General features: G+C 63.5%; 55 protein-coding genes and 3 tRNA genes. 38 read left to right on the top strand and 20 right to left on the bottom strand.

The features are described from left to right. The first annotated feature begins 49 nt into the window (after positions 1–49). From RWT78_RS07330 to RWT78_RS07320, 3 genes are read left to right on the top strand one after another with little or no spacing between them, the layout of a single operon-like run. Positions 50–1,111, top strand: coding sequence for a DUF1214 domain-containing protein (locus RWT78_RS07330; RefSeq protein WP_003941882.1), 1,062 nt, complete (start codon positions 50–52; stop codon positions 1,109–1,111). A gap of 24 nt (positions 1,112–1,135) precedes the next feature. After that, positions 1,136–2,794 carry an ABC transporter substrate-binding protein gene (locus RWT78_RS07325; RefSeq protein WP_314674981.1) on the top strand — a complete coding sequence of 553 codons (1,659 nt, stop codon included), beginning with the start codon at positions 1,136–1,138 and terminating at the stop codon, positions 2,792–2,794. Beyond that, positions 2,791–3,666 carry a TIGR03619 family F420-dependent LLM class oxidoreductase gene (locus RWT78_RS07320; protein ID WP_054187829.1) on the top strand — a complete coding sequence of 292 codons (876 nt, stop codon included), beginning with the start codon at positions 2,791–2,793 and terminating at the stop codon, positions 3,664–3,666. The genes RWT78_RS07325 and RWT78_RS07320 overlap by 4 nt, the downstream gene beginning before the upstream one ends. On the opposite strand, the gene RWT78_RS07315 is transcribed toward RWT78_RS07320, so the two are convergent. Further along, positions 3,657–4,217 carry a TetR family transcriptional regulator gene (locus RWT78_RS07315; protein WP_314674978.1) on the bottom strand — a complete coding sequence of 187 codons (561 nt, stop codon included), beginning with the start codon at positions 4,215–4,217 and terminating at the stop codon, positions 3,657–3,659. The genes RWT78_RS07320 and RWT78_RS07315 overlap by 10 nt on opposite strands. A 131-nt stretch (positions 4,218–4,348) precedes the next feature. Between RWT78_RS07315 and RWT78_RS07310 the strand changes: the two genes are divergently transcribed. Then, a complete protein-coding gene (locus tag RWT78_RS07310; RefSeq protein ID WP_314674976.1) occupies positions 4,349–5,365 on the top strand; it encodes an ABC transporter permease in 1,017 nt (338 codons plus the stop codon). 40 nt (positions 5,366–5,405) lie between these two features. Here RWT78_RS07310 and RWT78_RS07305 read toward each other — a convergent pair whose 3' ends face one another. Continuing rightward, positions 5,406–7,337 carry an acyl-CoA dehydrogenase gene (locus tag RWT78_RS07305; protein ID WP_024487810.1) on the bottom strand — a complete coding sequence of 644 codons (1,932 nt, stop codon included), beginning with the start codon at positions 7,335–7,337 and terminating at the stop codon, positions 5,406–5,408. A 59-nt stretch (positions 7,338–7,396) separates the two neighbouring features. Then, the gene (locus tag RWT78_RS07300) at positions 7,397–7,744 is read right to left on the bottom strand and encodes a hypothetical protein (protein ID WP_007735283.1); all 348 of its coding nucleotides are present in this window, start codon (positions 7,742–7,744) and stop codon (positions 7,397–7,399) included. A gap of 110 nt (positions 7,745–7,854) precedes the next feature. Here RWT78_RS07300 and hemL point away from each other — a divergent pair, with 110 nt between their 5' ends. From hemL to RWT78_RS07265, 7 genes are all read left to right on the top strand, one after another. After that, on the top strand, positions 7,855–9,180 hold the full coding sequence (gene hemL / locus RWT78_RS07295) for a glutamate-1-semialdehyde 2,1-aminomutase (protein ID WP_037129903.1): 1,326 nt from the start codon (positions 7,855–7,857) through the stop codon (positions 9,178–9,180). A 66-nt stretch (positions 9,181–9,246) separates the two neighbouring features. After that, positions 9,247–9,906 carry a histidine phosphatase family protein gene (locus tag RWT78_RS07290; protein ID WP_003941868.1) on the top strand — a complete coding sequence of 220 codons (660 nt, stop codon included), beginning with the start codon at positions 9,247–9,249 and terminating at the stop codon, positions 9,904–9,906. Continuing rightward, positions 9,903–10,508, top strand: a complete 606-nt coding sequence (locus tag RWT78_RS07285; protein ID WP_003942071.1) for a TlpA disulfide reductase family protein — start codon at positions 9,903–9,905, stop codon at positions 10,506–10,508. Before RWT78_RS07290 ends, RWT78_RS07285 begins: the two co-directional genes overlap by 4 nt. 2 nt (positions 10,509–10,510) lie before the next feature. Then, on the top strand, positions 10,511–11,359 hold the full coding sequence (locus RWT78_RS07280; protein ID WP_007735278.1) for a cytochrome c biogenesis CcdA family protein: 849 nt from the start codon (positions 10,511–10,513) through the stop codon (positions 11,357–11,359). Beyond that, a complete protein-coding gene (locus tag RWT78_RS07275; protein WP_003942064.1) occupies positions 11,356–13,020 on the top strand; it encodes a cytochrome c biogenesis protein ResB in 1,665 nt (554 codons plus the stop codon). The genes RWT78_RS07280 and RWT78_RS07275 overlap by 4 nt, the downstream gene beginning before the upstream one ends. Beyond that, positions 13,017–13,979, top strand: a complete 963-nt coding sequence (gene ccsB, locus RWT78_RS07270) for a c-type cytochrome biogenesis protein CcsB (protein WP_047268895.1) — start codon at positions 13,017–13,019, stop codon at positions 13,977–13,979. Before RWT78_RS07275 ends, ccsB begins: the two co-directional genes overlap by 4 nt. A gap of 143 nt (positions 13,980–14,122) precedes the next feature. After that, complete coding sequence (locus RWT78_RS07265) at positions 14,123–15,784, top strand: AAA family ATPase (protein WP_399551463.1); 1,662 nt, start codon at positions 14,123–14,125, stop codon at positions 15,782–15,784. A gap of 25 nt (positions 15,785–15,809) precedes the next feature. On the opposite strand, the gene RWT78_RS07260 is transcribed toward RWT78_RS07265, so the two are convergent. Continuing rightward, positions 15,810–16,016: a hypothetical protein gene (locus RWT78_RS07260; protein ID WP_003941996.1), complete on the bottom strand. Its 207-nt coding sequence runs from the start codon at positions 16,014–16,016 to the stop codon at positions 15,810–15,812. A 165-nt stretch (positions 16,017–16,181) separates the two neighbouring features. Further along, positions 16,182–16,394, bottom strand: coding sequence for a BldC family transcriptional regulator (locus tag RWT78_RS07255; RefSeq protein ID WP_003942029.1), 213 nt, complete (start codon positions 16,392–16,394; stop codon positions 16,182–16,184). A 291-nt stretch (positions 16,395–16,685) separates the two neighbouring features. On the opposite strand from RWT78_RS07255, the gene RWT78_RS07250 reads away from it, so the two are divergent. Both RWT78_RS07250 and RWT78_RS07245 read left to right on the top strand, forming a co-directional pair. Beyond that, complete coding sequence (locus tag RWT78_RS07250) at positions 16,686–17,072, top strand: DUF4229 domain-containing protein (protein WP_030535490.1); 387 nt, start codon at positions 16,686–16,688, stop codon at positions 17,070–17,072. Beyond that, complete coding sequence (locus RWT78_RS07245; protein WP_003941980.1) at positions 17,069–18,172, top strand: PLP-dependent cysteine synthase family protein; 1,104 nt, start codon at positions 17,069–17,071, stop codon at positions 18,170–18,172. Before RWT78_RS07250 ends, RWT78_RS07245 begins: the two co-directional genes overlap by 4 nt. Here the strand turns inward: RWT78_RS07245 and RWT78_RS07240 are convergent. After that, entirely contained in the window at positions 18,070–18,693 is a 624-nt protein-coding gene (locus RWT78_RS07240) for a GNAT family N-acetyltransferase (RefSeq protein WP_007728507.1), read from the bottom strand. The genes RWT78_RS07245 and RWT78_RS07240 overlap by 103 nt on opposite strands. A gap of 122 nt (positions 18,694–18,815) precedes the next feature. Between RWT78_RS07240 and RWT78_RS07235 the strand changes: the two genes are divergently transcribed. Genes RWT78_RS07235 through RWT78_RS07220 form a run of 4 tightly spaced genes read left to right on the top strand, consistent with a single transcriptional unit; the run spans position 18,816 to position 20,861 of the window. Continuing rightward, the gene (locus tag RWT78_RS07235; protein WP_003941959.1) at positions 18,816–19,553 is read left to right on the top strand and encodes a 1-acyl-sn-glycerol-3-phosphate acyltransferase; all 738 of its coding nucleotides are present in this window, start codon (positions 18,816–18,818) and stop codon (positions 19,551–19,553) included. A gap of 54 nt (positions 19,554–19,607) precedes the next feature. After that, positions 19,608–19,859 (top strand): HTH domain-containing protein, encoded by a 252-nt coding sequence (locus RWT78_RS07230; protein ID WP_003941869.1) that lies wholly within the window; start codon positions 19,608–19,610, stop codon positions 19,857–19,859. A 5-nt stretch (positions 19,860–19,864) separates the two neighbouring features. Continuing rightward, entirely contained in the window at positions 19,865–20,431 is a 567-nt protein-coding gene (locus RWT78_RS07225; protein ID WP_003941949.1) for a Clp protease N-terminal domain-containing protein, read from the top strand. A gap of 49 nt (positions 20,432–20,480) precedes the next feature. After that, positions 20,481–20,861, top strand: coding sequence for a phage holin family protein (locus RWT78_RS07220; protein ID WP_003941998.1), 381 nt, complete (start codon positions 20,481–20,483; stop codon positions 20,859–20,861). Positions 20,862–20,873: 12 nt separating this feature from the next. On the opposite strand, the gene RWT78_RS07215 is transcribed toward RWT78_RS07220, so the two are convergent. Further along, positions 20,874–21,743 (bottom strand): 1,4-dihydroxy-2-naphthoate polyprenyltransferase, encoded by an 870-nt coding sequence (locus RWT78_RS07215; RefSeq protein ID WP_019744341.1) that lies wholly within the window; start codon positions 21,741–21,743, stop codon positions 20,874–20,876. Positions 21,744–21,792: 49 nt separating this feature from the next. Between RWT78_RS07215 and RWT78_RS07210 the strand changes: the two genes are divergently transcribed. Beyond that, positions 21,793–25,041: a BTAD domain-containing putative transcriptional regulator gene (locus tag RWT78_RS07210; RefSeq protein ID WP_003941972.1), complete on the top strand. Its 3,249-nt coding sequence runs from the start codon at positions 21,793–21,795 to the stop codon at positions 25,039–25,041. A 21-nt stretch (positions 25,042–25,062) separates the two neighbouring features. Here RWT78_RS07210 and RWT78_RS07205 read toward each other — a convergent pair whose 3' ends face one another. The 7 genes from RWT78_RS07205 to RWT78_RS07175 form a co-directional block, all read right to left on the bottom strand. Next, positions 25,063–25,890 (bottom strand): ABC transporter permease, encoded by an 828-nt coding sequence (locus RWT78_RS07205; RefSeq protein ID WP_003941848.1) that lies wholly within the window; start codon positions 25,888–25,890, stop codon positions 25,063–25,065. Next, positions 25,887–26,894, bottom strand: a complete 1,008-nt coding sequence (locus tag RWT78_RS07200) for a daunorubicin resistance protein DrrA family ABC transporter ATP-binding protein (RefSeq protein WP_003941960.1) — start codon at positions 26,892–26,894, stop codon at positions 25,887–25,889. Before RWT78_RS07200 ends, RWT78_RS07205 begins: the two co-directional genes overlap by 4 nt. 88 nt (positions 26,895–26,982) lie before the next feature. Beyond that, on the bottom strand, positions 26,983–28,122 hold the full coding sequence (menE, locus tag RWT78_RS07195; RefSeq protein WP_314674959.1) for an o-succinylbenzoate--CoA ligase: 1,140 nt from the start codon (positions 28,120–28,122) through the stop codon (positions 26,983–26,985). Further along, entirely contained in the window at positions 28,119–28,421 is a 303-nt protein-coding gene (locus tag RWT78_RS07190; protein WP_003941976.1) for a DUF3349 domain-containing protein, read from the bottom strand. Before RWT78_RS07190 ends, menE begins: the two co-directional genes overlap by 4 nt. Positions 28,422–28,425: 4 nt before the next feature. Then, on the bottom strand, positions 28,426–28,761 hold the full coding sequence (locus tag RWT78_RS07185; RefSeq protein WP_003941853.1) for a DUF3349 domain-containing protein: 336 nt from the start codon (positions 28,759–28,761) through the stop codon (positions 28,426–28,428). A gap of 54 nt (positions 28,762–28,815) precedes the next feature. Continuing rightward, positions 28,816–29,079, bottom strand: a complete 264-nt coding sequence (locus RWT78_RS07180; protein ID WP_003942079.1) for a hypothetical protein — start codon at positions 29,077–29,079, stop codon at positions 28,816–28,818. Between the two features lie 15 nt (positions 29,080–29,094). Next, entirely contained in the window at positions 29,095–30,294 is a 1,200-nt protein-coding gene (locus RWT78_RS07175) for an inorganic phosphate transporter (RefSeq protein ID WP_007728486.1), read from the bottom strand. Positions 30,295–30,578: 284 nt separating this feature from the next. Here RWT78_RS07175 and RWT78_RS07170 point away from each other — a divergent pair, with 284 nt between their 5' ends. The 5 genes from RWT78_RS07170 to RWT78_RS07150 are packed head-to-tail and all read left to right on the top strand — an operon-like array spanning position 30,579 to position 36,175. Continuing rightward, positions 30,579–32,003, top strand: a complete 1,425-nt coding sequence (locus tag RWT78_RS07170) for an ABC transporter substrate-binding protein (RefSeq protein ID WP_283543059.1) — start codon at positions 30,579–30,581, stop codon at positions 32,001–32,003. A gap of 60 nt (positions 32,004–32,063) precedes the next feature. Beyond that, a complete protein-coding gene (locus RWT78_RS07165) occupies positions 32,064–34,322 on the top strand; it encodes an ABC transporter permease (RefSeq protein ID WP_314674955.1) in 2,259 nt (752 codons plus the stop codon). After that, a complete protein-coding gene (locus tag RWT78_RS07160; protein ID WP_003942056.1) occupies positions 34,315–35,058 on the top strand; it encodes an ABC transporter ATP-binding protein in 744 nt (247 codons plus the stop codon). Before RWT78_RS07165 ends, RWT78_RS07160 begins: the two co-directional genes overlap by 8 nt. Continuing rightward, the gene (locus RWT78_RS07155; RefSeq protein ID WP_003941866.1) at positions 35,055–35,813 is read left to right on the top strand and encodes an ABC transporter ATP-binding protein; all 759 of its coding nucleotides are present in this window, start codon (positions 35,055–35,057) and stop codon (positions 35,811–35,813) included. The genes RWT78_RS07160 and RWT78_RS07155 overlap by 4 nt, the downstream gene beginning before the upstream one ends. A 2-nt stretch (positions 35,814–35,815) precedes the next feature. Continuing rightward, a complete protein-coding gene (locus RWT78_RS07150) occupies positions 35,816–36,175 on the top strand; it encodes a hypothetical protein (protein WP_003942018.1) in 360 nt (119 codons plus the stop codon). Positions 36,176–36,272: 97 nt separating this feature from the next. On the opposite strand, the gene RWT78_RS07145 is transcribed toward RWT78_RS07150, so the two are convergent. Next, positions 36,273–36,662: a VOC family protein gene (locus tag RWT78_RS07145; RefSeq protein WP_003941917.1), complete on the bottom strand. Its 390-nt coding sequence runs from the start codon at positions 36,660–36,662 to the stop codon at positions 36,273–36,275. 28 nt (positions 36,663–36,690) lie between these two features. Beyond that, positions 36,691–37,584, bottom strand: a complete 894-nt coding sequence (locus RWT78_RS07140; protein ID WP_024487301.1) for a 1,4-dihydroxy-2-naphthoyl-CoA synthase — start codon at positions 37,582–37,584, stop codon at positions 36,691–36,693. Between the two features lie 83 nt (positions 37,585–37,667). On the opposite strand from RWT78_RS07140, the gene RWT78_RS07135 reads away from it, so the two are divergent. The 3 genes from RWT78_RS07135 to RWT78_RS07125 are packed head-to-tail and all read left to right on the top strand — an operon-like array spanning position 37,668 to position 39,804. Next, positions 37,668–38,312, top strand: coding sequence for a PaaI family thioesterase (locus RWT78_RS07135; protein WP_037129937.1), 645 nt, complete (start codon positions 37,668–37,670; stop codon positions 38,310–38,312). Position 38,313: 1 nt separating this feature from the next. Next, positions 38,314–39,309: an o-succinylbenzoate synthase gene (locus RWT78_RS07130; protein ID WP_314674945.1), complete on the top strand. Its 996-nt coding sequence runs from the start codon at positions 38,314–38,316 to the stop codon at positions 39,307–39,309. Between the two features lie 48 nt (positions 39,310–39,357). Beyond that, on the top strand, positions 39,358–39,804 hold the full coding sequence (locus RWT78_RS07125; RefSeq protein WP_003941973.1) for a DUF6918 family protein: 447 nt from the start codon (positions 39,358–39,360) through the stop codon (positions 39,802–39,804). Positions 39,805–39,870: 66 nt separating this feature from the next. On the opposite strand, the gene RWT78_RS07120 is transcribed toward RWT78_RS07125, so the two are convergent. After that, positions 39,871–40,698 (bottom strand): siderophore-interacting protein, encoded by an 828-nt coding sequence (locus RWT78_RS07120; RefSeq protein ID WP_054832169.1) that lies wholly within the window; start codon positions 40,696–40,698, stop codon positions 39,871–39,873. A 58-nt stretch (positions 40,699–40,756) separates the two neighbouring features. Further along, the gene (locus tag RWT78_RS07115) at positions 40,757–41,359 is read right to left on the bottom strand and encodes a flavin reductase family protein (protein ID WP_037129934.1); all 603 of its coding nucleotides are present in this window, start codon (positions 41,357–41,359) and stop codon (positions 40,757–40,759) included. Between the two features lie 68 nt (positions 41,360–41,427). On the opposite strand from RWT78_RS07115, the gene menD reads away from it, so the two are divergent. From menD to RWT78_RS07095, 4 genes are all read left to right on the top strand, one after another. Next, on the top strand, positions 41,428–43,041 hold the full coding sequence (gene menD / locus RWT78_RS07110) for a 2-succinyl-5-enolpyruvyl-6-hydroxy-3-cyclohexene-1-carboxylic-acid synthase (RefSeq protein ID WP_058038142.1): 1,614 nt from the start codon (positions 41,428–41,430) through the stop codon (positions 43,039–43,041). Next, a complete protein-coding gene (locus RWT78_RS07105) occupies positions 43,038–43,481 on the top strand; it encodes a DUF3592 domain-containing protein (protein WP_054832244.1) in 444 nt (147 codons plus the stop codon). Before menD ends, RWT78_RS07105 begins: the two co-directional genes overlap by 4 nt. 68 nt (positions 43,482–43,549) lie before the next feature. After that, positions 43,550–44,695, top strand: coding sequence for a glycosyltransferase family 1 protein (locus RWT78_RS07100; protein ID WP_314674936.1), 1,146 nt, complete (start codon positions 43,550–43,552; stop codon positions 44,693–44,695). A gap of 37 nt (positions 44,696–44,732) precedes the next feature. Continuing rightward, positions 44,733–45,431, top strand: coding sequence for a demethylmenaquinone methyltransferase (locus tag RWT78_RS07095; protein WP_003941879.1), 699 nt, complete (start codon positions 44,733–44,735; stop codon positions 45,429–45,431). A gap of 55 nt (positions 45,432–45,486) precedes the next feature. On the opposite strand, the gene RWT78_RS07090 is transcribed toward RWT78_RS07095, so the two are convergent. Then, the gene (locus RWT78_RS07090; RefSeq protein ID WP_399551468.1) at positions 45,487–46,749 is read right to left on the bottom strand and encodes a geranylgeranyl reductase family protein; all 1,263 of its coding nucleotides are present in this window, start codon (positions 46,747–46,749) and stop codon (positions 45,487–45,489) included. A 104-nt stretch (positions 46,750–46,853) separates the two neighbouring features. Here RWT78_RS07090 and RWT78_RS07085 point away from each other — a divergent pair, with 104 nt between their 5' ends. Both RWT78_RS07085 and htpX read left to right on the top strand, forming a co-directional pair. Then, the gene (locus tag RWT78_RS07085) at positions 46,854–47,903 is read left to right on the top strand and encodes a polyprenyl synthetase family protein (RefSeq protein WP_037129929.1); all 1,050 of its coding nucleotides are present in this window, start codon (positions 46,854–46,856) and stop codon (positions 47,901–47,903) included. Between the two features lie 135 nt (positions 47,904–48,038). Further along, a complete protein-coding gene (gene htpX / locus RWT78_RS07080) occupies positions 48,039–48,902 on the top strand; it encodes a zinc metalloprotease HtpX (protein WP_029254860.1) in 864 nt (287 codons plus the stop codon). Positions 48,903–48,973: 71 nt separating this feature from the next. Here htpX and RWT78_RS07075 read toward each other — a convergent pair whose 3' ends face one another. Beyond that, a complete protein-coding gene (locus RWT78_RS07075; protein WP_003941854.1) occupies positions 48,974–49,465 on the bottom strand; it encodes a YajQ family cyclic di-GMP-binding protein in 492 nt (163 codons plus the stop codon). Positions 49,466–49,689: 224 nt separating this feature from the next. On the opposite strand from RWT78_RS07075, the gene RWT78_RS07070 reads away from it, so the two are divergent. The 6 genes from RWT78_RS07070 to hadB all read left to right on the top strand — a co-directional run bounded on the left by RWT78_RS07070 (position 49,690) and on the right by hadB (position 51,575). Next, positions 49,690–49,772 (top strand) — tRNA-Tyr (locus RWT78_RS07070). Positions 49,773–50,102: 330 nt separating this feature from the next. After that, positions 50,103–50,175: transfer RNA gene (locus RWT78_RS07065), tRNA-Thr, on the top strand. Positions 50,176–50,220: 45 nt separating this feature from the next. Then, positions 50,221–50,293, top strand: a tRNA-Met gene (locus RWT78_RS07060). 61 nt (positions 50,294–50,354) lie between these two features. Beyond that, the gene (gene rpmG / locus RWT78_RS07055) at positions 50,355–50,522 is read left to right on the top strand and encodes a 50S ribosomal protein L33 (protein WP_003941903.1); all 168 of its coding nucleotides are present in this window, start codon (positions 50,355–50,357) and stop codon (positions 50,520–50,522) included. 86 nt (positions 50,523–50,608) lie between these two features. Further along, complete coding sequence (gene hadA, locus RWT78_RS07050; protein WP_019744315.1) at positions 50,609–51,163, top strand: (3R)-hydroxyacyl-ACP dehydratase subunit HadA; 555 nt, start codon at positions 50,609–50,611, stop codon at positions 51,161–51,163. After that, a complete protein-coding gene (gene hadB, locus RWT78_RS07045; protein WP_047268906.1) occupies positions 51,150–51,575 on the top strand; it encodes a (3R)-hydroxyacyl-ACP dehydratase subunit HadB in 426 nt (141 codons plus the stop codon). Before hadA ends, hadB begins: the two co-directional genes overlap by 14 nt. Positions 51,576–51,701: the final 126 nt, after the last annotated feature.

Below are 51,701 nucleotides of genomic sequence, written 5' to 3'. Positions count from 1 at the left end.
ACCAAAAAGGCGCACAGGGCGAAGCCCCAACCGAAACAAGGAGATTCACATGAATGCTGTTTGGGAAAAGTTCTGCGCAGATCTGCTCGAGGTCGGAAAGGTCCTGGAAGACGAGATCGTCCCTCAGGATCCGCTGACTCAAGCCGAGGGCGTCCGCTACCTGAGTCGGTTGCTTCGGTACGGCACGATCAACTGTGTCGAGTACACCGATCCGCGGTGGCCGCAGTTCTCGTCGGCTCCGAACCCGAACATGATGACGAAGATCGGTGCCGACAACCCGGACAACGTCTACATGCGCGCCAACATTTCCGGGAAGTACAACTACCGGATCATCGGCACCCGAGGCACCGTCCCGCTGATCACCTTCGGCTCGCGCGTAAATCGGTACCACATCGACGGCACCATGCTGCAGACCGGCGATCTGCATATCCACGACCTCGAGGTCGACGAGAACGGCCGTTTCGAGTTCATCGCGAGCGTCGACAAGCCCGATGAGGGCGCTTGGCTGCCTTTGGCGCCCGACAGCAACCTCATCTCCGTTCGGCAAACTCACCAGGATCGGCGCAACGAGGTCATCGGTGATCTGACCATCGAATGCCTGAACCCGGACGGGGAGTTCGTCCCGTTGACTCCGGAAGAGATCGGCGAGCGCCTCACCAAGTCCGTCGGGATCGTGAAGGGGATGGCGGAGACCTTCCTGGAATGGTCGCGCAAATTCCAGCCGCACACCAACGAGATCTTCGACTGGGGACAGGACTACTTCCAGGACGCCGGCGGCGATCCGACGATCTTCTACTTCCACGGTTACTGGAAGCTCGCCGAGGACGAGGCGTGGGTCATCGAGACCGAGGTTCCGAACTGCGAGTACTTCAACTTCGTGCTGCAGAACTTCTGGGTCGAGTCCCTCGACTACAACCGCACGAACATCTACATCAACAATCACACCGCGAAGCTCAACGACGACGGCACCATGACAATCGTCGTGGCGGCGAAGGATCCGGGTTATGGCAACTGGATCGACACCGATTCGCATGCCGAGGGGACATGGGCGCTGCGCTGGATCAAGGCGGACTCGCACCCGATCCCGACGTCAAAGGTAGTCAAGATCTGACACGCTGACGGAGATTGGGAACGTATGTACACCAGGAAGATTAGGTTCGGCCCTCGCTTTGTCACGCTCGGGCTTGCCGGTGCATTGATGTTGGCCGGCTGCGCGTCGAGCAGTGGGGACAACTCGGGATCGGCTTCACCGAGCAGTAGTGGCGCAGCTGGTTTTGTGGGCGCCCCAGATGTGGGGGAGCGGATCGACGGCGGTGTTCTCACCTTCGGGTCCTATTCGTTCCCTTCCACGTTGGACCCCACGAGAACGCAAGCCGCCGGTTCGACCGGCGGAACCGAAATGGCCGCGATTTACGACACGCTGGTACGCAGCGACTCCACAAACGGGAGCTTCGTGCCACAACTCGCGAAGACACTGTCGAACAACAGCGACTTCACCTCGTACACCGTCACTTTGGCTGACGGCCTCACCTTCAGCGACGGAAGTCCGCTCGACGCGGAAGCGGTGAAGTGGAGTATCGATCGATTCGTGGCAGGCAAGGGTGATGTATCGCAGACCTGGCTCAACATCGTGGATCGGATCGAGACGCCCGACGCCACCACAGTCGAATTCGTGCTCGAGCGGCCCTGGCGTCAATTCCCGGCGCTGTTGTCGCTCGGGCCCGGAATGATCGTTGCGCGAAGTTCAGGGGGAGAGGCAGGGTCGGTTTCAGGAACCGGGGAGGGAGCGTTCACACCGATCGGGGCGGGTCCGTTCACCTTGGCCAAGTTCGCCCCGCACGAAGAACTGGTACTCGCCGCACGCACGGATTATCAGGGCGGTAAACCTCCACTGGACACAGTGCGGTTTGTTCCTACATCGGGTGCGCAGTCTCAGTACGAATCGTTGAAGAGCGGCCAGATCGACATGACGTACATCCTCCGCGACGAGGCCGTGATCGAACAAGCTCTCGACGACGGATACTCGGGTTACCTCAGTCCGACCGGACAGAACGGGATCGGCACGATCAACAACCGTGAGGGCAAGCCCGGGGCTGATGTTCGCGTCCGTCAGGCGATCGCCTACGGGGTGGATCCGGCGGCGGTCAATACCCGGGCGAACAACGGATTGGGCACCGCCAGTTCCGAACTGGTCCCGCATACGTCACGTTGGTTCAACAGCACAGCAGGTATTCCGTTCGATCAGGTGAAGGCAAAGGCGCTGCTCGATCAAGCGAAGTCCGACGGGTACGACGGGAAACTCCGCTACCTCACCACCTCGGAGCCGAGCCAACAGGCGACGGCACTGACGGTTCAGGCGTCGCTGAACGCGATCGGTTTCGACGTCACCATCGACTACGCGACCGATGTGACCGATCTGGTTCGACGGGTATACAAGGACCACGATTTCGACATGACCAGAGGTGGCGCTCCGGTCGGAGAAGAAGCGCCGTACCTCAATTTGTACAACAGTATGGCCAGTGATTCGAAGAACAACCCGTCCGGCTTCGCGGACCCGGAGATGGACGCGATGATCACAGCTGTGCAGACGGCATCGACGGACGATGCTGTCCGTGAGGCGATCAGCAAGGTGCAGGAGTACGCCAACGCGACTGTGCCTTACGTGATCTGGGGGCCGGCGTCGGTGTTGACCGCATGGGACGGCAACGTTCACGGCGTCGTTCGCAACATCACCGACATCATGTTCTTGGGCGGCGCTTGGATCTCGCCCAACGGCGAAACGGTGGAACGATGAAGTGGTCCTTGGCGGGTGCGATGATCGACGCCCTGGAACTGTGCGAGTTGGCGCAGGTCGCCGAAGAGGTGGGGTTCGACGGAATCGCGATGCCGGATTCCGTGTTCTATCCGGAGCAGGTGTCGGCGCCGTACCCGTACACTGCAGACGGGAAGCGGATGTGGGCGCCCGAGACGCCGATGCCTGATCCGTTCATTGCCATGGCGGCGATGGCGGCCGTCACATCGCGAATTCAGTTCTACACCAACGTGTTCAAACTTCCACTGCGCGATCCGCTGTTGACTGCCAAGCAGGTCGCGACCATGGCCGTGATGTCGAGGAACCGCGTCGCTCTCGGCGTCGGTTTGTCCTGGATTCCCGAGGAATTCACCTTCACCGGTACCGAGATGCGCACCCGCGGCGCGCGTACCGACGAAGCCATCGAGATCATCAAGGCGGTGTGTGCGGGACGTGGGCCGGAATGGGTCGAATACCACGGCAAGCACTACGATTTCGACGCTCTGATGATCAGTCCTGTTCCGGAGATTCCGGTTCCGATCTACATCGGTGGGCACAGCGAACCGGGGTTGCGCCGTGCAGCCAGGCTGGCTGACGGTTGGATGTCGGTGAACACGACCAAAGCCGAATTAGCCTGCGCCATCGATCGTCTCACGGAATTGCGGGTCGAGTACGGTCGTGCCGATGTTCCTTTCGGCGTCAACGTCTCGCCGACGGATGTTCGTGATCTGGACGGATATCGCGAACTCGAGACTCTCGGAGTCACGGAAATCAGAGTGTTGCCCTGGTATCGCTACGGAGTTGACGCCGGTGATCGTCAGGGACGACTCGACTCCGTTCGGCGGTTTGCCGAGGAGGTCATCGCTCAGTACTGATCGATCAGCGTCTGCATCGCCCGGCCGTAGAGTTTTGCCAACTCGTCGCGATCTGCGGACTGGGGGATACTTTCGTCGCTGAGGACGCTCAACAGCCCGGACACCTGGGCGGAGACCAGGAGTGCGCGGGTGTACGCGTCTTTGCCGTCTAGACGAGCGGCGAGATTGGTGGCGAATACTCCGGTCATGTCTCGGAGTCGCTCCCGGATGCGTGGACTGTCCGACGCTCGCATGAGCGCTGTGTACACCGACAGCATCCGGGCGTCGGCCTTGCCCAGGACGAAGGCGGCGATTCGCTCACCGAGGGTGTCGAGTGGGCCGTCGAACTGGCCTTCGAAGTAGTCCGCAACCGGCGTGGTTTCCAGGAACAGTGCTTCTTTGGACCCGAAATGCCGGATGACCAGGGCCGGATCGATTCCGGCAACTTTGGCGATGGCGCGAACTGACGTGCCGCCGAACCCGTGCTCGCCGAACAGTTGGAACGCCGCCGCGCGAATCGCCTCGGATGTCGAGGGTTGCTCCTGCTCTGGCGTGTGCCTCGTGGGTGTCACGACATCGACCTCTGTGCTCGCTCGCCGACCGCGTTGTCAACGGCGTTGACTATAACGTGTCAACGGTGTTGACTGTTGAGTCTGTCAACGGTGTTGACAGCTAGATGCGGTTAGTGAAGAGAGCGTGGAATATGACAGATACCGACGTCCGAGTACCCAGCGAAGAAGTTGTCGATCCGCCGACCAATTGGAAGATGGTGGGCAGTGGACTCGCATTTCCGTTGTTCTTCGTCATCATGTTCTGCCTGTGCTACGTCAGCGCCTTCCATTCGCCGACGCCGAATCAGGCACCGATCGTGGTGGTCGGGTCGCCGTCCGTCACGGCCCCGCTGATCGACGGAATCCAGGCTTCGTCGGGTGACAAGTTCGACATCGTTGCCACAGCCAACGCCGCCGACGCACTCTCTCGGATCGACAACCGCGATGCGATCGGCGCCATCGAGATCGGTGACACCGTGACCGCACATATCGCCACCGGCGCGGGCGCCTCGACGGTTTCCGTGGTGAGCAGCTTGGCGCATTCGGTTGCGGAGCAGACGGGGCAGCAGGTCACGGTGATCGACTCGGCGCCTGTCACGGCGCGAGACTCCTCGACCGTCGGACTCTTCTACTTCCTGATCGTCTGCACCCTCGGTGGCTACCTGACCATCACGGTGCTCAGTCAGGTTGCGCCGAGAATGCGGTTGCGAGAGCAGTATTCGATCCTGGCCGGTGCGGCGATACTCACCCCGCTCATAGCCTTCGGCATCACCAGCATCTTCATGCACGCCTTCGGGGCGTCGTTCGGCCAGATCCTGCAACTGCTGGGAATCTCGATGGTTTACACGTTCATCGTCGGTACGGTGAGCATCCTGCTCAATCGACTGCTCGGCCAAGCCGCGATCTTCGCGGTGCTGACGGTGCTCGTTTTCATCAACTTCCCGAGTTCGGGTGGTGCCATTCCGGTGTCGTTCCTGCCCGGATTCTGGCAGCACATCCATTCGTTCTGGCTCGGATCGGCAGCCATGGAGCCCATCCGCTCCGTCATCTACTTCAGTGGCAACGGCGCCGGACCGCACCTGCTCGTTCTGGGGATCTGGCTGGTCGCGGCACTCGGCCTGACCGGACTGCTCGCCTCTCGCCAGTCGAAAAAGGCAGCAGCGCACTGAGTGTGGTGGGGCCGGCGATTGCCGACCCCACCCGAACCCTTTACTTCAGCCGTACCGCGTCGGTGCCCGGTCCGTCGAGCATCGCGGACCCCAGCAGGATGTCCGGAATGCCGAACCCGTCGATCAGTGTCTCGACGTGGGGGCGCAGGGTGCGGCAACGCTCGTTGATTCCGCGCGTCACGGCCTTCGAACGCTCCACCGACAGATGCCGGTGCTCCATGAACCAGGCCTTGTCCTCTTCGATCACGGACAGTGCGTAGAGATCGCACACCTCGCCGAAGAGTTCCTTCGCGGTCTCGTCCTCACACGAGTCGATGCCGGCGACGAATGCTTCCAGGATGACGCGCTCGATGTGCGCCTGAGCGGCTTTGAGTACGTGGTCCTGCACGAAGTTGAACGCGTCGAACGGGTTCTCCTCGCGCTTCTGCGCTGCCTGCAATCGCCTTGCCGCAGTGGCGAGTAGGTACTCTTCGCGGTCTTCGAACATCTTCATCTGGGTGCCGCGATTGAAGAGGCTGCCGTCCTCTTCGTTGTCCTGGCGAGTGTCGACGATCGTCTGCAGGATCTGCTGCGCTGCCGTGCGTTTCTTGACCACGTCGGAGACCGTCGTAGCGGCGAAGCGCATCCAGTCGACCGGGCTCATGCCGCGGACTTCGTCGGCGTAGGAGGTGAGGAGTTCTTTTGCGACCAACTGCGTCAGAACGTGGTTGTCACCCTCGAACGTGGTGAAGACGTCGGTGTCCGCCTTGAGTGCGGTGAGGCGGTTCTCGGCGAGATAGCCTGCGCCGCCGCAGGCTTCGCGTGCCTCCTGGATGGCCCGAGTGGCATGCCAGGTGTTGGCGGCCTTGAGTCCGGCGGCGCGACCTTCGAGTTCGCGCTGCTCCTGCGGATCCGGGTCGTCGCTGCTCTGGATGTCGTGCATCGCGGCGACGAGTTCGTTCTGTGCGAACTGCAGAGCGTACGAGCGGGCGATCAACGGCAGCAGGCGCTTCTGGTGGACGAGGTAGTCCATGATCAGGACTTCGTCGTCACTCTTCGGAGCACTGAACTGCCTGCGCTGCAGGGCGTATCGACCGGCGATGGCCAATCCGACGCGGGCGGCCGCTGCCGCGGAACCACCGACGGTGACACGTCCACGAACCAGTGTGCCGACCATCGTGAAGAAACGACGGTTCGGGTTCTCGATCGCCGAGCTGTACGTGCCGTCCTCGGCGACGTCGGCGTAACGGTTGAGTAGATTCTCACGCGGGATGCGGACCTGGTCGAAGACGATGCGGCCGTTGTCGACTCCGGGCAGTCCACCCTTGAGCCCGCAGTCGGACGTCGTGACGCCGGGGAGGTCGTTGCCGGCGTCGTCACGAATCGGCACGACAAAGCAGTGGACGCCCTGACTTTCGCCTCCGGTGATCAGCTGTGCGAACACCGCTGCGACGGTGGCGTGCTGGGCAGCGCCGCCGATGTAGTCCTTGCGAGAGGACGGAGTGGGGGAGTTGACGACGAACTCGCCCGTCTCGACGTCGTAGGTCGCCGTGGTTTCGAGTTCCTGGACGTCGCTGCCGTGACCGGTCTCGGTCATCGCAAAGCAACCGAGCAGGTCCAGATCGATCAGCGGCTTGACGTACGCCTGGTGGTGACGCTCGGTGCCGAGGTTTTCGATGGCGCCGCCGAACAGACCCCACTGGACGCCGGCCTTGACCATCAGTGAGAGGTCGGACATCGCGAGCATCTCGATGCTGGTGACGGCGCCACCCGCGTCGCCCGTTCCGCCGTGAGAGACCGCGAAACCGTTTGCGGCGTACCCGAGATCGGCGAGGACCCGCATCTGTTCGAGAGCCTTGGAGCGCGCAATGGCGGTGTTGGGTGTGTAGTGCGGAGCAAAACGTTCGTCGTTCAATTCGCCGCGAACGCGCTCACGCACCTCCCGCCAGCGTCCGTCGAGTGTTGTCCTGAGGTGGTCCGCTGTGGTGGCCATGGAACCGACGATAGCGCGTAGCGCACCGCGGGCAACCCGGTTCGATCCCAACCTCACATTCAGCAGGAGCCCGCGGCACCCGCTTCGATTCCTTGGCGGAAGAGTTCCTTCTCGCTCTCGGACATAGCCTGGTACGAAGGGTCGTTCTCGACGATCTTCAGGAAGTCGGCGCCCGCCGTCTGGGTCGACGTGTCGCCGCTCTGAACACGCTGCTGAACGTAGACGGACACCGCCGAACACCCGCCGAGAAACGCGGGGTCGGTGCTCGTCGCCGCGGTGGTTCGAGCCGAGTCGGTGGCGCTCGGCGGCGACGAAACTGTCGCCTTGTCGTCGTTCGAAGCGTCCGAACCACACGATGTGAGAAGAATCGCAGCCGAGACCATCAGCGTCGTCAACAGTCGCTTCATGCCCGGAATCGTCTCACGCGGGGCCCGGTTCGACCGGAAAACTCGCCTCGAGCACCGAAGTCCTACACCCTGTCGTTGTCAGATTCGACAGAACTGGGACACTGGAAGCCGTGACTGTGTCTTCCGGTGATCCCGACGTGCATGCAACGAACTCCGCTCGGCTCTTCGAACGTGCCGGCAACGTGATTCCGGGTGGCGTCAACTCGCCCGTCCGCGCGTTCGGTTCGGTCGGCGGAACACCGCGATTCATTCGCGAAGCATCCGGATACACCCTCACCGACGTCGACGGAAACAATTACGTCGACCTGGTGTCGTCCTGGGGTCCGATGATTCTCGGGCACGCTCACCCGGCAGTCGTCGAAGCCGTTCGCGAAGCAGCCCTCGGAGGTCTCTCCTTCGGTGCGCCGACCGAAGGCGAAGTTGCCCTCGCCGAGGAAATCGTCGCCCGCGTCGCGCCCGTGGAAAAGGTTCGCCTGGTCAACTCCGGAACCGAAGCCACGATGAGCGCAGTCCGCCTCGCCCGCGGATTCACCGGACGCACCAAGATCGTCAAGTTCTCCGGTTGCTATCACGGCCACGTCGACGCCCTTCTCGCCGACGCCGGATCCGGCCTCGCGACGTTCGGGCTGCCGACCTCTCCCGGCGTGACCGGCGCTCAAGCCGAAGACACCATCGTCGTGCGCTACAACGATCTCGACGCGGTGGCCGCGGCCTTCGCGGCCAATCCCGGCGCCATCGCGTGCGTCATCACCGAAGCTGCCGCCGGAAACATGGGCGCCGTCGCACCGCTTCCCGGTTTCAACGAGGGACTGCGTCGTCTCACCCGTGAGCACGGCGCACTCCTGATCATGGACGAGGTGATGACCGGATTCCGCGTCAGTGCCTCGGGTTGGTACGGCATCGACAACGTCGCAGGCGACCTCTACACCTTCGGCAAGGTCATGAGCGGCGGCCTGCCCGCCGCAGCATTCGGCGGCCGCGCCGACATCATGGGCCACCTCGCACCCGACGGTCCCGTCTACCAGGCAGGCACCCTCTCGGGTAACCCTGTCGCCGTCGCCGCCGGACTCGCGAGCCTGCGCGCCGCCGACGCCGAGGTGTACGCCAAGCTCGGCCGGAACGCGACCGCCCTCGGCGACCTCATGACCCAAGCACTCACCGCCGAAGGCGTCGAACACCGAGTGCAGTACGCAGGCACCTTGGTGAGCGTGTTCTTCACGGAGAACACGGTGACCAACTACGACGAAGCCAAAGCCGCGCAGACCTGGCGATTCCCCGCCTTCTTCCACGCACTGCTCTCCCGCGGCGTGTACCCGCCACCGAGCGCGTTCGAAGCGTGGTTCGTCTCCGCAGCCCTCGACGATCGAGCCTTCTCGATCATCGCCGACGCCATGCCTCACGCAGCCAAGGCCGCGGCTGCTGCCGTCAAGCCCTGAGCAGTTCCAGTTCCAGAACATCCGCACGCTTCCGACATCCATCATCTTCAGCGAGGACCCTCGACTGTGACCGACGCCGATCACCCCGACCACACGTCCACCCGCACCATCGTCCACGTCCTGCGCCACGGCGAAGTACACAACCCGCGCGGGATCCTCTACGGACGGCTCCCGGGTTTCCGGTTGTCGGTGGCGGGCGAAGCTCAGGCTCGTGCGGTCGCGTCGGTGCTCGCCGATCACGACATCACCCACGTGGTCGCGTCGCCGCTGCAGCGGGCACAAGAGACCGCGACTCCGATCGCCGAGGCACACAAGCTCGACATCGTCACGGACGAAAACCTGATCGAGGCAGGCAACGAGTTCGAGGGTCTCAAGGTTGCCGTCGGGGACGGTGCGCTCTCGCGTCCGCGTCACTGGTGGAAACTGCGTGACCCGTTCACCCCGTCCTGGGGCGAGCCCTACCTGCAGATCGCCCATCGCATGCTCGCAGCCGTCAATGCCGCACGCGTCGCGGCAGTCGGACACGAAGCCGTCGTCGTAAGCCATCAGCTTCCGGTCTGGACACTGCGTCGATTCCTGCAGGGCGAGCGTCTCTGGCACGATCCCCGTCACCGTCAGTGTGGACTGGCCTCGTTGACTTCACTGGTCTACGAAGGCGACACCCTGGTCGACATCGTCTACTCCGAACCTGCCGGCGCCTCCGACCCGAGAGTGACAGGAGCATGATTTCGCGCCGCATCGCCGCAGCATTCGCAGCCGCTGCGTCGGCGATGCTTCTTCTCTCGTCCTGCGCGACCGGCGACGACGCCGTCGCACAGGGCGGAACTTTCGACTTCGTCTCACCGGGCGGACAAACCAAGATCTTCTACGATCCGCCGTCCGACCGAGGCACCATCGGCAAGCTCTCCGGGCCCGACCTGATGAACGAAGGTCAGAAGGTCGGTGTCGACGACTTCGAGGGCAAGGTCGTCGTCCTCAACGTCTGGGGTCAGTGGTGCGGACCGTGCCGTGCCGAAGCCGACGATCTGGAACAGGTCTACGAGCAGACCAAGGATTCGGGCGTGCAGTTCCTCGGCATCAACGTCCGCGACGACACCAAGAACAAAGCGCAGGACTTCGTGGTCGACAACAAGGTCTCGTACCCGTCGATCTACGACCCGTCGATGCGTTCGCTGATCGCCCTCGGTGACGGCTACCCCACGTCGGTCATTCCGACGACGATCGTGCTGGACCGCCAGCATCGCGTCGCCGCGGTGTTCCTCCAAGAACTTCTCGCCGAGGATTTGCTGCCCGTCGTCCAGCGAGTAGCTCAGGAAGACGCGCAGTAAAGATGACAACCACGACCACTACGCTGCTGGCCGGCAGCGACACATTGAGTGCCGGTGTGGGCGAAGCGTTTCAGAACGCGGCGTCGTCCGGTCCGCTTCTGCTCGCCCTCGGCGCCTGTGTGCTCGCCGGTCTGGTGTCGTTCGCTTCACCGTGCGTCGTGCCGCTCGTTCCCGGCTACCTGTCCTACCTGGCCGGCGTCGTCGGTGCCGACGCTCCCGCGATCACCGCCGAAGAGGCGAAGACGCGGACGATCACCCGGAGCAGTCGACTGAGGGTGGCCGGTGCGGCCGGACTGTTCGTCGCGGGCTTCACCGTTGTGTTCGTCCTCGCGACCGCGTCGGTATTCGGCGTGATCTCCACGCTGCTCGTCAACCGCGAGGTCCTGATGCGAGTGGGCGGTGTCGTCACCATCGCAATGGGTCTCGTCTTCATCGGGCTGATTCCGGCGCTGCAGAAGGACGTTCGTTTCGAACCGCGTCGCGTGTCGTCACTGGTGGGTGCGCCGCTGCTCGGGGGAGTGTTCGCTCTGGGCTGGACGCCGTGCCTCGGTCCGACATTGGCAGGCGTGATGTCCGTAGCGGCGGGAACCGACGGGATGACCGCCGCGCGTGGTGTCACGTTGATCGTCGCGTACTGCATCGGACTCGGCCTGCCGTTCATCATCTTGGCGCTGGGATCGGCGCGCGCGCTGACCGGCGTCGGCTGGTTGCGTCGTAATGCACGCACCATTCAAATTTTCGGCGGAATCATGTTGGTGGCAGTGGGAATCGCCCTCGTCACAGGCGCGTGGGACCAGTTCGTCGGCTGGGTTCGCGACGCATTTATCTCGGAGGTGACGCTGCCGATATGACAGCTGACGACAATAACGACCACCCGAAACCCGTGCTGCCGAAGCAGTCGGTGATCGGTCGAGTCGTTGCACTCGGGCGCAACACCTGGCGCGGGCTCACCTCGATGCGGACCGCACTGGTACTGCTGTTCCTCCTCGCGCTCGCTGCGATCCCCGGCGCCCTGCTGCCACAGCGAACCCTCAACGAGGGCAAGGTCACCGACTACATCGCCGCGCGTCCGACGCTCGGTCCGTGGATGGACCGCCTCGAATTGTTCGACGTGTTCAGCAGTTTCTGGTTCACCGCGATCTACGCACTGCTCTTCATCTCGCTGGTCGGCTGCATCCTGCCGCGTTGCGTGGAGCACGCGAAGGCGCTGCGCACCCGTCCGGTGAATGCGCCGCGCAATCTTGCTCGCCTGCCGCACCACACCAAGAGCGTCGTGGACGGCGAGACTCCCGACGAACTTGCTGCCCGGGTGTCGAAAGAACTGCGCGGGTGGCGCGTCGAAACGCGTCGCGGCGATTCGAAATCACGACGCGAAGGCGAGATCACCATCTCGGCGGAGAAGGGATACCTCCGCGAGTTCGGCAACCTCGTGTTCCACCTCTCGCTGGTCGGATTGTTGATCGCGATCGCCGCGGGCAAGTTGTTCGGCTACGAGGGCAATCGCATCGTCATCGCCAACGACGGCCCCGGGTTCTGCACGACCTCGCCGGCAGTGTTCGACTCCTTCGTCGCCGGTCTGAGCCTCGACGGCACCGGCATGACCCCGCTGTGTGTACGTGTGAAGAATTTCCAGGCCGACTACCTCGAGACCGGTCAGGCCGAGATGTTCACCTCGGACATCTCGTACCAGGCAGGCGACGACCTCGAGTCCGATACCTGGCGGGACACGACCATCCAGGTGAACCACCCACTGCGGATCGCCGGCGATCGTGTGTACCTGCAGGGACACGGATACGCGCCGACATTCACCGTCACGTTCCCGAACGGTGAGACCCGCACCGAGACGCTCCAGTGGCGTCCGGACGACGCCACGACGTTCCTGAGCAGTGGCGCGATGCGCTTCGACCCGCCGGGCGGCATGTATCCCGATGCGGACGAGCGTCGGAAGAATCAGATTGCCATCGAAGGATTGTTCGCGCCCACCGCGCTGTTCCACGGCAACCTGCTGTCGTCGAGTTACCCGGCGATGAACGATCCGGCAGTCGCCATCGACATCTACAAGGGCGACACCGGACTCGATACCGGTAATCCGCAATCGCTGTTCGAACTCAACACCGAACTGATCAATCAGGGCCGACTGGTCAAGCAGGATCGAGTCAATCTGTTTCCGGGGGAGAGCGCGACGCTTGCCGACGGAACCCAGGTGCGATTCGATGGTGCCGTCGACTTCGTGAACCTGCAGGTCTCCCACGATCCCGCTCAGGTGTGGGTGTTGGTTTCGGCGTTGACCATGATGGCGGGCCTACTCGTCTCGCTCGTGATCAAGCGTCGCCGCGTCTGGGCACGTATCTATCCAGATGACGAACGACGTACTGTAGTAGAACTTGGTGGGCTTGCCCGCACCGACCACGCAGGCTGGGGCGACGAGTTCGACCGCCTCGCCGACCGCTTGCTGAAAAGCAATCCGACCACCGCGGTGAACCAACCGCACGCGCAGGAGAACGCCCGATGACAACGAACGAGACACTCGCGCAGTACAGCGACTGGGCCTTCAAGTCCGCCTTCACCGTGCTCGTGCTGGCGTTTGTGCTGCTCATCGTGCAGTACGCGTCGGCCAGAGCAAAGGCGGTTCAGGACAAGGAACTGGTCTCCGCCGGCGGTGTCGACGCATCCGTGCCTGGCAGGGTCGCGGAGACTCCGAGCAAGTCGCTCTCGGAACGATTCGGCGGAATGGGCCGAGCTGTCCTGGTCGTCGGAACGGTGCTGATCATCGCGTCGATCGTGCTCCGCGGATTTGCGACGGAACGATTCCCGCTCGGCAACATGTACGAATTCGTGGCGATGGCGTGTGCGGCGTCGTTGCTGGTCGGGCACGTCCTGTTGATCAAGCCGGCGTACCGTCCGATGTGGGTCTTCCTGCTGGTGCCGGTTCTGATCTTGATGTTCCTCGCCGGCACGGTCCTCTACGCCGACGCGGCTCCCGTGGTTCCGGCGCTGCGCTCGTACTGGCTTCCGATTCACGTGACGATCGTCAGCGTCGGCTCCGGAATCTTCATGATCGGCGGTATCGCGAGCCTTCTGTTCCTGCTGCGACTGAAGTTCCCGCCCGGTGAGGAAGGCACGAGCATCGGTGGCCGGATCGCAGAGCGACTGCCGGATGCCCAGACTCTCGACCGCTTGGCGTACAAGAGCACGATCATCGCGTTTCCGCTGTTCGGCGCCGGCGTCATCCTCGGTGCCATCTGGGCGGAAGCTGCGTGGGGACGCTTCTGGGGTTGGGATCCGAAGGAGACGATGTCCTTCATCGCCTGGGTGATCTACGCGGCCTACCTGCATGCGAGGGCAACGTCCGGGTGGCGGGAGACGAAGGCCGCCTGGATCAACATCGCCGGTTTTGTTGCGATGCTGTTCAATCTCTTCATCATCAACATGGTCGTCTCCGGCTTGCACTCCTACGCGGGACTCACCTGATCCTCTCGAGGTACCGTGGGTGGCTGCCGACCGGTCTGTAGGTATTACCGGTAGGTACGTCAGGGGCGGGCAACAGTTACGATGCAGCTTGGCGAATTACTAGCTGTCTGGTAGCTGTGGGATCGACGAGGGGGAGCGGCGAGATGGCCGACAAGATTGAAGACGCCGGAGCAGGATTGTGGGAGCCGGTGCGCCCTGCCGAGCCGACGCGGCGCGAGCCGCGCGCATCCGCGCCCGAGCCGTCATCGGACTCGGTTCCCAGCGACGTTCGTAGTCTCTTCGTGGCCCCGGTCGACTCCGGGCCGCTCCAGCAAGTCGCCGGCCAGGCGCCCGGTGCACCCGCCGCTCCGCCGCCGACGACGACCCCAGCGGCTCCGGTACCAGGTCCCAAGACTCCGGTCATCCAGTATCCGGCAGCGCAGCCAGGCCCGATCAACGGCCAGTTCTCGACCTCGCCTGCGATGCCGATGCAGACCTACGAACCTACGAATCGTGGAGGGTCGCTTCCGGATTCACGAACTGGCGTTCCGCAGCCTGTTCAGAATTCGCAGCCTGTTCGGAACTCGCAGCCTGTTCAGAACCTGCAGCCTGTCCAGAATTCGCAGCCCGGCCCGACGGCGCATTCATCCGCGAGACCGCTCCAGCAACCGCAGGCACCTTTTTCGCCTGGCGTCCATCCGCCCAATCCCGCGATTCGGCAGTTCGGTCATCCCGGCGCTGCGCCGGTGCAGAACGGCCACGCCCTCCAGAATGGTCAGGCCGTGCCGATGGCCCCGCCGACGGCGCCACCTACTCGCGCTCCGATGCCGCAGTCCGGACTCACCTCGGCTCCGGACAGTCGCTTCGAGTCCGCTCTCCCGATGACTGCGCAAGATCTCTCGGCTGCGCTCCTCGTCAAGCGGCCTGTCCGGCCTGCCCCGGTGGGCGGCTGGCGCAAGGCGCTGTACACGTTGTCCGGCCGATCGGTGAACCTCGGAAACGGTGCAAAAGAGCAGCACCTCGTCGAGTTGACGCGCCAGATCAACCAGCCGCTGCAGGGCTGCTACAAGGTTGCGGTGCTCAGTCTCAAAGGCGGCGTCGGAAAGACCACGACCACAGCGACACTGGGGTCGATGTTCGGCTCGATCCGCGGCGATCGCGTCGTCGCTGTCGATGCAAACCCCGACCGGGGAACGCTGAGCCAGAAGATCCCGCTCGAAACTCCGGCAACAGTGCGAAACCTGCTGCGCGACGAGAACAGCATCGAGAAGTACAGCGACGTCCGTGGCTACACATCGCAAAATCGATACCGGCTCGAAGTGCTTGCCTCCGACAGCGATCCAGCAGTTTCAGAGGCCTTCAGCGGTGGGGACTACACGCGCACGGTCGACATGCTCGAGAAGTTCTACAGCATAGTTCTGACCGACTGCGGCACCGGATTGATGCACTCGGCGATGCAGGCCATTCTCGAAGGTACAGATTCGTTGATCGTCGTCAGTTCCGGTTCCGTCGACGGTGCACGTAGCGCCTCCGCAACACTTGACTGGCTCGACGCTCACGGTTACAGCAGGCTGGTCGCCACGTCCGTAGCTGTCATCAACGCGGTACGGCCTCGCTCGGGCAAGGTTGATCTGCCGCGGGTCGTCGAGCACTTCGAGCAGCGCTGTCGAGCGGTGAAACTGATTCCGTTCGATCCGCATTTGGAAGAGGGCGCCGAAATCGATCTGGACCGGCTGCGTCCAGGTACTCGGGAAGCGGTGCTGGAGTTGGCTGCGGTGGTTGCGCAGGACTTTCCGGCCTCCCCGTTCGCGTTGACGGGGCGGTAATCGGATAGCCGGGCGAGCCCGGACGCTACGTCGACGCGTCAGTCGGCGGTACGTCCGGACCTTCCGTGCGCTTGCGTCGTGTTTGCTGGTTCACATTCCACAGGAATTCGGGATCGTCATCCGGCCCGCGTACACCGCTCACCGGGGTGCGCGTCGACGGATCGGGCCCGAATGCCTTCCACATCAGAACGATCAATGTCACCAAACCCACCAACGCCAACAGATACAACACGGCGCACCTCCTCAGGGAACTGAAGTCGAGCCTACTCAGTCTCCGCCCCGCTTCACCAGAAGTGGTGCGGACAAGCGTTTCGGCTCAGTGCGCTAGTGCTGTATCTGTCGGGTACTGCAAGATCTCTCGGGTACTGCAAAGTGCTTCGAAGTGAGCCGAGTTTGCTCAGTTGTTGTCTGCTTCGGTGGTCAGCGAGCGCAGAAGCTGCATGACCTCGGTCTCACGGAATCGACGATGTCCTCCTGGCGTGCGAAGCGAGCCCAGTCGTCCTGCGTGTGCCCAGCGGGTCACGGTCTTGGGATCGACATGAAACAATGCCGCTACCTGTCCGGGCGTCATGAGTGCGTCTGCGGCGGTATTGAAGGTTGGTGCGCTCATTGTGAGGTCCTCCATGTTGATGTCGAACGTTTGACGAACAGTGATTCCGAACCGAGCAGTGATTCCGAACTTTGGTTCCGAACCGGTGTGTCGACCAGTTGCCAAAAACCTGCGTCGAGTTTGTTTCGAAGTCCTTCGCTCACATTCGACCGTTTTCTGAGTGGTAGCGCAATGTTTGCACAGATATAGCCGGGTAGTCGATCTTTCAAGAAAAAGTAATGTTTAAGTAAAGGACAAAATGGATATAGCGGGCTCGGTCCCACCCGTATTCGGAATGGGTAACCTGAGAGGGTGAGTCAGTTGTCTGAAAACCCCGAAAATGTTCCTTCTGAGCCGGTCAAGGCCAGTAAACCTTCCGCAAACTCTGGGCAAGCAAAGTCGGCTTCCGGGCCGGTGACCAAGGGTCAACTAGCCCGCGACGTGGTGCTGTACTCGGTCGCTCGGCTGCTGCTTGTCGTCGTGATCGGTGCCGTCATCATCGGTGGCGGAAAGCTCGCCGGCACGGACGTTCCCTTGATCGTCGCGGCGCTGTTCGCAGTTCTGATCGCGCTGCCGCTGTCGTTGCTGCTCTTCGCGAAACTGCGCAAGCGTGTCAATGCGGGCATTGCGGCGGTCGACGCCCAGCGTCGGTCCGATCGTGACGATCTTCGCTCCAAGCTGCGCGGAGACGGGCGGTGACCACGGGGTCGCTCGACGTCGACCGTCGGACCTCACGCCAGTGGGTCGACAACGCGGTGCGGTTGATCGAAGCCGACGCGCAACGCAGCGCGGACACTCACCTGCTGCGCTATCCGCTGCCGAGTAACTGGACCGTCCAGCTTTATCTGAAGGACGAGTCGACCCACATCACGGGGAGTCTCAAGCATCGACTCGCACGGTCGCTTTTCCTCTACGCGATCTGCAACGGCTGGGTTACCGAAGAGACCACCGTCATCGAAGCGTCGTCCGGATCGACGGCTGTCAGCGAGGCGTATTTCGCGAAGTTGCTGGGCCTGGATTTTGTCGCGGTGATGCCCGCGAGCACGAGTCCCGCCAAGATCGCGTTGATCGAGGCGCAGGGGGGACGTTGTCATTTCGTGAGCGATCCGTCGTCGATCTACTCGGAATCGCATCGGCTCGCGAGTGAGTTGAACGGTCACTACATGGACCAGTTCACCCACGCCGAGCGCGCGACGGATTGGCGCGGAAACAACAACATCGCCGAATCGATCTTCACTCAGCTCGAACACGAGGAACATCCGATTCCCGACTGGGTGGTCGTCGGAGCCGGGACGGGCGGAACCGGTGCCACGATCGGCCGCTTTCTTCGTTACCGGAAATTCGACACGGGGCTGTGCGTGGTGGACCCGGAGCACTCCGTGTTTTTCGACGCGTGGCGAGCGAGCGATCCGTCGATCGTCGGTACTCGAGGTTCCCGGATCGAGGGCATCGGCCGTCCGCGCGTCGAACCGTCTTTTGTCGGTCAGGTGGTCGACCGAATGATCAAGGTGCCGGACGCAGGCTCGATCGCGGCTGCCCGGCATGCCAGCGCAGCCCTGGGGCGCAAAGTGGGCGGCTCGACGGGGACGAACCTGTGGGGAGCTTTTGCGTTGATTGCCGAAATGATGGCGGCCGGGCGCAGCGGCAGCGTCGTCACCCTCCTGTGCGACGGCGGAGAGCGTTACTCAGGCACGTATTACAACGACGAATGGGTGGCTTCGGAAGGGATCGACCTGCTCGGCCCGACGACAGTGCTGGACGAGTTCGTACGTTCGGGTGCGTGGACGGCCAGTTCCTGAATCGCCGGCGCCGGACCGTGTGACGGGCGGCTCATCGTCACGCGCGGCCAGGCGTCCAACCCGGACGACTGCTCGTCCGTTCTGATGCGTATCAGGCCGGGGGAGAGCGTGTTCTCGGCCAGGCGCACGAACCCGAGGCGCTCGTAGTACGGCGCGTTCCACGGAACGTCGACGAACGTCGTCAGAGTCACGAGATCGTGGTGATGGTCCGCCGCCCATTCGGTGACGGCGTCGATCAGCTGTGCTCCGAGGCCTTTCCGGGCATGATCGGGGTGAACGGAGACCTGTTCGATATGCGCGCCGCCGTCCACGATCTCGACGAGTGCGTACGCAACGGGCACGTCGTTCGCGTCGGTCTGAACCCAGATGTGCTCGGCTGCGAGAAAATCGTTCAACTCGTCGAGCGTCGGCGGTGGATCGTCTGCGATGGCGTCCATCCCGATGTCTCGGAACGGTTCGCCCGCGGCGACCTCGATCTGTTGCAGTGCGGGTAGGTCGGTGGATATGGCCGAGCGGATCACAGAAACCGTTTTACCTCGAGAAGTGCGTTTCTCCCAGCGCTACGCCTTCTGTAACGCAAACCTACGCAACCGTAGGTTGTGTATCGTTTGGTCAAGGGGCACTTCTCCAGCGAGGGCGGATCATGGGCAATCCTGAAGTTTCACTCGACAATTACGAGGCTGTGTACGAGTACTACCGCAGTCATCAGCAGAACCGATTCGTGGCGAAGCTCGCTTATGCCGCATTGGCGCTGAAGTACCGCCCGCGAGTGAGGTATGCGCCGGGTGCGGAAGCTGCGCTGAAGACTCTCCTGGAACGTAAGACGCAGTTGGTCGTGGCAGTCAATCATCTGACCGAGAGCGACCAGTTCACGCTCGCCGCGACCGCGTGGCGTACTCCGTTGCGTCGAGTGATCGGACGGACCCGGGTCCTCGCCAAGGACGAACTCTTCGTTGATCCTTCACAGCGCAAGAAGGTCGACATGATGGGCAGCATCCCGGTTTTTCGCAGCAAGAACTACGGCCTCCGGGCTGTTTCGGATGCCGGCCGAGTGATGATGGACGTCGCGGCCGAGCGGCTGGGCAACGGGGACTGTCTGGCGATTTTCCCGGAAGGGACGTGCAACACCGAAGATCCGACGCGGTTGCAGCACGTCAACAGCGGAATCGGCCACATCGTCGCGCGCGCCGAGAAGTTGGGATGCTCACCGGCTCTGGTGTCGATCGGCATCAATTACGGTCCGGTGGCCGGCGACGTCAAGGCTGCGAGTGTCTTTGTCGGAATGCCGGTGACCGAACTTCCGGACAAGCCGATGGATATCGCCCGAACTGTGCAGGCTGACTTGCAGGTGGCAGTGAACGGGGCCGTCGCCGGATACTAGGCGCGCCTGTCAATTTTGGTTGACAGATTCCGGTTGTCAACCTAAATTGACATCATGACCGAAGCAACCTCTCTCGCTGCTGCCGCCGGTAGCCCGGATCCCACCGAGGGATTGCGTGCTGTTCGAGCGCTGCGTCGTCTACTCGAAAAACTCGAGGCCATTCAGGTCGCCAATGCGCGCCGTCACGGATGGTCCTGGCAGGCGATCGCGGAAGCTCTCGAGGTCAGCCGTCAAGCCGTCCACAAGAAATACGCGTCCGCGCAGTCGGAATCGATGCTGCGTTCACTGCGCGAGAAGGGCAGGTAATTGCCATGTTCGAAAGGTTCTCCGCACAGGCTCGCGGCGTCGTTGTCGATGCTGTCGCCGGCTCCGGTCCTGTCACTCCGATGGAACTGTTGACCGCGCTGCTCACCTCTGATCGGGGCATCGCCACCGAGGTGCTCACCGAGTCTGGTGTCACGCTCGACGTGATCCGCCACGCCGGCGCCGGCTCGAACGAAGGTAGCTCGAACAATTTCGACGACGACGCCGAGATACTCAAGTCGATCGGCATCGATCTCGATGCGGTTCGGGAGAGTCTCGAGCAGTCCTTCGGCGAAGGTGTGCTGGACGAGACTCCTGTGCCGGACGGAGTCGACACTTCTCGCAAGAGCCGATTCGGGTTCCCTCGTTCACGATTCGAGAAGGACTCCAAGAAGGTGTTGGAACTCTCGCTCCGTGAAGCGCTCGCGCACAAGGACAATCGAATCGGTGCCGAACACATCCTGCTCGGCATCCTGCGTGTCGCCGACGGGCCTACCCGTCAGGCCCTCGAAACGCAGGTCACGATGTCGGTGATCCGTGAGCGCTTGGAAGCGAAGATGAATCGCGCGGCCTAGATTCGGCACGGTTCCGCATGCACGGGGCGGGATGTGCCAGCATTCAGACATGACATTTCTGGCACGTCTCATCATCAACGGCATAGCCATCTGGCTGGCGTCGGCGTGGGTCACCGGCATCACGATCGCCAACCACGACAACGGCACCTGGGGCACGGTTCTCGTGATCGCGGTGATCGCTTTGATCTTCACGGTGGTCAACGCGTTCATCAAGCCAGTAGTGCAGCTTCTCTCGCTGCCGCTGCTCATCCTGACTCTCGGATTGTTCACGCTCGTGATCAACGCCCTCATGCTGATGCTGACGGCGTGGATCTCGTCCGGAACGTCCTACGGCTTGACGGTCGACGGCTTCTGGACGGCAGTCTGGGGCGCGCTGATCATCTCGATCGTGAACTTCCTGCTCAGCGCGTTCGTCCCGGACAACCGTTGAGTCCGTCGACTTTCAGGCGAGACTGAGCGCAACTGCGGTCGCGGCACCCCAGACGAGCATGGCGAGTCCGGTGTCGCGCAACGCGGGGATCAGGGCCATACCCTGCCCGCCCGAACGCAGTGGGGCGTTGGCCCGGATTGCCAGTGGCAACGCCAGCAATCCGAGCAATGCCCACGGAGTACGCAGGATCAGCAGCAGGGTCGCGACGAACGGGACGGCCAGCAGGATCACGTGCAGCGTGCGGGTCTTGGCGTCGCCGAGCCGGACTGCGAGAGTGATCTTTCCGGACTCGGTGTCGGTCGGGATGTCTCGAAGATTGTTGGCAACGAGCACCGCGCTCGAGAACGAACCGATGGCAATCGCGCCGGCCAGCCCGGCCAGATCCACCCGCTCGGCCTGTACGAACTGAGTTCCCAGCACTGCAATCAGTCCGAAGAAGATGAACACGGCGATCTCGCCGAACCCGCTGTATCCGTAAGGCTTCTTGCCGCCGGTGTAGAACCAGGCACCGATGATGCAGAACACGCCGACCGCAACCAGCCACCAGGCTGTGGTCGCCGCCAGAACGAACCCGGCTACCGCGGCAACGGTGAAGCAGCTGATCGCCGCGGCCTTCACAGCTCCGGGACTGACCAACTTCGATCCGACCAAGCGCAGTGGCCCGACGCGGTCGTCGTCCGTTCCGCGGATTCCGTCGGAGTAGTCGTTCGCGAAATTCACCCCGACGATCAAGGCCAAGGAGACGATCAGTGCCAGGAGCGCCTTCCACCACACTGCGAGGTCCAGGGACGCCGCGGCTCCGGTGCCGACCAGCACGGGCGCAATCGCGTTCGGGAGTGTGCGCGGCCTCGCGCCTTCGATCCATTGAGCAGCTGTTGCCATACAACGATCTTTGCACTGTGCAATACGATCGAACGCGGTGGATCAGCACATGACTCGAGACGTGAGTGAGCGCGCCAGGTACGCGCAGTCGGGCGAAGACCTGGCAGACATTGCCTTGCTCGGACCCGTTTCGACCAAAGTGGGCGATCGTCTGGTTCCGTTGCCGGGTCCGCGAGCTCGAACTCTGCTGGTTGCGCTGGCTCGCAATCCGGGTGAGCCACGTACCGCGCAGAGCCTGATCGACGACGTCTGGGGGCTGGAGCCGCCGCGCTCACCGATGAACGCCCTCCACACTCAGGTCTCGCGCCTGCGATCTGCACTCCCGGACGGGGCCCTCGAAGTCACGGCGGCCGGATACCGGCTCACTCTCGCTCGGGAGCGTGTCGACCTGGCCAGGGCAGCGGACGCCGCCCGTGGTCTGCGCACCGTCGGCGCCGACGCGTCCGAAGCGCTCGCAGTCACGACCGCGTCATTGCGCCTGTGGCGCGGTACCCCCGGGAGTGACGTCGTCGGCGACGTTGCAGATCGTCTGGCGCTCGACGCAGGCCGGGTGTACGACGAACTGGAGACGGCGCAGATCGACGCGTTGCTCACATTGGGGGAGTACGCGGCAGCCATTCCCCTGGTGCGCGGACGCCATCTGGCGAGCCCATTCGACGACACAGCGGCCGAGGCGTTGATGCGTGCGCTCGCCGGAGCAGGCCGAGTCAACGAGGCACTCGAAGTGTTCGCGGAGTTCCGCAACCACCTCGCCAATCGCCTGGGCGCTGATCCGTCACCCGCACTGGTGACTCTCAACGCGGAACTTCTCGGGGCACCTGCGGCTACACCGCGGGCCGCCCGTGCGATCGGTCTGCGCGCTGCCCCCAACACCTTGCTCGGTCGCGACAACGACATCGACCAGATCGAATCCTTGCTCGCCCGCTCGCGCGTCGTCACCATTCTCGGACCTGGTGGCGCCGGAAAGACCCGTCTCGCACACGAATTGGGCCTGCGCGGATCCGTGAACCAGCCGGGCGTCTCGGTGGTCCTCGTGGAGTTGGCGTCGTTGCGCAGCAGCGAAGATGTCATCGCGGCCATCGGAGGCACCCTCGGAATCAGCGAATCCGATCTGGCGCCAGGCAAATTGACCGTCGGCCGAACGCATTCGGCGAGAGAGCGACTCAAAGAGGCGCTGTCCGCCGGTCCGATGTTGCTCATCCTCGACAATTGTGAGCACGTGATCGGCGCGTGTTCGGAGATCGTGGCCGAGATGATCGCGGCCGGTCGTCAGCTGACGGTTCTGACCACCAGTCGTTCTCCGCTCATGATCAGTGCCGAGGCGGTGTACCCGTTGCCGCCGTTGGCGATCGAAGACGGAACCGGCTCGGCAGTCGAACTCTTCTCGGCGAGAGCCCGTGCGGTGCGGCCGTCTGTTCATCTGGACGTCGACGCGGTAGTCAAGCTGTGTACGACGCTCGACGGACTCCCGCTGGCGATCGAGCTCGCTGCCGCGCGGGTCCGCACCATGAGCGTCGACGAGATCGGTTCGAGACTGCGAGACAGGTTCGCGTTGTTGCGCTCCGATGATCCGACGTCTCCGGATCGGCATCGCACCCTGCACGCGGTGATCGACTGGAGCTGGAATCTGTTGGGCAGCGGGGATCAGATTGCGTTGCGTCGATTGTGCCGATTCCCGGCCGGCTTCACCCTTTCTTCGGCGCAGGCCGTTGCCGGGTGGGGCGAGTTGACCGATGTGGCAAGTGCCGTCGAAGCGCTGGTGAATCAGTCACTTCTTTCCGTCAGCGACGGGCAGGGAGATCTTAGGTACTACATGCTCGAGACTGTCCGTGAATACGGCGAGGAGCAACTCGCCGCGTCCGGGGAGGGACCGGAAGTGATTCGGCGCCTCGACGACTGGGCGATTGCGATCGCCGAGGATGCCGTCGTGCGTGCACGGACGGATCAGCTCCGTCTGATTGCCGACCTCGATGCCGAGCACGACAACCTTCTGGCTGTACTTCGCTGGGCCGTGGAACGCGGCGACGCGGTGACCGTAGCCAACGTCTTTCCCGTCCTCGCGATTCTGTGGGCCGTACGAGGATCGAACTCGGAAATCTCGAACTGGGCGTCGAAGATCGTCGGGGCGACCGCGGACAACGATCTGCGCGACGTGAATGCAGAACTGGTGGGCGCTACGTTCATCCTGGTGGCGATGCATCTCTTCTTCGGAGAGGCCGATCGAAACCATGCCCGTGCGCGGATCCGACTTCGAAAGCTGTTGCGTGAGCGCGATGATCTCGGTCCGTTGTTCGCATTTCTGATCAAGCTGACCACGAGTGGGATCGCCAACCACAAACTTGCGCGGTTGGTGGCCGAAGGCGTTCGCAGTTCCGATCCCGAGACCCGCATGGCGGCGTTGTCCGCGCGTTCGAACATGCGGGAGAACATCGGAGATCTGCGCGGTGCGTTGCTGGACGGGGAGACTCTGTTCGACTACGCCACCAGCATCGGTGACGAGTGGGGTCTGGCGATGGCGGCCCAACATGTCGGGTCGGTTCACAGCCAATCCGCCCGCTATGGCGAGGCCATCGAGTTCTACGCGATCGCGGCGGCGTCGATGGAACGCCTCGGTGCGCGTGACGAGGCGATGCAGCTCATCTGCTTTCAAGCCGGAGCAATGATCGCGGCCGGTGACACCGCTGGTGGTCGGGTGCTTCTCGATCGTGCACGTCCGGCATTGGCGCACTCGGGTGGGACCGGGGCCATCGAAACCGATCAACGGCGTGCGGCGCTCATAGCGAGTATCGCCGAGGCGGATCTCGCGGACGGCCGTATCGACGAGGGCTTGGCTCGGTATCGAGAAGCGCTGGAGCTGTTGGGTTCTGCGATCGAGAACATCTTCGGTGATCCCTTCGTCGTTCTGCTCGGTGCCGCGGCTGTGTGCGCTCACGCAGTTCACGGCAGGCACGAACTGGTGGCAGGCCGCGTTCTGCAGATGAAGGAGTCGAGTGCTCTCAAGCTCGATCCCAACGGTTACGCGGACCTGCCGCTCGCGGGTTCGTTGGCGTCGGCGATCGGGTCGTTCGATCTTGTCACGGGCAACATCGAACGCGGAGTCGAACTGATGGCTTTGTCGTTGAAAATGCCGGGGAGACAAGACTTCGTCTCGCTCCATCATGCGCGCCTCTCCGACTTCGCGGTTGGTCTGGTCGGAGCCGACAGGTGGTCTGTGGAAACCGAGAAGGTATCGGGTTACTCACGCAGAGCGGTCCGCGAAGCAGTGTTGGCTGCGCTTCGCGGACCGGTGCTGGATTAAGTCTGGACGATGGTGCGGGACTTATGTCTTGCGCATGTACATCCGCACGGTCAAAGGTGCCATGACGGCAACGATCACCGCGGCGCCCACCAGCGACCACACGACGTGGATACCGAAGTGGCCGTCGTTGGCCAGCTCGCGAACCGCGGTCACCAGGTGTGAGACCGGATTGACGTTCACGAACTTCTGAAGCCAACTCGGCATGGTGGCAGGATCGACGAACGCATTCGACAGGAACGTCAGCGGGAACAGCACGAGCATCGAAACACCCTGCACCGTGGACGCTTTGTTCATCAGCACGCCCATGAGAGCGAAGATCCAGCTGATGGAGAACGCGCACACCATGACCAGGATCGCGGCAGACAGAATGCCGACCACGCCGCCTGCGGGGCGGTAACCCATCGCGAAACCGACGATGAACGTGATGGTCGTGGCGATGCCGTAGCGCACGACGTCGGCGAGCAATGCACCGGACAGCGGGGCGATACGAGCGATGGGAAGGGACTTGAAGCGGTCGAACACGCCCTTGTCCATGTCCTCACGAAGCTGAGTGCCCGTGACGATGGAACCGGTGATGACGGTCTGGACGAGGATGCCGGGGATGATCGTCGGCAGATATGCCGTCACGTCACCGGCGATCGCGCCGCCGAAGATGTAAGTGAACATCAACGTGAAGATGATCGGCTGGATGACGACGTCGAACAGTTGCTCGGGGTTGTGCTTGATCTTGAGAATTCCGCGGTACGCCATCGTGAACGTGTTCGCGAAGCTCTGCTGCAGGCTGATGCGGCGGGGTGCGGCATCCGGCTGGGCTATCGGCGACCGGGGTTTGGTGAGGGTGGTTGTCATGCGACGCTCCGATCGGAGTCGTTGTCGGACTGGGCGTCGTTGCGTCCACCGTCTTCGGGCTGGTGCCCGGTGATGGTCAGGAACACTTCGTCCAGGCTGGGTTTCTGTACGTTGATCTCGTCGACGGCGATACCTTGCTCACGCAGACGGATCAACAGGTCCGCCGTGATCGACGGGTCGCTCAGTGGTGCGGTGATCCGCCCGACCTCGGGAGTGACTCCCACCTCGACGCTCAGCGCAGCGGCGATGAGCGAGCGAGCCTCCTCCGTGCGATCACGATCGACGAGCTTGAGTTGGAGCGAGGAGATCCCGACCGAAGCCTTGAGTTCGTCGGCGGTGCCGTTGGCGATCACGCGGCCGCGGTCGATCACCGCGATGCGATCGGCCAGTTGATCGGCTTCGTCGAGGTACTGCGTGGTGAGCAACACCGTCGAACCCTCGGCGACGAGTCGCCGGATGGTCACCCACATCTGGGCGCGGGTGCGCGGATCGAGGCCGGTGGTGGGCTCGTCGAGAAACAGCAGCGGCGGGCGCGCGATCAGGCTTGCCGCCAGATCCAGGCGTCGACGCATGCCACCGGAGAAGTTCTTCAGCGGTTTGGTCGCGGCCTCGACCAGATCGAACTCCTCGAGGAGTTCGAGGGACTTGGTGCGCGCATCGCGGCGGCTCAGGCCGAGCAGCCGCGAGAAGATCACGAGGTTCTCGGTCGCCGTCAGATCCTCGTCCACGGAGGCGTACTGACCGGTGACGCCGATCAGGGATCGGACCGCGGTGGGTTCACGGCTGACGTCGTGGCCGAAGATGCGCGCCTCACCGCCGTCGGGGCGAAGGAGAGTGGCGAGCATGCGGACGGTGGTGGTCTTGCCGGCGCCGTTCGGCCCGAGGACGCCGAACACCGAGCCGGTGGGGACGGTGAGGCTGACGCCGTCGACCGCGCGGTGCTCGCCGAACTTCTTGACGAGTCCGTCGGCCTCGATGGCAAGAGGCGAAGCTGTGTGGTTCATGGGATGAAGCTTGGCAGACCGATCTTGCATGGACCTTGCGTGGAACTTGCGGTTACTTGCACAGCGCGCGAGGTCGGTGCTGCGGCTGCTAGCTGAACCGCGCTACCAGGGCGGCGCGGTCGAGCTTGCCCGGTCCGCGCAGGGGGAGCGCGTCCAGGACGAAGAGTTCCCGCGGCGCCGCGGTGACGTCGAGTGTCCGCTGAGCATGTGCGCGTAGTTCGTCGAGCGTCGGAGCTTCGCCCTCGGGTACGACGACGGCCACCACCCGCTGCCCCAGCCGCGGGTCCTCGATGCCGATCACCGCGCACTCGCGAACGGCGGGGTGATCGGCCAGCGCGGCCTCGACCACCTGCGGTACGACGGTCAGCCCGCCGGTGGAGATTGCCTCGTCCAACCGGCCGCTGATGCGAAGGACCCCGTCGACCACTGATCCGGCGTCGTCGGTCCGGAACCATCCGGGTTCGGCGAAGGCAGGGTGGTCGGGAAGCCCGCGGTACCCGGACGCGAGCATCGGACCGCCCAGCAGTACTCGCCCGTCGTCGATACGAATCTGCGCTCCGGACAACGGGATTCCGTCGTAGACGCAACCGCCGGACGTTTCGCTCATCCCGTAGGTGCGGACGACGGTGATGCCCGCTTCGGTGGCCTGCGCGAGTACCGGTGCGGGAGTAGCAGCGCCGCCGAGCAGAACCGCGTCGAGCGAAGCCAGAGCCTCGACCGCGGCGCGATCACCGAGTGCCTTGACCAACTGCGTCGGCACCAACGAGGTGTAGCGGCGCGGTCCGCTCATCGCGGCGACAGCGCCCGGCAATGCTGCAGGGTCGAAACCCGCACTGACGTCGACGATCACCGGTTGTGTTCCGGCGAGGACACTGCGCAACAGAACTTGCATCCCGGCGATGTGGTGCGGGGGGAGAACCAGCAACCAGGATCCGGTGCCGCCGAGGCGTTCGTGGGTCGCGTCGCCGCTGGCTCGCAGTGCGCTCGCGGTGAGCATCGCGCCCTTCGGGGTTCCGGTGGTCCCCGACGTGGCGACCACCAGCGAGATGCCGTCGTCGATGGGCTGATCGGGGTACAGAGCGTCGCTCAGTCGGGCCGTCTCGCGTGCGTCGGCCGCCGGGACGGGAAGCACGGCGTCGTGCACGCCGTCCAGGATCTGCGCGATGGCAGGCAGTACCTCGAAGACCGCCTCACCCTGTGGAACGGCCAGTGTGCGAAGAACGTTCACCGGACGTCCGGTCCAGCCAGTGGCCAACCACCGGCAGCCAGATGGCTTCGTACGCGGTCGACGTCGGTTTCGAGTGGCATCTCGTTGGTGATCTTCGTGATGAGGACCTGGATGTCGGTCTTCTCGATGGGCAGATCGCCGTCCTCGATCAACGCGTCGGCGACGGCGTCGACCTCGGTTTCGGAGAGTCTGCGAGTGAGGAGCGCGAAAAGTGGGATGTAGTCCTGCTCGGGGACGCCATTGGGATAGCCGGCCCGCAACCAGCCGACTATCGACGTGAGGAAGGGCGGAAGGGCCATGACGTCAGCTCACGTCTCGAACTTCGTTGTCGGTGTCCACGTCTTCGATGACCGGCCACCCACCTGCGCGCAGCCTTTCGGTGACACGATCGACATCGTCCTCGGACGGCTCCTCGTTGAGGATTCCCTCGATGATGGCGCGGATGGTGTCGTAGTCGACATGGCGGTCCGGCACTTCGTGTGCCGACTCGATGGACATCGAAACGACCTGCTCGATCTCCTCGTCCGTCAGACGACGACGGAGAACGGCGAGCAGCGCAAAATGATCCTTGTCCGGGATGCCCTCGGGATACCCGGCACGCAGCCAGTCGAGCACGCTGCGCAATGAATACTTGCTCAAATCCTCGGCCTCATTTTCGTTTCGGTGGTTTCAGTGGTGTGCCGCGACGACCACTCAGAAGACGTGGATTCCGAACGTGCTGGCCAAGAAGTTCTTCATCAACAACAGTATTCCGGCGAAGATCGTGACGAGCACGACCGCAAAACAGAGGTACGCACCCATTTTACCCAGGGTGGACGGTCCTTCGGTGCCGTCGGCGTTCGGCAGACTCAGCGACTTGAGGCCGAAGGCGAAGATCGCCGGCAGTCCGGCTCCGAAGAGCAGTCCGACTGCCACTACCTGCCAGAGCGAATCGAGGGTATCGGTGAGTAGATGCATTCTCTTGCGCCCCTTTCAGGAGTTGCGAGTGGGTTCGGTGGACGGAGTGGGATCAGCAGTCGGAATCTCGCGAGCCGTCGCATCCGGATTCTCGTCCCATTCGGCGGTCACGTTGGCGGCGTCTACGGGTTCCTTACGCGAACGCAGGTACATGAAGATCGCGAACGCGATGAGGGCAGCGAAGACGACGAGAACGCCGGCCAGGCCGCCGATCAGATGCGCGAGTGCCCAGCAGATGGCGCCGACCACTGCGGCCGACGGCAAGGTGATCAACCAGGCGGCGGCCATCCGGCCTGCGACGCCCCAGCGGACCTCGGCGCCCTTGCGCCCGATGCCGGTACCGAGGATCGATCCGGTGGCGACGTGGGTGGTCGAGAGGGGGAGTCCGAGGTGGCTCGACGTGAGAATGATGGCTGCGGACGACGCTTCGGCTGCCAGACCCTGCGGCGCTGCGATCTCGACTAGGCCCTTGCCCAGGGTGCGGATGATGCGCCAACCGCCCAGGTAGGTGCCGAGAGCGATCGCGACGGCACAGGTGAACTTCACCCAGAACGGCATCTCGGTCTCGGCGGTGATGGTGCCGTGAGCGACCAGGGCCAAAAAGATGACGCCCATAGTCTTCTGGGCGTCATTGGTGCCGTGCGCAAGTGAGATCAATGAGGCGGTGCCGATCTGGCCGAAACGGAAACCGCGCTCACGCTCGTCTTCCTTGACGGATGCGGTGATTCGGTACACGAGCTTGGTACCGACGCCTGCGACCAGGGCCGCGACGACCGGCGCGAGGATCGCGGGGACGACGACCTTGGTCAGAACTCCACCCCACTCGACGCCGCCCATACCGATGGAGGCGATTGCGGCGCCGATCAATCCGCCGAACAGTGCGTGTGAGGAGCTCGACGGCAATCCGAGCAGCCAGGTCGCCAGATTCCAGATGATTCCGCCGACGAGACCGGCGAAGACGATCAGCAGCAGATCCTGCCCACTGACCGCGCCGAGGTTGACGACGCCTTTGGCCACGGTCGCAGCGACCTCGACGGACAGGAACGCACCGACCAGGTTCAGGATCGCGGAAAGTGTGACCGCAACTTTGGGCTTGAGTGCTCCGGTCGCGATGGAGGTGGCCATTGCGTTACCGGTGTCGTGAAAACCATTCGTGAAATCGAACGCGAGGGCGGTGACAACTACCACCAGGAGGATTACGAGCTCTGCGGTCACAACGTGAATTGTGCGTATCGAACGCGTAAAAGTACAGCGAACGGGATGCGAACAGGGGCTCCGCGGAGTACGTCCCCGCGCGTGGGCTGCGGCGCTGCCGTTCGCGATGTGTTCAGCGCCACGAAATCGGAACCCTGTGTGGGACCTCACTTTTTGGTCTCACTCACCGGGAAGGCACATTCGGACCGTTTTAAACGCTGATTACCTACGGGCACCGAGCGCACCGGAACAGGGGTTTCACCCCTGTTTCTCGGTGTCTGTCAGTGAGAAGGAGAGCTCCGACCGTGAAGCCCAACAAGTCCACGAAGCTGATCGTGGCACTCGCCGCGACCGCCGTTCTGGCGTCAGCCTGCGCATCGAATCGTGGTGACGATCCCTACGCCGTCGCTGTCGGCGGACCCGGCGTCAGCGCAGACCTTGCGTCGAGCACATCCGACGCGAAGTTCGGCACCCTCGATTCGCCCTGCGGTGAAGGCGATGCCACCGGCGCAACCGATCAAGGCGTCAGCGACACCGAGATCAAGATCGGGTTCGGTGACGACCGCGGTTATGTGAAGTCTCCTGGGCTGAACAAGGAAATGAGCGATGCGGTGAACGCGCTCATCTCTTGGTGCAACGATCAGGGCGGCATCAACGGCCGCAAGGTCGTCGGAACCGACTACGACGCCGCGATGACGCAGGCCAACTCGGTCATGCAGGAAGCGTGCGCGAGCCAGTTCATGATGGTCGGCTACGGCTTCGCGATGGATCAGACCGCCGAGCAGACGCGTGTCGCGTGCAACCTGGTGTCCGTGCCAGGCTTCACCGTGTCACCCGACGCAGCCAACGGACCGATGACATTCCAGGGTGTCCCGTTCCCGGTCGACTACGCGAACGGTTCGCAGTGGTTCCAGATGGCCGAGATGCATCCCGATCTGGTGAACGACTTCGACGTCGTCAACAGCACGATGCCCACGATCATCAGCTCCACCACGAAGATTCGCTCGATCGCCGAGGCTGCGGGTTTCAAGCTCAAGGATTGCGGTGTCACCCTCAACTACGAGGGGGAATCGAGCTATGTGCCGTTCGCCGAGAAGTACAAGGAGTGCGGCGCGAAGGGGATCTGGACGTCACGATCGGCGAGCCCGTCGGAGCTGAACTTCGTGAAGGCCCTCGACCAGGTCGGGATCGATCCCATCTTCTTCGGTGAAGCCACCTGGTACGGCGCGACCGTCTCCGATTGGAACAAGGACACCGGACTGCTCGACAACCTCAACGCGGGCATGACCTTCCAGATGCTCGAGAACGCGGACAAGGTGCCCGCAGTGAAGAAGTACGTCGATCTGGTCTCCGAGCAGGGTGGCAAGACCGCGCTCCTCGGTATGCAGGCGGCGTCGTCCTTCCTGCTGTGGGCGGCCGCCGCGGACGAGTGCGGTAGCGATCTGACGCGTCAGTGCATGGTGAACGAACTCTCGAACATTCACGAGTGGGACGGCGGCGGATTGCATGCCGTCACCGATCCCGGCAAGAACATGCCGGCCACCTGCGGACTCATGACCTCGTTGAAGGGCAGTACCTACTCGCAGGCGTTCCCGTCCACCGCGGGCGAATTCAAGTGTGACCCCAAGTACCTCGTCGCGACCGACAAGAGCACCTGGGGAACCGAGCTCGGCGCTGACCGCGTGTCGACGAAGTACCAGAACGCCAACGTCATCAAGCCGCAGTCCTGATTCTTCCGACTCGGGCGGCGAGCGCCAACCGCCGCCCGAGTCCCTAACGAGGGTTCAGCCATGAACACTTTTGTCACTTTCACGATCCTGGGCCTGGTCCTGGGGTCGGTGTACGCGATCGCCGCCTCCGGGCTGGTACTCACGTACAACACGTCAGGAATCTTCAACTTCGCGCACGGTGCACAGGCAATGCTCGGTGCGTTCATCTACTGGCAGTTGCGCTACGGCTGGGAACTTCCCACAGTCGTCGCCTTGCTGATCTCGTTGGTCCTGGTCGGTCCGCTGATGGGTCTCGGCCTCTACGTCCTGATCATGAAAGGGCTACGCGATACCGCCGAGGTCACCAAAATCGTTGTGACGGTCTCGATCCTGCTCGGAATGCTGTCGATCTCGCACTGGTTCTGGCACCCCGAGACCGCTCGGACGATGCAGATGTTCTTCGGCGACCAGTCCAAGATCACGGTGTTCGGCGCGAGCATCCGCTACCACGAGTTGATCTGCATCCTCGTTGCGATCGCCATCGCCGTCGGCCTGCGCATCCTGTTCACGCGCACCCGCGCCGGTGTCGCGATGCGCGGCGTCGTCGACGATCCGGAACTGTTGCGCCTCAACGGCCACAATCCGGAGCGTCTTGCGGCACTGTCCTGGGCGATGGGTTCGACGCTCGCAGTCCTGGCCGGCATCCTGATCACCCCGATCAGTGGCGGCACACTCGAGGCGAACATGTTGACACTCTTGGTGATCGACGCGTTTGCCGCGGCCATGTTCGGCCGGTTGCGCAGCATTCCGCGCACGTTCGTCGGCGCCGTGGTCCTCGGGCTTGCCGGTACGTACGTATTGGCGTACTTCCCGACAAGTTGGAGTTGGACGTCGAATTTCCGTGTCTCCCTACCGATGATCGCGCTGTTCGTGGTGCTGATCGTGCTCCCACAGGACCGCTTGCGTGGCGCGGTCACTCGTACTCGCGAGCGGTACCACGTGCCGAGCGTGCGCAAGGCCGTCGGCTGGGGCGTGGCACTGATCGTCATCGTCTACCTGATCCGTCTGCTGATGGTGACCTCCGCCGTCACCACACTGACCATCGGAATGACGTTCGCGATCATCGCGCTCTCGCTCACACTCCTCACCGGTTACGCGGGTGAATTGAACTTGGCGCCGGTGTCTTTCGGCGCCATCGCGACCATCGTGGCCTTCCATTTCGGGATCTCCGGTTCCGGGTTGGCTGCGCACCTCAACCTGTGGGGCATCGTCGTCGGAGTCCTCGTCACCGCAGTCATCGGTGGCCTCGTCGCCCTACCGGCGCTGCGGCTGAGAGGGCTGTATCTCGCGCTGGCAACCATGGCCTTCGGAGTGTTCCTCTCCAACATGGTTCTTCGCGACACCACCGAACACGAGATGTTCGGCATGAAGTATTCGCTGTTCAAAGACGGCAACATCGCCCTCCCGCCGCTGAAGATCGGCCCGCTCGATCTGAGCAACGAGACGGTGTTCCTGATGACCGTGACCGCGCTGTTCTCGGTACTCGGCGTCGGCGTCATCGCGTTGCGTAACAGCGGCTACGGCCGCCGACTCGCTGCGATGAAGGACAGCCCGGCCGGTTCGGCCATGCTCGGACAGAGCCTGGTTCGGCTCAAGCTGAGCGTCTTCATGATCTCTTCGGGGATCGCCGGTCTCGGCGGCATTCTGATGTCGAGCGCCATGGGGTCCGTCTCGGGCGAGAGCTTTGCCATCATGGTCAGCCTCTCGCTGCTCATGCTGACCGTCGTCGCGGGTATCGGATACGTCACCGGCGCCCTGTTCGGTGGACTGATGGCCGGAATCGGGTTTGCGGTCATCATGGTCTCGTTCACCAATCTGGCTTCGGCGCAACCGGAGTTGGAGGGAATGTGGCTGCTCTTCGGCAACATCGCGGCAGTCAGCCCGGCACTGATCGGCATCGGCGTCGGCGCGAACCCCAGCGGAACGGTCCACAGCGTGATCGAGGGCTACCGACGGCTCGCCGGTGCCAAGCCTGTTCTGATCGGCGGCGCCGCAGTCGTTCTGCTGACCTACGTCCTTGCTCTGACCGGTGTACTCGGCAACTGGTGGTTCGCGTCCATCACGATCGCGGTGGTGTTCATGCTGCCGGTGATCGGTGAGATGGTCATGCCCAGCGCGGTTCTCACTCCGGAGGAACTGGCCGCCAAAGCGACAGTCGTTCCCGAGGACATCGGGATCGATGTCCCCTACAGCCCCGAGATCCGTGACGAGATCGACCGCGAACTGGGGATTCCTCAGTACCAGGGTGGCTCGCCGAAGGAGTTGACCGTCCATGTCTGATACACCACTTCTCGAAACGCGCGGTGTGAGCGTTCGTTTCGGTGGACACGTCGCGGTCAAGGACGTTTCGCTCACCGTGCAACCCGGCACCGTGACAGGACTCATCGGACCGAACGGTGCCGGCAAGACGACGCTCTTCAACACCATCACCGGGCTGCAGAAACCCACCTCCGGTCAGGTGTTCCTCGGTGGCGTCGACGTGACGAAGCTGCCGCCGCACAAGCGGGCAGGTCGCGGGCTGGCACGTACCTTCCAGCGGCTCGAACTGTTCGTCTCGCTGTCGGTGCGTGACAACCTGCGCGTCGCCGGAGACATCCACAAGGCGAACGGCCGCAACAAGATCGACGTGGATGGCGAGACCGATCGCCTGCTGGAGCTGACCGGGCTCACGGATGTCGCGGACAAGGACGTCGCGGACATCCCCACCGGACGGGCTCGCGTCGTCGAAGTTGCACGAGCCCTCATGACCGACCCGCGAGTGCTTCTGCTCGACGAACCGGCCTCGGGTCAGACCGAGCAGGAAACCGAGGTCTTTGCCGAGATGCTCACCGAACTTGCTGCGGGTGGACTCGGAATCTGTCTGGTGGAGCATGACATTCCGCTGGTGATGAAAGTGTGCTCGACCATCCACGTGCTCGACTACGGCGCAGTCCTCGCCTCGGGTGATCCGGAGAAGATCCGGACGGATCCGGAAGTGATCGCGGCCTACATCGGGACCGAGGAGGAGGCGGTATGACCTCAGCGAAAATTGGCGAGGCGAAAATCGACGAGGGTATACGCAGCCCCGACCGCGCCGAACCGTTGCTCGAACTGTCCGGTGTCCGCGCCGGTTACGGATCCATCGAAGTTCTGCACGGGGTGGACCTGATTCTGGAACCGGGCGCCGTGGTGGCGCTACTCGGACCCAACGGCGGCGGCAAGACGTCGACGCTCAAGATCTGCTCGGGCGTCCTTCCGGTCACCCGCGGCGAGTTCCGGCTCGCGGGCCAGGTCGTGAACGGAGTCGAGCCTTCGGAGTTGGCTCGGCTGGGGGTCTGCTCCATCCCCGAAGGACGCGGGATCTTCGCCAACCTCACTGTGCGGGAAAACCTGTGGATCGCCACCGGAACGGGCGTCGGGCTGGCCGAACTCGAAGAGGTTGCGTACGGCAGGTTCCCGATCCTGGGGGAGCGGCGCGGACAGTTGGCCGGATCGATGTCCGGTGGTGAGCAGCAGATGCTGGCGCTGTCACGGGCACTCGGCACTCACCCGACGGTGCTCCTGCTCGACGAGCTGTCGATGGGTCTCGCACCTCGAATCGTCTCGCAGATGTACGACGTCGTCGGCTCGCTTGCAGCCGAAGGCATTTCCATTCTCGTCGCCGAGCAGTTCGCACGAGCGGTGCTGCCCATCGCGACCTCGGCCGCACTGATGTTGCAGGGACGCGTCGTCAAGACCGGCGATCCACACGACATCGAAAACGAACTTTCTACCAGTTATCTAGGAGGATGACGATGACTACTCTCGCCGAAGATCGCCGTGAGGAATTCAAGAAGAACATCGCAGAGTTGAAGCTGGACAAGAAGCAGGCAGGCGGCGACGCGGCGACGCGCATCGCGGGCCTGGTGCTCATGGTCGTCGGTGTGGTCGGCGCCTTCGTCGTCTACATCTCTTCGCTGACGCTCTCGGACCTGCGGGATCTGGTGTCGTACCAGATCCTCACCGTGGTTTTCCTCGCCCTGACAGTGGTCGGTGCCGCACTCTTCCTGGCCGCATCGGTGGCAAAGGTGCTGCGGCTGTGGTTGGTTCGTCAACTGCTCGAGGGCCAGGCCCAGACAGATCAGATCTCTCAGGCGCTGAGCACGCGCAACTGATCTCTGCGAAGAACCGACAGATGCCCGCCACGAAAGTCGTGGCGGGCATCTGTCACTGCTCGGCTACAGCTGTGTCTCGGCTACAGCGGTGTCTCGACTACGCGGACGGTGGCCGGGAATCGCGTCGGATGGGATGGTCCTCCGGGATCTGCACCATCACGATCGGTGTCCCGTCCGGGTCGGCGATCCACATCTCGTGTAGACCCCACGGTTCCTGTCTTGCCTCGCGCGCGATCTTGACCCCGGCGAGAACCAGTTCGGTCTGAACGGCAGTGAGGTCCCGGACCTGCAGCCAGATCGCGCCGCGAAAGCCGCCCTCGCCGGTGCCGCCGTGCGCAGCGACTTCGATCAGACCTTGGCCGGCGAAGAAGACTGTGCCGCCGGGATATTCACGAGCGATCGCCAGACCGAGGGTGTCTCGGTAGAAGCTCAGCGTTCGTTCGTACTCGCTCGGGCGCAATATCGTCCGACTGCTCAGAATCTCCACGTCCGACCTCCCTCTCGCACCTACTGTGTCAGAAATACCAGGGATATGGTGACCAGTCGGGATCACGCTTTTCGAGGAACGAGTCACGACCCTCGACGGCCTCGTCGGTCATGTACGCCAAACGTGTTGCCTCACCGGCGAACAGCTGCTGGCCGACCAACCCGTCGTCCTGCAGGTTGAACGCGTACTTGAGCATCCGCTGTGCCTGCGGCGACTTGCCGTTGATCTTGCCGGCCCAGTCGATCGCGACGTTTTCGAGTTCAGCGTGGTCGACAACCTTGTTGACCGCGCCCATCTGATGCATTTCCTCGGCGGTGTACGTCTCACCCAGGAAGAAGATCTCGCGAGCGAACTTCTGGCCCACCATCTTTGCCAGATAGGCGCTGCCGTAGCCGCCGTCGAAGCTTCCGACGTCGGCGTCGGTCTGCTTGAACCGTGCGTGCTCGCGGCTGGCGAGCGTCAGGTCGCACACCACGTGCAGGCTGTGGCCGCCGCCCGCAGCCCAGCCGTTGACCAGGCAGATCACGACCTTCGGCATGAAGCGGATCAAGCGCTGGACCTCGAGGATGTGCAGGCGCCCGGCGCGTGCTTTGTCGACGGTGTCCGCCGTTTCACCTTCGGCGTACTGGTAGCCGCTGCGACCACGGATGCGCTGGTCTCCGCCGGAGCAGAACGCCCAACCGCCGTCCTTCTCGCTCGGTCCGTTGCCGGTCAGGAGCACCGCTCCCACGTCGGAGGTCATCCGGGCGTGATCGAGCGCGCGGTACAACTCGTCGACGGTGTGCGGGCGGAACGCATTACGCACTTCCGGTCGGTCGAAGGCGACGCGAACGGTGCCTTGGCTGACATGCCGGTGGTAGGTGATGTCGGTGAGGTTCTCGAATCCGGGGACAGGGCGCCAGAGCTGCGGGTTGAAGGTCACCTGAGCCACGATAGAGGCACGGCTCGCGCGTCTAACGGATACCTGAGGTAGAACACGTTCCCGGGCGCGCTAACGTGCAGGTCATGAGCGAACAAACCGCAGACGGCACGGAGATCGTCACAGACGGTGAGAAGCGGGGCGGATTTCCACGGTTCCGGCACACTCCCGCAGGTCCGGACTTCGGCCGCTTCGTCGAAGCGATGCGCAGGTTGCAGGACCTTGCCGTCTCGACCAATGTTCCCGACGACGTACTCGCAGACATCGCTACGCAAGCCGAAGAGCTTGCCGATCGGTTGACTCCGTACGAGGTCCCGGAAGGCAAGTCGCCCGCGGGCTCGAACATCCAACTGCCCGGACGCGGCAGCCTCCTCATGCTCCCGTGGATGGTCGAGAAGTTCGACACCGAAGGAGTCCGCAGTACCGGCGTCTTCCGCCGCTACCACCTGGGCGGCAACGGCGCCGCTCACGGCGGTGTCCTGCCCTTGCTGTTCGACGACGTCTTCGGGATGACGGTCCACGCGGGTGGCCGTCCGATCTCCCGCACCGGCTACCTCCACATCAATTACCGCGCGATCACTCCGCTCAATCAACAACTGGTGATCGAGGGGCAGGTGGATCGGGTCGAGGGTCGCAAGACTTTTGTCAGCGCGCGCCTGACCGATCTCGACGGCAAGCTCCTCGCCGACGGTGAGGCGCTCATGATCGAACTGCTTCCGGGACAGCCCTGACATGTTCCCCTCGTTCGACGATCTGATCGCGGACGCCGTGGTTCTCGCGCTGCCGATGCGAGTTCGCTTTCGCGGCATCACGACTCGTGAGGCCCTGCTCGTTCGCGGCCCGGCCGGGTGGGGAGAATTCGCCCCGTTCGTCGAGTACGACGACGAAGAGGCGTCGCAGTGGCTGCTCGCGGGTATCGAAGCGGCGTGGCTGGGTCCGCCGCCTGCGCTTCGTGACGCAGTTCCCGTCAACGCGACCGTGCCGGCGATCGACGCGTCTGCCGTTCCGGAATTGCTGGAGCGCTTCCCCGGGGCCCGGACCGCCAAGGTCAAGGTCGCCGAGAAGGGACAGTCGCTGGCGCAGGACGTCGCCCGGGTGAACGAGGTGCGTCGGCACATCCCGAACGTACGCGTCGACGCCAACGGCGGGTGGAGCGTGGACGAGGCGATCACGGCCTTGCGAGCGATCACCGATGACGGTGAACTCGAATACGCCGAGCAGCCGTGTGCAAGCGTCGAGGAACTGGTCAGGGTCCGCGCCGCGGGGACCGGTGTGCGGATTGCTGCCGACGAGAGCATTCGCCGTGCCGAGGACCCGCTGCGCGTCGTACGAGCGGGGGGAGCGGACGTGGCCGTCGTGAAGGTGCCGCCGCTGGGCGGAATGCGTGCTGTGGTGGCGCTGTCGGCGCAGCTGGCGGACTACGGGGTGCCGGTGGTGGTCTCGAGTGCTCTGGACACGGCTGTGGGGATGTCCGCAGGACTGGCGGCCGCGGCAGCGTTGCCTTCGCTTCCGTTTGCCTGCGGTCTCGGTACAGGCGGCCTGTTCGTCCGGGATGTCGCGGTCACCGGAGCAGCCGTCGACGGGGCTTTATCCGTTGGTGCCGTCGAGCCTGATCCGGTTCTGCTCGAGACGCTGGCCGCGCCCGCAGACCGGCGCGACTGGTGGTTGGAGAGGGCCAGGCGCTGCCATCGGATACTCGGCAGTAGAGACCAGCCGAATTTCGTATAGTCTCGGGCGCGACCTGATGAACATCAGTGAAGAATGAAGGGATCGAAAGTGGTTGCAGCTCTGAACGAAACCCTGCTCGAGGAATCACGGGTTCCCGCGGTCGTCGCGGACGTGCAGACCTTGATCGACGCAGAGGTTTCGGATAAGTCGGGGGCCTCAGGGCTGGCTCTCAAGGGTGGCTACGGCGCGGTCAAGAAGGTGAGCCCGTCCATCGTGCCGGACGCCGTCACCGCGCTTCTGCCGGCTTTCGTGGCAAAGCTCGAGCCGTACTGGCAGGAATTCTCGGCTTCCGGTGAAGGTAGCTTCGCCGATTTCATCAGCGCCCGCGGCGACGCGGTTGCCGATTCCCTCCTCGAGGTGACGGACGAGCGTATCGAGGGCAGCGACAAGGCCGTCGTCAAGTCGATGTACTCGAAGCTGCGCGGTTCGGCGAAGAAGCATGTGACTGCAGCTCTGCCGCGTCTGGGCGATGTGATCCAGAAGCACGCTGCATAAGCGAACGTAAAACGACGAGTGGCCCGGGAGTTTCTCCCGGGCCACTCGTCGTGTTCGGTGCGTTTGTCAGTGAGCCGAATGTCCGTGGCGCCAGAAGCCGGTGAAGGTGATGTCGGTTTTGGCGAACTTCCGGTCGTTCACGAGGTGCCGACGCAGCCCGGTGGTGAGTGCCTGTTCGCCGGCGACAAAGGTGTACGACGGCCCCTCGGGCAGTTCGGCGGCGCGGGCGGTCTCGAGGGTCAGAACACCCGGCGTCGCGTGTTCGTCCTCGCGAACGAGCCAATGCACGTTGACGTTCGCCAACTCCGGAATGTCTTGCTTGTCTTCGATGTTCGGAATCTCGACGAAGACCTCGGCACGCAGGTCTGCGGGCGCGGATTCCAGAATGCCGATGATCGCGGGAAGTGCACTCTCGTCGCCGACGAGCAGTTGCCACTTGGCCTCGGGTGTGGGGTTGTAGATGCAGCCTTCGTCCAAGAGGGCGACCTCGTCGCCGGCCGACGCGGTGTCCGCCCACGCGGATGCCGGGCCGATGTCGCCGTGATAAGCGAAGTCGATGTCGATCTCCGTGGTCTCGCCGAAGAGACCGGATCCGGCGGCACGGTAGGCGCGAATCGTGTAGTTGCGCACGACGGGTCGCGTGTCCTTGGACATCAACAGGTACTGCGCATACCAGAGATTGCTGGCCGCGCTCGGCAACCGGAGTTCACTCTGGCCGACCTGCGGGATGAACATGCGGAACCACTGATCGGCACCCATCGGAGCGATGGTGGACAGCTCTTCGCCGGCAATGGTCACCCGGATGAAGCTGGGGCTGATTCGTTTGTTCGCCACGACCCGCGCCGACACGATGCTGCGTGAGGCCGGTTTCACGAACTTGGCGCGCTTGGCCATGACTGGTTGCTCCCTGATTAACTGTTACTCGTACCTAATCAGGTAACCCTAACCTGATTTACGGTCGCTGTGGAGTGGTGGGTCTGTCCTTTTCGACGACTTCGGGAGGAAGACCCCACTGCGCTCGGCCAAGTCGGCTCATCGGTGCGATTGCCGCGAAGTCCGGTAGGCCGTCGTCGGCGACAGCCTCGGGACGTACCGCGACCGCGACCACATTTCCCATCACGACAAATGAATTACCGACCTCGATCACCTGGTGGAGCGTGCATTCGATGGCGATCGGGGAGTCGGCGACCCGGACGGGGCGAACCCGCTCGCTCGGCTCGCTACGGATGTTCAACTCGAGAAACTCGTCGGCCTCGGCGTCGTAGAAGGCGGAACTCTGGTTCACCACGTCGGCAAGCCTGGCAGTCGCCAGGTTGATCACGAATTCGCCGGTCGCTTCGATGTTGCGCAGACTGTCCTTGCGTCCGACCGACGTGAACTGCACGATCGGCGGCGCCGAACTTGCCACGGTGAAAAAGCTGTACGGAGCCAGATTGCCGACGCCGTCCGCCGACAGGGTGGACACCCAGGCAATCGGCCGGGGGACCACCGAAGCGGTGAGTAACTGATAGAACCGACGGGGTTCGAGATCGGCTGGATCGAAGAGTGTGCGCACCCACACATAATGCCGCTGTCCCCGCCCCTGGGCATGCTTGCGCCCGAACATCTGACACTCTTGAAGGCGTGAATCCGTCCACTGCACAAGCCACTGCCGTCGTCGACGAACTGGTTCGTGGTGGCGTGCGTGAAGTCGTGCTGTGTCCAGGCTCTCGCAACGCGCCCCTCGCATTTGCCCTCCAGGCCGCCGATCTCGACGGCCGGTTGCGTCTGCACATGCGGATCGACGAGCGGACAGCAGGCTTTCTGGCACTCGGACTGGCAATCGCCGGGAAACGACCGGTCCCCATCGTGATGACTTCCGGGACCGCCGTCGCGAATCTCGGACCCGCTGTCCTCGAGGCCAACTACGCGCGAGTGCCGCTGGTGGTCCTGAGCGCCAACCGGCCGTACGAGATGCTCGGCACCGGCGCCAACCAGACCGTCGAGCAACTCGGGCTCTTCGGCAGTCAAGTCCGGGCCACCATCAGCCTGGGCCTGGCGGAGGACGATTCGACGCAGAACAGCCAGTGGCGCTCGGCGGTATGCCGGGTCCTCGCCGCTGCCCGCGGAACCCGATCCGGAAATGCGGGTCCGGTGCATTTCGACATACCACTTCGTGAGCCGCTGGTGCCGGACGTGCACGTGCAGGGACCGGTCCCGGAGGGCCGTCCCGGCGGTGCGGCCTGGACCACCACCCAGAACGCGACGCTCGATGTTCCGGTCGATCTGGACCTCACCGCAGATACGGTGGTCATTTCCGGACACGGCAGCGCACTTCGGCCTGAGCTGGCCGGCCTGCCGACCGTGGCCGAGCCGACGGCTCCGATGCACGGGATCGCACTGCATCCACTCGCGCTCTCGCAACTCAAGCCCAAGCAGGCGATCATCACCGGCCGCCCGACGTTGCATCGTCAGGTCTCGAAGGTGCTGGCCGACCCAGGCGTCGACGTCTACGCGCTGACTACCGGGCCGCGCTGGCCGGACGTATCCGGCAACGTACTCGCCACCGGAACCAGAGCAGTGGTCACCGGGACTCCCGATCCCGCCTGGATCGCTCGATGTGCCGCGCTGACCGAACACGCCGAAACTGCCGTCCGCAAGCAACTCGACGCCCACCCCAAGGCCACCGGCCTGCACGTGGCTGCTGCTGTGATGGATGCTCTCGCGGACGGCGACCAGCTTCTGCTCGGCGCATCCAACCCTGTTCGCGACGCGGCACTCGTGAGCTATCCCAAGCCCGCCGTGCGGGTGCTGTCGAATCGTGGCGTCGCAGGTATCGACGGCACCGTCTCGGCGGCGGTCGGCGCCGCGTTGGCGTACGACGGCGGCCGGACCGTCGCTCTCATGGGCGACCTGACATTCCTGCACGACGCGTCCGGGCTGCTGATCGGGACCGGTGAGCCGAGGCCGAGCGATCTCACCATCGTCGTCGCCAACGACGACGGCGGCGGCATCTTCGAGCTCCTCGAACAAGGCGACCCGCAGTACGCCGGAGTCTTCGAGCGAGTCTTCGGAACTCCGCACGGCATGGACCTGGCCGCGCTCTGTGCGGCGTACCGCGTGCCACACGCAGCGGTCACCGTCGACGCCCTGGCCACGACGCTGGCGCAACCGGCCAACGGCATCCGTGTTCTCGAAGTCGCGACAGATCGTAGTGGTCTGCGCGAACTCCACGCTTCCGTGCGGGCACAGCTGTGACGCAAACGGTTCTGCGTCGCTTCCGCATCGGAGTGCTGGTGGTTGCCGTCGGCATTTCGGTGCTCGCGGTCATCCTCGTTCTCGGTGCCTGGCGCAACGATCGGACCATCGAATCGAACATGGGCACAGCAACCGCCGAGGTGCTCTCGGCGGGATCGCTTCGGTCGGCGATCAGCTTCGTGACACCGGACGGCGCGAATCACAACCCTGAACTCGGCGTGCTCTACCCCACCAATCTGACTGTGGGACAACGTATCGAGGTGGAGTACTACAAGACGGAGCCCGACCTGGTCAGGGTAGCCGGACGCAACGCGACCGTGGCGCTGATCCCGGCCGGATCCGTGATCGTCGTGACGTGGCTTCTGGCTGGACCGTCGATCTGGTACCTGCGCAAGCGGGAAGCGGGGGCTCCGCGATCGGCGCCGGTCGCCTCGAGTTAGTTCGCGCTTCGCCCGAACTTCACACGAACATGACGTGGACTTTTCCTGGCCCTGTCACCGTTCTCGGTGTGAGAGTAGCCATCGTTGCGGAGTCATTCCTGCCCAACATGAACGGCGTCACCAACTCGGTACTACGCGTGCTCGAACACCTCGATCGCACTGGCCACGACGCCATGGTCATTGCGCCGGACACCGTCGGATCCGACACCTCTGCCGCCACCGAACACGAAGGCGTTCAGGTGGTTCGGGTGCCCGCCGTCATGGTGCCCAAAGTCAGTTCACTCCCCGTCGGCCTGCCACAACCACGTCTGACGACGGCCGTGCGGACCTTCGCGCCCGACGTCGTACATCTGGCGTCACCGTTCCTGCTCGGTGCCGGGGGAGTTGCCGTCGCCAAACGCCTCGGAATCCCCACCGTCGCGGTTTACCAAACCGATGTCGCCGGATTTGCCGAAAGCTACGGGCTCGGCGTCACCAGCCGCGCCGCGTGGGCGTGGACCCGTCGAATCCACAAGAGCTGCAACAGGACCCTCGCGCCCTCCACGTCGGCAGTCGACGCCCTCGAAGAGCACGGCATTCCGCGTGTCCACCGGTGGGCCCGCGGCGTCGACGCACAACGATTCGCGCCTTCGCGTCGTAGCTCGGTGTTGCGGCAGTCCTGGATCGGCGACAGCGACCGCTTGGTGGTCGGCTTCGTCGGCCGCCTCGCGCCCGAAAAGCACGTCGAACGATTGGCGGCCCTGGCCGGCGATCCCAGTGTGCAGATCGTCGTCGTCGGAGACGGCCCGGACCGCGAGAACCTACGACGACTGATGCCGGACGCGATCTTCACCGGACAACTGGGCGGTGCCGCGCTGGCCGACGCCTATGCGAGCCTGGACGTATTCGTTCACCCCGGCGAGCACGAGACCTTCTGCCAGGCGGTTCAGGAAGCCCTCGCGAGCGGTGTGCCCGTCGTCGGACCGGACGCCGGTGGCCCGCGTGACCTGATCTCGCATTGCCGCAACGGCTACCTCCTGCCGACGGACAGGTTCACCGAACTCCTGCCAAGCGCCGTGGACGCACTTCGTCAGCGTGATCTGCGGGTGCAGTTCGGCTCCGCGGCGAGGCGCTCGGTGCTGCACCGGACCTGGCCGGCAATCTGCGAAGAGTTGCTCCGTCACTACGAGGACGTGCAGGGCCTCGGGCGGCGAACGGGTGCCAGAGCAGCCTGAACGCCCTCGCTGCCCGAGGGTTGGTAGCGTTTCGGGTGTGGCCACTACACACGGAACCCGAGCAACTCTCGAGAAGCAACCGCACGAAGTAGCGTCGATGTTCGACGACGTCGCGGAGCGATACGACCTCACCAACACCGTGCTGTCCTTCGGCCAGGACAAGGGTTGGCGCAAGGCCACCCGCGAAGCCCTCGACCTCAAGCCGGGCGAGAAGGTGCTCGACCTCGCCGCCGGAACCGGAGTCTCGACCGTCGAACTGGGGCGCTCCGGTGCCTGGTGCGTCGCCACCGACTTCTCCAAGGGAATGCTCAAGGCCGGAATCTCGCGCAAAGTTCCGATGGTCGCAGGTGACGCGATGTACCTGCCCTATGCCGACAACGTGTTCGACGCCGCGACGATTTCCTTCGGCCTGCGCAACGTCTCCGACTTCGAAGCCGGACTGCGCGAGATCGCCCGCGTTACCAAGCCGGGCGGCCGCCTCGTCGTCAGTGAGTTCTCGACGCCCGTCTTCGGGCCCTTCCGCACGGTCTACATGGAGTACCTCATGAAGGCGCTCCCGCAGGTCGCACGCACCGTCAGCAGCAACCCCGACGCCTACGTCTACCTCGCCGAATCGATCCGTGCCTGGCCGACCCAGGAAGAGCTGGCACGGAAGATCGAGGCTGCCGGGTGGAAGAACGTCAAGTGGCGCAACCTCACCGGCGGCATCGTGGCGCTGCATTACGCCACTGCCTGAACTGCTGTGCGCCTTTATCAACCCCCGGCGGTTAATAAAGGCGCACAGCACTTGCTCAACCGAACAGCGGTCGGGAGTCGATCTTTCTCGACGCGGCCCCCGACGCGCGCCAGGCCTTTGCCGTCAGATCGGCGTCGGCGTCGGTGACGAGGTTCCCCATCACCCGAACGGCGACCGTCATCAGTGCCCGTGAGCGCATCGCAATCGGACCCGACGCGGGCAGGAACTGCGGAACCGTCAGCAGGCCTGCGAGCCGGCGCGCGACCGAGAACGCCTGCCCGTAATGCTCCCGAAGCACGGTCGGCCACAGCTCCGTCAGATCGTCGGTGCCGAGCTGTTCGACCACCAGACGTCCGCCTTCGAGGCCGTAGTCGATGCCCTCACCGTTGAGCGGGTTCACGCACGCTGCGGCGTCGCCGATCACGGCCCAGTTGCGTCCGGCGATGTTGGAAACTGCTCCACCCATGGGTAGCAAAGCCGAAGCGACGGAATGTATTTCGCTGCTCCACTGCCACTCGCTTCGGCGCTGATCGGTGTAGAGGTCCAGCAAGGGTCGCAGGGCACCTGGTGCCGGGCGCTTGGACGTCGCCAGTGTCCCGACGCCGATGTTCACCTCGCCGGTACCGAGCGGGAAGATCCAGCCGTACCCCGCCTGCAACGTGCCCTCCGCGTCCCGCAGTTCCAGATGCGAGGTGATCCACGGATCGGCGCTGCGCGGCGTCGCGACGTAAGCGCGTGCCGCGACGCCGTACGCGGTGTCCCGGTGCCACTGCCGTCCCAGCTTCTTGCCGAGCGTCGAGCGAACGCCGTCGGCGATGATCAGCGTCCGGCAACGAAGAGTGCTGCGTCCCGAGGGGCCGGCGAGTACGACGGCGGCTACTCGATCACCGTCGAGTTCGACGTCGACGGCCTTGGTGCCCTCGACCATGACCGCGCCCGATTCGACGGCGCACCGGCGAATGGCGTCGTCGAGTTCGGTGCGGGGGATGGCGCTGCCGATCGGCGGGAACGACGTCCCTGGCCACTCGAGTTCGAGTTCTTGTCCGAAGCCGGACAACCGTAGTCCCTTGTTCGTCGTGTGTGACCGAACCCACTCGCCGAGGCCGAGGAGATCCAGTTCGGCTACGGCGCGCGGAGTGAGTCCATCACCACAAGTCTTGTCTCGCGGGAACACGGCAGCGTCCACCAGCACGACGTCTCGGCCGCTGCGGGCGGCCCATGCCGCGGCCGAAGAACCCGCGGGACCTGCGCCGATGACCACAATGTCGGTTTCGGTCGGAAGCGTATCGACGACGGGGGACTGCTCTTCTACGGACACACTCACATCTTCCCAGGCTCGCGATCGCCACCGTGGCGAGGCCGTCCCGAGTGCGAACCGCTAGGTTCACTACCGTGGGAACCGAGCCGTCACTGACGACAGGAATGGGTACTGACATCGTGAGCACCGAAAAGACTGCTGCCGACGCAACCGCATCGAGCACCGTCGTTGCAGGCATCGACCTGGGCGACGAACAGCTCGCCGCAGTAGTGCGTGGTGGACTCTCCGATGTCGAGGAGTTGTTGGTCAGCGAGCTGTCCGACGGAGAAGACTTCCTCACCGAGGCCGCGCTGCATCTCGCGCGAGCTGGTGGAAAGCGCTTCCGTCCGTTGTTCACGATTCTGACCGCGCAACTCGGACCGGTGCCGAACGATCCGTCGATCATCACCGCAGCGACCGTCACCGAACTCGTTCACCTGGCGACGCTCTATCACGACGACGTCATGGACGAGGCGTCCATGCGGCGCGGAGCACCCAGCGCCAATGCCCGCTGGGGAAACAGCGTGGCGATCCTGGCCGGGGACTATCTGTTCGCGCACGCATCACGACTGGTGTCGACGCTCGGACCCGAGGCCGTTCGGATCATCGCCGAAACATTCGCCGAACTGGTCACCGGCCAGATGCGCGAGACGATCGGTGTCAAGAAGGAGCAGGATCCGGTCGAGCACTACCTCAAGGTCGTGTGGGAGAAGACCGGTTCGCTGATCGCTGCTTCGGGACGCTTCGGCGGCACCTTCTCCGGCGCCGACGCAGCTCACATCGAGCGCCTCGAGCGCCTGGGTGATGCCGTCGGCACCGCGTTCCAGATCTCCGACGACATCATCGACATCTCGTCCGTCTCGGCACAGTCCGGCAAGACTCCGGGCACCGACCTGCGCGAGGGTGTCCACACCCTGCCCGTCCTGTACGCGTTCCGCGAAGAAGGGGCCGACGCAGATCGCCTGCGGGAGCTTCTCGCGGGCCCGGTTACCGAAGATGCCCTGGTGGAAGAGGCCCTCGAACTGCTCGAGCGTTCGCCGGGCATGGTCAAGGCGAAGGCAAAGCTCGGCGAGTATGCCGTCGCGGCGAAAGCTCAGTTGGCTGAGCTCCCGCAGGGACCGGCCAACGAAGCGCTCGTGCGTCTCGTCGATTACACGATCGAACGAGTCGGCTGACACACCTGGGGTGAAACCCTGACGACCCTGGGTGGGAACCCTGATGACCCTGTCCTTCGTTGACTGAACAGAACCGGTGCATACGCCGGGAGTTCGGGTGAGCCTTCGGCTCCAGCGAGGCAAGAGGTGAGCAGTTTGCACGGCTACGCGAACGGTGCGAAGACATTCGGGTTGTTGGTGGGGATGTCAGCGCTGATCGTCTTCATCGGTTCGCTGTTCAACAGCCCGTTCCTTCTGTGGGGATCCGTTCTGTTTGCCGTCGGCATGAATGCCTACGTGTACTTCAACAGCGACAAGTTGGCGCTTCGATCGATGCGCGCCCAGCCCATCACCGAGGTCGAGGCACCGGCGATCTACCGGATCGTGCGCGAACTCGCCACGACGGCGCACCAACCGATGCCCAGGCTGTACATCAGCCCCACGAACGCCCCGAACGCGTTTGCCACCGGTCGTAGCCCTCGGCACGCCGCGGTGTGCGTGACCAGCGGCATCATGCAGATCCTGAACGAACGCGAACTGCGCGCCGTACTCGGGCACGAACTCTCTCACGTCTACAACCGGGACATTTTGATCTCGTCCGTGGCCGGCGCGATGGCCAGCGTCATCTCGGGCCTGGCGAACTTCGCGATGTACGCGAGCATCTTCGGTGGCCGAGGGAACGGGCAGGGAAGCAATCCGATCGCGCTGCTGCTCGTCTCCCTACTGGGACCGATCGCGGCAACCGTGGTCAAGCTGGCCGTCTCGCGCTCTCGCGAGTACCAGGCGGATCAATCGGGAGCCGAGCTCACCGGTGACCCGCTGGCGTTGGCGTCGGCGCTGCGCAAGCTCGAGTCGGGCGTGGCAGCCGCGCCGTTGCCGCCTGAGCCCAAGCTCGCGGCGCAGTCACACCTGATGATCGCCAACCCCTTCAGAGCGGGGGATAAGGTGAGCAAGCTGTTCTCGACGCATCCGCCCATGGCGGATCGTATCGAGCGTTTGGAGAAGATGGCGGGGATGTAGGGGCCTTCGGCCCCTGTGAGCCTTTCTGGTCGTCGGAACTACCAAAAAGGCGCACAGGGGCGCAGCCCCTACTACCGGTAGTTCACGAACTGCAGGGCGATCCCGAAGTCCTCACCCTTGAGCAGGGAGATGACGCCCTGGAGGTCGTCGCGCTTCTTGCTGCTCACACGAAGTTCCTCACCCTGGATCTGCGCCTTGACGCCCTTGGGGCCCTCGTCGCGAATCTTCTTGGTGATCTTCTTCGCGTTCTCGCTGCTGATGCCCTGGACCAAGGTTCCGGACAGCTTGTAGATCTTTCCGGACTGCGCCGGCTCGCCGGCATCGAATGCCTTCAGCGAGATGTCACGACGGATCAACTTCTCCTTGAACACGTCGAGGGCGGCCAGCAGTCGCTCCTCGGTGTCGGCGTTCAACGTGATCGTCTCTTCACCAGACCACTCGATCGACGCTCCCGTGTTTCGGAAGTCGAAACGCGTGGTCAACTCCTTGGCAGCCTGATGCAGGGCGTTGTCCACCTCTTGACGGTCAACCTTGCTCACCACGTCGAAGGACGAATCAGCCACTTCACACTCCCGCTTTCCGGTAGTTCACGAACATCGAGTTCCGCCCACCTTCCATACCGGTGGACACCTCGACGTTATCGGGTCGGCACCGCCCGTTACCACCCGGTTTGCAAAATGGGGGTGTGTTCGTTGTATTCTTCTCACCGCACCGAGGAAGCCGTTTTCGGCCGCCGCACGTCGCGATATACTTGCGAATGCGCCGGATCGAAGCCTGGTGCAAGCACGGCAGATTGCCCGAGCGGCCAATGGGAGCGGACTGTAAATCCGTCGGCTTATGCCTACGTAGGTTCGAATCCTACATCTGCCACACCAAGTCAGCCCCGATTCTCTTCGCGAGAGTCGGGGCTGACTTTTTTGTGCGTGTACCGAGGTCGAGCGCGCGTTGGCGACGCAGGCGCCGGCTTCGGCTCGGGGGTGTCGGGGGCTCAGGGGCCTCGGGATGGGCACCGGGGGATGGTTTCAGGGGGAGTGCAGGGTCGAGCTGGTTCCCGCAAAGCCCTCGCCAGCGGCCCCGATCGGTGCAACAATGGGCTCCGGCACCATTTTTGCCCCGATGACCAGCGGATTTGGTGCTGGCGCTCGTTCGTGTGTAATCTTTCGGAGGCTTCAAGAGAGCGGCAACGCACTCCTGAGCCACGCCCCCTTAGCTCAGTCGGTAGAGCGTTTCCATGGTAAGGAAAAGGTCAACGGTTCGATTCCGTTAGGGGGCTCGCTGGATTGTGGTGCCGTGCTTTCCGCGCGACACTCGACACCGAGGCGGTGTAGCTCAGTTGGTAGAGCAAACGACTCATAATCGTTGCGTCGCCGGTTCAAGTCCGGTCACCGCTACACAATATGCATGATCCACCCTGATTGCTCGTAATCAGATACACCCGAAAGAAGGCATCCCGTGGCCTCCTCGACCGACGTTCGGCCCAAGATCACCTTGGCCTGCGAGGTATGCAAGCACCGCAACTACATCACCAAGAAGAATCGGCGCAACGACCCCGATCGCCTGGAGCTCAAGAAGTTCTGCCCCAACTGCGGAACCCACCAGTCGCATCGCGAGTCGAAGTAGTAAGTCCTTAACAGGACGACGATTTTCGCGGAAGACCCTCTCTGGGCCTGCGTCTTCGGGTCCTAGCAAGAAGAGAGTCTCACCGCGTGACAGATTTGCAAGAGAACCAGGCAGCGGCCGAGGTCCCTACGGACCCGGCCGCTCATGCCGTCCAGATGGTCGGTCACCACTACCGTGTCGAAGACTTCTACGAGGTCGGACGCGAGAAGGTGCGCGAGTTCGCTCGCGCCGTCCAGGACGCCCATCCCGCGCACTACGACGAGTCGGCAGCCAAGGGCCTCGGATATGACGGCCTGATCGCTCCCATCACGTTCGTCGCCATCGTGGGTGCCATTGCTCAGCGACGTCTGTTCGAAGAGATCGTCACAGGCTACGACCTGAGTCAGATTCTTCAGACCGATCAGCGCTTGGTGCTGCACAAGCCCATGCAGGTCGGTGACCGACTCTTCTGCGACGTCTTCCTGGATTCGTTCAGGCAGGCCGCAGGTAGCGACATCATCGTGACCAAGAACATCATCACCGATCAGAACGACGAAGCAGTCGTCACCACGTGGACGACGCTTGTTGCTCGAACGGGTGGGGAAGTGGACGAGAACATCGCCCACGCAGTCAAGGACGTGATGATGCATGTCGCTTCGTAAATTTTCCGACGTGAGTGTCGGCGAACTTCTCCCCGAGAAGTCCGTCACCCTGACGCGTGGAAACCTCGCCAACTACGCGGGTGTTTCGGGAGATCCCAATCCGATTCACTTCAGTGACGAGGTCGCACGACTTGCCGGCTTGCCGGACGTCGTCGCGCACGGCATGCTCTCCATGGGCATCGGTGCCGGCTACGTCACCGAATGGCTGGGAGATCCGGGCGCAGTGACCGAGTACAACGTACGGTTCACGAGCCCGGTGATCGTGGCAGCCGACAAGGCTGCCGAGATCGAGTTCACCGCCAAGGTGAAGTCGGTCGACGAAGAAAGCAAGACCGCAGTACTGGCAATTGTGGCCAAGTCCGAAGGTAAGAAGATCTTCGGTCGTGCCACTGCCACGGTCCGTCTAGCCTGATCGCAGGGCGGATTGTGTTTGTTCCGGGGCTTTGAAGTACACTGAGATTTCTGGGATTCCTCAGCGCTGCGCGCTGCCCTGAATGTTGCAAGACATTCACCTCGGGTAGCGCGTATGTTGTGTGAT

It is taken from the genome of uncultured Rhodococcus sp. (genome assembly GCF_963525155.1).
GTDB lineage: Bacteria > Actinomycetota > Actinomycetes > Mycobacteriales > Mycobacteriaceae > Rhodococcus_F > Rhodococcus_F qingshengii.
Note: the sequence above shows the minus strand (reverse complement) of the source record. Positions and strands in the feature narration are given on the sequence as shown.

Bases quoted from the DNA above. Each gene is read 5' to 3' on its own strand.
- RWT78_RS07285 (WP_003942071.1), top strand. From the start codon at position 9,903: ATGATTTCGCGCCGCATCGCCGCAGCATTCGCAGCCGCTGCGTCGGCG.
- RWT78_RS07150 (WP_003942018.1), top strand. From the start codon at position 35,816: ATGACTACTCTCGCCGAAGATCGCCGTGAGGAATTCAAGAAGAACATC.
- RWT78_RS07200 (WP_003941960.1), bottom strand. From the start codon at position 26,894: ATGAACCACACAGCTTCGCCTCTTGCCATCGAGGCCGACGGACTCGTC.
- RWT78_RS07230 (WP_003941869.1), top strand. From the start codon at position 19,608: ATGACCGAAGCAACCTCTCTCGCTGCTGCCGCCGGTAGCCCGGATCCC.
- RWT78_RS07225 (WP_003941949.1), top strand. From the start codon at position 19,865: ATGTTCGAAAGGTTCTCCGCACAGGCTCGCGGCGTCGTTGTCGATGCT.
- RWT78_RS07305 (WP_024487810.1), bottom strand. From the start codon at position 7,337: ATGGCCACCACAGCGGACCACCTCAGGACAACACTCGACGGACGCTGG.
- RWT78_RS07210 (WP_003941972.1), top strand. From the start codon at position 21,793: ATGACTCGAGACGTGAGTGAGCGCGCCAGGTACGCGCAGTCGGGCGAA.
- RWT78_RS07180 (WP_003942079.1), bottom strand. From the start codon at position 29,079: ATGCATCTACTCACCGATACCCTCGATTCGCTCTGGCAGGTAGTGGCA.
- RWT78_RS07330 (WP_003941882.1), top strand. From the start codon at position 50: ATGAATGCTGTTTGGGAAAAGTTCTGCGCAGATCTGCTCGAGGTCGGA.
- RWT78_RS07085 (WP_037129929.1), top strand. From the start codon at position 46,854: ATGGGTACTGACATCGTGAGCACCGAAAAGACTGCTGCCGACGCAACC.
- RWT78_RS07255 (WP_003942029.1), bottom strand. From the start codon at position 16,394: ATGAGCGCACCAACCTTCAATACCGCCGCAGACGCACTCATGACGCCC.
- RWT78_RS07135 (WP_037129937.1), top strand. From the start codon at position 37,668: ATGAGCGAACAAACCGCAGACGGCACGGAGATCGTCACAGACGGTGAG.
- RWT78_RS07235 (WP_003941959.1), top strand. From the start codon at position 18,816: ATGGGCAATCCTGAAGTTTCACTCGACAATTACGAGGCTGTGTACGAG.
- RWT78_RS07325 (WP_314674981.1), top strand. From the start codon at position 1,136: ATGTACACCAGGAAGATTAGGTTCGGCCCTCGCTTTGTCACGCTCGGG.
- RWT78_RS07280 (WP_007735278.1), top strand. From the start codon at position 10,511: ATGACAACCACGACCACTACGCTGCTGGCCGGCAGCGACACATTGAGT.
- RWT78_RS07130 (WP_314674945.1), top strand. From the start codon at position 38,314: ATGTTCCCCTCGTTCGACGATCTGATCGCGGACGCCGTGGTTCTCGCG.
- RWT78_RS07275 (WP_003942064.1), top strand. From the start codon at position 11,356: ATGACAGCTGACGACAATAACGACCACCCGAAACCCGTGCTGCCGAAG.
- RWT78_RS07215 (WP_019744341.1), bottom strand. From the start codon at position 21,743: ATGGCAACAGCTGCTCAATGGATCGAAGGCGCGAGGCCGCGCACACTC.
- RWT78_RS07265 (WP_399551463.1), top strand. From the start codon at position 14,123: ATGGCCGACAAGATTGAAGACGCCGGAGCAGGATTGTGGGAGCCGGTG.
- RWT78_RS07320 (WP_054187829.1), top strand. From the start codon at position 2,791: ATGAAGTGGTCCTTGGCGGGTGCGATGATCGACGCCCTGGAACTGTGC.
- RWT78_RS07300 (WP_007735283.1), bottom strand. From the start codon at position 7,744: ATGAAGCGACTGTTGACGACGCTGATGGTCTCGGCTGCGATTCTTCTC.
- RWT78_RS07205 (WP_003941848.1), bottom strand. From the start codon at position 25,890: ATGACAACCACCCTCACCAAACCCCGGTCGCCGATAGCCCAGCCGGAT.
- RWT78_RS07120 (WP_054832169.1), bottom strand. From the start codon at position 40,698: ATGGCCAAGCGCGCCAAGTTCGTGAAACCGGCCTCACGCAGCATCGTG.
- RWT78_RS07190 (WP_003941976.1), bottom strand. From the start codon at position 28,421: ATGGCCCTTCCGCCCTTCCTCACGTCGATAGTCGGCTGGTTGCGGGCC.
- hadB (WP_047268906.1), top strand. From the start codon at position 51,150: ATGTCGCTTCGTAAATTTTCCGACGTGAGTGTCGGCGAACTTCTCCCC.
- RWT78_RS07310 (WP_314674976.1), top strand. From the start codon at position 4,349: ATGACAGATACCGACGTCCGAGTACCCAGCGAAGAAGTTGTCGATCCG.
- RWT78_RS07160 (WP_003942056.1), top strand. From the start codon at position 34,315: ATGTCTGATACACCACTTCTCGAAACGCGCGGTGTGAGCGTTCGTTTC.
- RWT78_RS07155 (WP_003941866.1), top strand. From the start codon at position 35,055: ATGACCTCAGCGAAAATTGGCGAGGCGAAAATCGACGAGGGTATACGC.
- RWT78_RS07220 (WP_003941998.1), top strand. From the start codon at position 20,481: ATGACATTTCTGGCACGTCTCATCATCAACGGCATAGCCATCTGGCTG.
- ccsB (WP_047268895.1), top strand. From the start codon at position 13,017: ATGACAACGAACGAGACACTCGCGCAGTACAGCGACTGGGCCTTCAAG.
- RWT78_RS07165 (WP_314674955.1), top strand. From the start codon at position 32,064: ATGAACACTTTTGTCACTTTCACGATCCTGGGCCTGGTCCTGGGGTCG.